Origin of the sequence: Streptomyces sp. NPDC014882 (assembly GCF_043081325.1) — a bacterium.
In the GTDB taxonomy this organism is placed as follows: Bacteria; Actinomycetota; Actinomycetes; order Streptomycetales; family Streptomycetaceae; genus Streptomyces.
This window is the reverse complement of record NZ_JBIBWL010000015.1, coordinates 114875-170166: the sequence shown is the minus strand read 5'-3', so window position 1 is coordinate 170166 and position 55292 is coordinate 114875. Positions and strand designations below refer to the sequence as shown.

Genomic DNA, 55292 nt, shown 5'->3' with positions numbered 1-55292 from the left:
CGGGTGAGAGGCACGTAAGAAGGGCGCCCGGTGAGCCGCCCGTCACGCCGTGGGGCCGTGACGGCTGGGAGACTGGGCGCGTGCCCCACAAGCTGCTGCTCGCCGAAGACGACCGCGCCATCCGTCACGCCCTGGAACGCGCGCTGACCCTGGAGGGCTACCGGGTCACCGCGGTCGCCGACGGCGTGGAGGCACTGGCGCACGCCCACAAGTCGCCGCCGGACGTCCTCGTCCTGGACGTGATGATGCCCGGCATCGACGGCCTCCAGGTCTGCCGGGTGCTGCGCGCCGAGGGCGACCGCACCCCGATCCTGATGCTGACGGCGCTCGTGGAGACCGCCGACCGGATCGCCGGCCTGGACGCGGGCGCCGACGACTACGTGGTCAAGCCCTTCGACGTCGAGGAGGTCTTCGCCCGGCTGCGCGCCCTGCTGCGCCGCACCGGTTCCGGCACGCCGGCCGACGTGCGCAAGGACGCCGGCGGAAGCGCGGACGCCGACGTGCGCAAGGACGCCGGCGGGGCGGACACCACCACCGGGGCGGACACCACCACCGCGGCGGGCACCCCCGCCGGTGCCCCGCGGGGCACCGCCCCGCAGGACGCGGCCCCGGAGCCGTCGGCCGCCGCGCGGTCCCTGGAGGCGGCCGGGCTGCGCATGGACCCGCAGGCGCGGCGGGCCTGGCGCGGGGAGCGCGAACTGGAGCTGACCCGCACCGAGTTCGAGCTGCTGGAACTGCTGGTGCGCAACGCCGGCATCGTCCTCGACCACTCCACGATCTACGACCGCATCTGGGGCTACGACTTCGGCCCCGGATCCAAGAACCTCGCCGTCTACGTCGGCTACCTCCGCCGCAAGCTCGACGGGCCCGGCGCCCCGCAGCTGATCCACACCGTGCGCGGTGTGGGCTACGTGCTGCGGGAAGACTGAGGCGCACCCCGTGTCCGGCCCGCTGCGTCGGTGGGTGTCCCGGCGGCGCCCGAAGGCCGGCTCGCTGCGCACCACCTTCGCCGTGTCCTTCGCGGCGGTGACGGCGGCCGTCACCGTGCTCGTCGGCGTCCTGTCGTACAACGCCGCCGCCCGCCTGGTGCGGGTGGACCAGGAGACCGTCTTCGACGAGGTCGTGCAGGACCTGCGCGACGAGGTGCGGAACCGGGCGATGGACCCCGCCGACTTCTCCTCCGCCGCGCCCGGCCACGACATCGTGCGCCCGGCCCGCACCGACGTGCAGGTGCTGGGGGCGGACGGGGCCGTCGTCGACCCCGGCAACCCGGGACTGCCCGTGGAGGACGCCGACCGGGAGACCGCCGCGGCGGCGGTCGCGGGCACGCTCGTCGAGCACCAGGACGTCGACGTGGGCAGCGACGTCTACCGGGTCGCCACCGTCGCGCTCGGCGGCGGCCGGGGCGCGGTGCAGATCGCGCAGGAGTTCAGCGACACCGAGGACCTGCTGCGGGCGCTCCAGCAGCGCACGCTGCTGCTGATGGCGGCGGTCGTGACGGCGGCCGGGCTGGCCGGCTGGTGGCTGGCCCGGCGCATCACCCACCGCCTGGTGATGCTGACGGCCGCCGCCGAGGACGTCGCGCGCACCCGCCGCCTCGGCGTCCAGGTGCCCGTCACCGGCCACGACGAGGTGGGGCGCCTCGGCCGTGCCTTCGACCGCATGCTGGGGCGCCTCGCCCAGTCCGAGGAGGACCAGCGGCGGCTGGTCCAGGACGCCGGGCACGAGCTGCGGACGCCGCTGACCTCGCTGCGGACCAACATCTCGCTGCTGCGCCGCATCGACGAACTGCCGCCCGCCACCCGGGACGAGCTCGTGGCCGACCTCGGCCAGGAGGCGCGCGAACTGACCGACCTGGTCAACGAGCTGGTGGACCTCGCCGCCGGGCAGTCGGACACCGAGCCGCCGCAGCGGCTCGACCTCGCCGACCTGGCCGAGGACGTGGCGGGGCTCGCGCGGCGCCGCACCGGGCGGCGGATCGTGGTCCGCGCCGCCGGCGACACCACCACCGACGGGCGGCCCGGCATGCTCCAGCGGGCGCTGTCCAACCTGGTGGAGAACGCCGCCAAGTTCGACCGCGAGGGCCGCGGGCCCATCGAGATCACCGTGACCGGCCCGGCCCGGCCCGGCACCGTCCGCGTCGAGGTCCTCGACCGCGGGCCCGGCATCACCGAGACCGACCTCACCCGCGTCTTCGACCGCTTCTACCGCGCCGCGGACGCCCGCTCCCTGCCGGGCTCGGGGCTCGGCCTCTCGATCGTCCGGGAGGTCGCGCTGGCGCACGGGGGAGCGGCGTTCGCCTTCCACCGGGCGGGCGGCGGCGCGGTGATCGGGTTCACGGTGGGCGGGGCGGCCCGGTGAGCGGGCGCCGGCGACGACGGGCGGGAAGTGACCGGTCGGCGCGGCGGGCCGGAGGCTCGCGCCGGGACCCGGTGCGCCCGTGGCCTCGGCGAGGTGCCGGCCGAGCGGGGCCGTGGCGGCCGACAGCAGGAGCAGGTCCGTGCCGTCGGCGGCGGCGGCTCGCGGGAGGGCGCCCCGCCCAGCGGCCGGAGCGGCCCCGGGCCGACGCGGCGCCGTGGCCACCGGCGTCTTGACGCCGACGGTGCGGTGCTCCGTTCGATGCCGGCGGTGTGGGGCTCCGTCGGCGCGGTGCCCTCGTCACGCGGTCGGCGTACGGCCTTGATCACTCCCGCCGACCGGCGGACCGTCTCCGGAAGGGCGTACCTCCTGAGTCCTGGCGCCGTCCGCCCCGCGGGCGACCCGGCCGGCCTGCGGGGTCACCCTTCACGCCTCGCGTCGATCTCGGCGATGAGGGCCTCGACGCGGGCCTTGATCTCGTCGCGGATGGGGCGGACGGCTTCGACGCCCTGCCCGGCCGGGTCGTCCAGCTTCCAGTCGAGGTAGCGCTTGCCGGGGAAGACCGGGCAGGCGTCGCCGCAGCCCATGGTGATGACGTGGTCGGACGCCTGGACGGCCTCGGTCGTGAGGACCTTGGGCTGCTGGTCGGCGATGTCGATGCCGGCCTCCCGCATCGCCTCGACCGCGGCCGGGTTGACCTGGTCCGCGGGCAGGGAGCCGGCGGAGCGGACCTCGATCCGGTCGCCCGCGAGGTGGGAGAGGAAGCCGGCGGCCATCTGCGAACGCCCGGCGTTGTGGATGCAGACGAACAGCACGGAGGCGAGCGGGCCGGAGGGCATCGGTTCTTCCTTCGTCAGTGGATCAGCCCAGGCTGGTATCAGCCAGGAATGATGTGAAAGTATCAGTCCATGCTGACGTCGGTCGACCCTGATCTGTTGCGGGTTCTCGCGGACCCGCTCCGCCTCCGGATCATCACCCTGCTCGCCAGGGAGACGCTCTGCACGACGCACCTGATCGAGGAGACGGGGGCCAAGCAGACCAACCTCTCCAACCATCTGAAGGTGCTGCGCGAGGCGGGGGTCGTGGAGACGGAGCCGTGCGGCCGGTTCACCTACTACCGGCTCAAGCCCGACGTCATCGCCTCGCTCGCCGGTCGGTTCGCCGACCTCGCGGAGACCGCGCGTGCCACCGCCGAGAACGACATGAAGCGGTCCTGCCCCTGATCACCCGCCTTGACGGCGACCTGCACCGAGGAGTTCCTGTTGACCGCCACCGAGGCCACCCGGCACGGCAGGACAGGGCGATCCCCCGTAGCCCCCGCCGCCGAGCCGCGGCCCGCTCCGGGCGCGACCCCGCCCCGGCGTCCTCCGCTGCTCGCCAAGGTTGCCGCCGAACTGATCGGCACGGCGGCGCTCGTCGCGATCGTGGTCGGCTCCGGCATCCAGGCCACGGAACTGACCAGGGACGTGGGGCTGCAGCTGCTCGCCAACTCCACGGCCACCGTCTTCGGGCTCGGCGTCCTGATCACCCTGTTCGGCCCGGTCTCCGGTGCGCACTTCAACCCGGCCGTCACCCTGGCCGAGTGGTGGACGGCGCGGCGCGGCGGCCCCGGCGTCACGTCGCGCGAGGCGGCGGCATACGTCCCCGCTCAGATCGCCGGGGCGATCACGGGCTCGGTCCTGGCCGACGCGATGTTCGGCGAACCGCTGGTGAAGTGGTCCACCCACGACCGGTCGGCCGGCCACCTGCTGCTGGGCGAGGTCGTCGCGACCGCCGGGCTGATCCTGCTGATCTTCGGCCTGGCCCGCACCGACCGCCTGCGCTTCGCCCCCGTGGCGGTGGCGTCGTACATCGGCGCCGCGTACTGGTTCACCTCGTCCACGTCCTTCGCGAACCCGGCGGTGACCATCGGCCGCGCCTTCACCGACACCTTCGCCGGCATCGCCCCCGCGTCGGTCGCGGGGTTCATCGCCATGCAGCTCGCCGGAGCCGTGGTCGGACTGGCGCTGGTGGCGCTCGTCTTCATGCCCGGCCGGGAAGCCGCCGAATGACGCGGACAGCTCCGGTCGTGGTGATCGGTGGTGGCCAGTCCGGGCTTGCCGCCGGCTACCACCTTCGCCGGCTGGGCGTCGACTTCGTCGTCCTCGACGCCCAGACCGCTCCGGGAGGTGCCTGGCAGCACGCCTGGGACTCCCTTCGCCTGTTCTCCCCGGCCGCGTACTCCTCTCTGCCCGGCCGTCTCATGCCGCCGCAGAACGGCGCGGCCCACCCCGACGCGCAGCACGTGGTGGAGTACCTCGCCGACTACGAGAAGCGGTACGGGTTGCCCGTCGAGCGGCCCGTACGCGTCCTCGGCATCCACCGGGACGGCCGGCTCCTGCGGGTGGAGACCGACTCCGGCACCTGGCAGGCGGCAGCGGTGATCAGTGCCGCCGGCACCTGGTGGCGCCCCTTCCTGCCCGCGGCCGCGGGCCGCGGAGACTTCGGCGGCCGTCAGCTGCACACCGTCGACTACCGGCGCCCCCAGGACTTCGCCGGCCGCCGCGTGATCGTGGTCGGCGGCGGCAATTCCGGCGCCCAGATCGCCGCCGACCTCGCCCACGACAGCGAGCTGACCTGGGTGACGCGGCGCCCACCCCGTTTCCTGCCCGACGACATCGACGGCCGGGCTCTGTTCGACGTGGCCACCGCCCGCCGCCGTGCCCTCGACGAGGGACGCACGGACACGGGCGGCGTCGCCTCGCTCGGGGACATCGTCGCCGTACCGCCCGTCCGGGAAGCCCGCGACCGGGGCCTGCTCAGGTCGACACCGATGTTCACGCGGCTCACCCCCACCGGGGCCGAATGGGCCGACGGTACGCGCGCCGAGGCGGACGCGGTCATCTGGTGCACCGGCTTCCGGCCGGCGCTGTCCCACCTGGCACCGCTGCGGCTGCGGGACCGCCACGGCCACATCGCCGTCGAGGGCACGCGTGCGGTGGGCGAGCCGCGCCTGCACCTGCTCGGTTACGGCGACTGGACCGGCCCGGCCTCGGCCACGCTGATCGGGGTCGGGCGGCCGGCTCGGGAAGCCGCTCGTGAAATCGCCGCCTCGCTCGGGTAGGCGCCACGTCGCCGAGGTGTCGTACGTCCTGCCGCGCCACGACGAGCCGCACCAGCAGGCGGGCCTGGCGGACCGGACGGCGACGCTCGGTGTGCTGCTCACTCCCCGTACTGACGGGACGCGTCCGCGGGACACCACCCTGCTGCGCACGCAGGGAGACAACCGGCTCACGCCGGAAGAGGCGAAGCGGTGCCCGGCGCTCTGGAACCCGCAGGGCGCCGAGGTCCCCGGCACGTGAGCGGACGGGTCAGTCGACGACCGGACTACGGCGCTCGACCAGGACGACGTCGCGCCAGCGGCCGTGGTGGCGCCCGATGCGCTCGCGGGTGCCGATGACGCGGAATCCGGCCCGTCGGTGCAGGGCGATGCTGGCGGTGTTCTCGGGGAAGATGCCGGACTGGACGGTCCAGATCCCGGCCGCTTCGGTGGAGCCGATCAGCGCCTTGAGCAAGGTGGAGGCCACCCCGCGACCGCGGGCGTCGGGACGCACGTACACGGAGTGCTCGACGACACCCGCATAGGCGCAGCGGTCGGAGACCTCGGTGGCGGCCACCCAGCCGAGCACGACCTCACGCTCGTCCAGGGCGACGAAGCGGTGCCCGGGCAGCTTCGCGGCGTCGAACGCCGGCCAGGTCGGGGCAGCCGTCTCGAAGGTGGCGTCGCCCTCGTCGATTCCGGCCTGGTAGATCGCCAGGACCTCTTCGGCGTGCACGGTGGCCATCGGCGCGACGGTCACGCCGGTCAGGCCGCTCACGGCGTACTCCCCGGCCGCGGTCGGGCCGCGGTCGGCGCGATGGTCAGCAGCCTGCCCATGGCGGCCAGTACGGATGGCTCGACCCGGTAGTACACCCAGGTGCCGCGCCGCTCGGAGGTCAGCAGGCCGGCCTCCTTGAGCTTCTTCAGGTGGTGGGAGACGGTCGGCTGGGAGACGCCGACGTCGGAGATGTCGCACACGCACGCCTCGCCGCCCTCGTGCGAGGCCACCGCGGAGAAGAGCCGCAGCCGCACCGGGTCGCCCAGCGCCTTGAACATCCGCGCGGCCGTCTCGGCCTCGTCCGCCGTGAAAGGGCGCTCGGTGAGCGGCGGGCAGCACGGCGCCACGGCGTCGGAGCCGGGCTCGACCAGCGGCAGCACCTTGGTGTTCGACATACATCTATGTTGACACATGTCGAACCAGGCGGGCGAGGGGTCCCGGTCGACGAGCGGAAGCGGCGGGGAACGCACACTTCGATAAATGTCTATGTTGACGCTTGTCGAATCAAGTGTCATGCTGGCCGCACAAGTCATCGACAAACGTCGAATCAAAGGGGAGACCGTGAACGCGCCCGCCACCGGCCAGTTGCCCGTCGTCGTCATCGGCGCAGGCCCCGTCGGCCTCGCCGCCGCCGCCCACCTCGTCGGGCGCGGACTCGAACCGCTGGTCCTCGAGGCGGGCCCCGCCGCGGGCACCGCCGTGCGCGACTGGGCGCACGTGCGGCTGTTCTCCCCGTGGGCCGAGGTCACCGACCCGGCCGCCGAGAAGCTTCTCGCCCCGACCGGCTGGGTCCGCCCCGACGACGGCACCTGCCCCACCGGCGGTGACTGGGCCGAGCAGTACCTGCAGCCGCTCGCCGATGTCCTCGGGGACAAGGTCCGCTACGGCGCCACCGTGACGGGCGTCGCCCGCGCCGGCCGGGACCGCGTGGTCGACGCCGACCGCGACGAGCAGCCCTTCACCGTGCACGTCGAGCAGGCCGACGGCCGTGAGGAGCGGATCGGCGCGCGAGCCGTCATCGACGCTTCCGGCACCTGGTCGCTCCCCGGTCCGATCGGCGCCGACGGCCTGCCCGCCCTCGGCGAGAAGGCGGCGGCCGACCGCATCTCCTACCGCGTCCCCGACCTGCGGGACCCGGCGGTCCGCGCCCGGTACGCGGGCAGGCGCACCGCCGTCATCGGATCCGGCGCCTCCGCCTTCACCGCGCTGGCCCACCTCGCCGACCTGGCCGAGCAGGAGCCCGGCACGCACGCGGCATGGGTCCTGCGGCGCGGCATCGGCGCGAACACCTTCGGCGGCGGCGAGGCCGATCAGCTCCCCGCCCGAGGCGCCCTGGGCCTGCGTGCCGAGGCGGCCGTCGAGGACGGCCGCGCGAGCGCGGTGACCGGCTTCCGTGCACAGGCTGTGGAACGGGACGGTGACCGGCTGGTCCTGGTCGCCGAGGACGGCCGCCGCCTCGACCCGGTCGACGAGGTCGTCGTGCTGACCGGCTTCCGCCCCGACCTGTCGTTCCTGTCCGAGGTCCGCCTCGGCCTCGACGAACGCCTCCAGGCCCCGGCCGCGCTGGCCCCGCTGATCGACCCGAACGTCCACTCCTGCGGCACCGTCCACCCGCACGGCGTCAACGAGCTCGCCCACCCCGAGCAGGACCTCCACCTGGTCGGCATGAAGTCTTACGGCCGCGCCCCCACGTTCCTCGCGCTGACCGGCTACGAGCAGGTCCGCTCCATCGCCGCCGCGCTCGCCGGCGACCGCGACGCCGCCGAGCGCGTCGAGCTGACCCTGCCGGAGACCGGCGTGTGCGGCGGCGCCGGCCTCTACGACGCCCCCGACACGGCCGCCCAGGGTGGCGAAGGCGGCGGCGGCTGCTGCGGCGCCCCGTCCACCCTCCAGATCGGCATCGTCACGCCGGCCGCCACCTCCGGCGGCTGCTGAACTCCTCACCCGTCCAAGGAGATACGCCATGTCCCGCGTACAGCTCGCCCTCCGCGTCCCCGACCTCGACGCCTCCGTCGCCTTCTACAGCAAGCTGTTCGGCACCGAACCCGCCAAACTCCGCGACGGCTACGCCAACTTCGCCATCACCGAGCCCCCGCTCAAGCTCGTCCTCATCGAAGGCACCGCGGAAGAGGCCACCCGGCTGGACCACCTCGGCGTCGAGGTCGGATCCACCGAGTCCGTCCACGCCGCGGCCACCCGCCTGAGCGAGGCCGGCCTGACCACCGCCGAGGAAGCGGACACCACCTGCTGCTACGCCCTCCAGGACAAGGTCTGGGTGCACGGCCCCGGCCAGGAGCCCTGGGAGGTGTACGTCGTCAAGGCCGACGCCGGCACTCTCACGAAGCAGCAGGGCAGCAGCTGCTGCACCGACCCGGGCGCCGCGGACACGAAGGAACCTGTCGCTGCGGGTGGCTGCTGCTGATCAGGCCCATGACCCACCTCCACCCCGGCGGGGCCGTGACCGGTACGGGGGGCCGGTCACGGCCGCGCGGCGCCCTGCCGGCCCTCTGCCTCACTCGCGTGCGCCGGCCGCCTGAAGGCCCCTCCTGGCACATGACGAGGGCGGGGTCCGAAAACCCCGCCCGCTATCCGAGAAACCCCGGCTCAGGGCCACACCAGGCAATAAGGCTGGTGCCCCGCCTCGTGCAGCCGGTGCGAGAAGTCCTGCCACTCGTGCAGCAGCTGGTACACGTTGAACGCGTCCCGCGGGCCGCCCCGGTCCGGGACCGTCGACCAGATGAAGGCGGCCGCGCCGACCGCTTCCTCGCCGATGTCGCGGAGGGGGTCGACGACCGTCATGGGGAGCTTGACGACGGCGTAGTCGGGGTGCAGGACCACGAGTTCCAGCGGGGGCACCTTGTGCAGGGGGACGCCCTCGATGCCGGTGAGGACCATCGCGGCCATCGTCTCCGGCTTGATCTTGGTGAACATCCCGTTCATGCCGAGTTCGTCGCCGCCGAGCTCCTCGGGGCGCATCGAGATCGGGACCCGGGCCGCGGTCGCGCCGTCCGGTGCGCCGAAGTACTTGTACGTCACCCCCACCCGACCACCCTTCCCGCTCCCCGCCCGGAGCGGGTCGACCGTACGGTCGAGCCGCTCGGACTCACCCGGTACCTCGGGCACACCCGGGACGCCCCGCGTCCGACGTGCCTCGTCGGCCTCCTCCGCGTCGCGTCGGTGCCTTCCCCGCCGGGCACGTCGAGGACCCCGGTCATCAGTCCCCTCGCCCAGTCCGCCACCGCGATGCATATCTCCACCCGACTGCTTTTCTGGGACGCGCAGGCCCCGCCGCGCAACCCGATCATCGTGTCAGTGACCTCCCCCACGGCCGCACGCCGAAACGTGCGGTGAAACACCTGTCCGCAGGATCTTCGCAGCCCCTCGACACGCCGTCGCTGTGAGCTACGTCTATCAGGCTCAGTCCGTTTCAGTTTCGCAGATGAAGAAGGTCGCGGAAGTGGCCTGTCCGGTCCGCGCGGGTACGGCACACGCCCCGCTGCCCTTCGGCGCCGCTGGCCTACCCTGAGGAGGTCACTGGCAACCGGAGTCCGAGAAGTCGGAGAAGTCGCAGGTCATGAGCGAACTGCCCTATTCATACGAAGCGCCTGCCTCACAGGCGCTGTTCGACCGTGCGGCCGTCGTCACGCCGGGCGGCGTGAACTCCCCGGTGCGCGCCTTCCGCGCCGTCGGCGGCACGCCCCGGTTCATGGTGTCCGGCACCGGCCCGTACCTCACGGACGCGGACGGCCGGGAGTACGTCGACCTCGTCTGCTCCTGGGGTCCCATGATCCTCGGGCACTCGCACCCCGAGGTGATCGCCGCCGTCCAGGAAGCCGTCGCGCGCGGCACGTCCTTCGGCACGCCCGGTGAGGGCGAGGTCACGCTGGCCGAGGAGATCGTCGCGCGGGTCGAGCCCGTCGAGCAGGTGCGGCTGGTCTCCAGCGGGACGGAGGCCACGATGTCGGCCATCCGGCTCGCCCGCGGCTTCACCCGGCGCTCCAAGGTGATCAAGTTCGCCGGCTGCTACCACGGTCACGTCGACTCGCTGCTCGCCGCCGCCGGTTCCGGCGTCGCCACCTTCGCCCTGCCGGACACGCCCGGTGTCACCGGCGCCCAGGCCGGCGACACCATCGTCCTGCCGTACAACGACCTGGAGGCCGTGCAGGAGGCCTTCCACCGGCACCCCGGCGAGATCGCCTGCGTCATCACCGAGGCCTCGCCGGGCAACATGGGCGTGGTCCCGCCGCTGCCCGGGTTCAACCAGGGCCTCAAGGACGCCTGCCAGAACAACGGCGCCCTCTACATCTCCGACGAGGTCATGACCGGGTTCCGGACCAGCCGGGCCGGATGGTTCGGGATCGACGGGGTCAGGCCCGACCTGATGACCTTCGGCAAGGTCATGGGCGGCGGCTTCCCGGCCGCGGCGTTCGGCGGCCGCGCCGACGTGATGGCGCACCTCGCGCCCGCCGGGCCCGTCTACCAGGCCGGCACCCTCTCCGGGAACCCGGTCGCCACCGCCGCCGGCATCGCCCAGCTCCGGCTCCTCGACGACGCCGCGTACGCGAGGCTCGACGCGGTGTCCGGGCAGATCCAGGCGCTGGTGTCGGAGGCCCTGTCCAAGGAGGGCGTCGCGCACACGCTGCAGAGCGCCTCCAACATGTTCTCCGTCTTCTTCACGGACCGGCCCGTCCGCGACTACGAGGACGCCAAGGCGCAGGAGTCGTTCCGCTTCACCGCCTTCTTCCACTCGCTGCTGGCGAACGGCGTCTACCTGCCGCCCTCGTCCTACGAGTCCTGGTTCGTGTCCACGGCCCACGACGAACGGGCCGTCCAGCGCATCGCCGACGCCCTCCCGGCGGCGGCCCGAGCGGCTGCGGAGGCCAGCGCGTGAGCACCGGCAACACCACCGGCACCGGTACCGGCAACCCCACCGGCAACGGCGAGGACCTGACCGTCGTCCACCTGATGCGGCACGGCGAGGTCGCCAACCCGGACGGCATCCTCTACGGCCGCCTCGCCGGCTACCACCTCTCCGACCTGGGCCGGCGGATGGCGGAACGGGTCGCCGAGCACCTCGCCCCCCGCGACGTGACGTACGTCTGCGCCTCCCCGCTGGAGCGGGCGCAGGAGACGGCCGGCCCGATCGCCAAGGCGCACGGGCTCGACCTCGCCACCGACGCCCGGCTCATCGAGGCCGACAACGTCTTCCAGGGCAAGACCTTCGGCGTCGGCGACGGGGCGCTGCGCCGGCCGGAGAACTGGAAGCACGTCTACAACCCGTTCAAGCCGTCCTGGGGCGAGCCGTACGTCGACCAGGTGGTGCGCATGATGGGCGCGCTGGACGCGGCGAAGGACAGGGCCCGCGGGCACGAGGCGGTGCTGGTCAGCCACCAGCTGCCGATCTGGATCGTGCGGTCCTACGTCGAGCGGCGGCGGCTGTGGCACGACCCGCGCAAGCGGCAGTGCACGCTCGCCTCGCTGACGTCGTTCACGTACCGGGGCGACACGATCGTGTCCGTCGGCTACTCCGAGCCCGCCCGCGACCTGGTGCCGCCCCACCTGCTGGCCGGCGCCAAGCCGGTCAAGGGGAAGGGCAAGGCCTTCGGGGCGTGAGCCGCTGCCCCCGATCACCGGTGTCCCCCGATCGCCGGTGATCCCCCGATCGCCGTCGGCCGTCCTCGATCGCCGTCGGCCGTCCTCGACCGTCGGCGGTCCTCGGCGGTCGCCGTCCGGTGATCATTCGAGCACTGTTACGGAATGCGCACACGTGAGCGGAACCTCCCCGTTCGACGTGTCCTCTGAGTGGGTGACCACCGGAGCACGCGACGAACGGGGACGCCATGCGCACTCTCACCCGCAGGGGAGCACTAGGACTGGGTGCGGGGGCCGCGGCCGCCGCCGGACTCGCGGGCTGCGGCCTCACGTCGTCGGACGACCCGGGCCCCGGCGACGGTTCCGGCGGGGCGGGCAAGGGGGGTACGGCCTCCCCGAAGCCCACGGCCACCGCCCGCCCGATCGGTGACGGCTCCACCTCCTTCACGGGCGAGCAGCCGCACCAGCCGGCCGCGCCCGAGCCGCTGGAGCCGGGCCAGGAACCGCCCCAGTTCGTCGTCTTCTCCTGGGACGGGGCGGGCGAGGTCGGCAACGGTCTCTTCCCGCGCTTCCTGGACCTGGCCAAGGAGCACGGCGCGGCCATGACCTTCTTCCTCTCCGGGCTCTACCTGCTGCCCGAGTCGAAGAAGCGGCTCTACGACCCGCCCAACAACCCCCGCGGCGCCTCCGACATCGGCTACCTCACCGACGACCACGTCAGGGCGACGCTGGTCAACGTGCGCCGCGCCTGGCTGGAGGGGCACGAGATCGGCACCCACTTCAACGGGCACTTCTGCGCCGGCTCCGGGTCGGTCGGCAACTGGAGCGGGCGCCAGTGGCGCGACGAGATCGACCAGGCCAAGTCGTTCGTGAAGCAGTGGCGCACCAACACCGGGTGGACCGACCTGCCCGCGCTCCCCTTCGACTACGACAAGGAACTCGTCGGCGGCCGCACGCCCTGCCTCCTCGGCCAGGACAACCTGCTGCCCACCGCCCGCTCCCTCGGCTGGCGCTACGACGCCTCCTCACCGGGCGGCCGCCAGGTCTGGCCCGACAAGAAGCAGGGCCTGTGGGACCTGCCGCTGCAGCAGATACCGTTCCCCGGACGCGGCTTCGAGGTCCTGTCGATGGACTACAACATGCTCGCCAACCAGTCGGTCAACTCCACCAAGGCGCCCAGCCACAACTACCCGGGCTGGCGGCGGCAGTCGGCCCAGGCGTACATCCAGGGATTCAAGCGGGCGTTCGAGACGAACCGCGCGCCCTTCTTCGTCGGCAACCACTTCGAGCAGTGGAACGGCGGCATCTACATGGACGCCGTCGAGGAGGCCTTCAAGCACATCGCGCGCGAGAAGGAGAAGGGCGCGGACGTGCGCCTGGTCTCCTTCCGGCAGTTCGTCGACTGGATCGACGTGCAGAAGCCGGAGGTGCTCGCCAGGCTGCGCACGCTGGACGTCGGACAGAAGCCGGCCGGCGGCTGGAAGGAGTTCCTCGCGGCCGCCCCGAGTGCCTCCGCCGGCACCCCGTCGGGCCCCGCGTCCGCTGCCTGAAATGCGGTTTTCCCCCCGCAAGGGGGGTGCGCAAGATCCCCGGAACGGGCATGCGAAACTTTTCACATGAGTGCCGCCAGCCGCACCCCCCTGTCTGTCGCCGTCGCAGCCGCCACGGCGCTGCTGTTGTCCGCGTGCACCTCCGGAGGCACCTCCGGAGGGGGCGGTGACACCAACTTCGTCATGGGCAAGAACGGCATCTCGACCGTCGAGAAGGGCGAGCGGACCGCCGCCCCCGACCTGTCGGGCAAGACCGTCGACGGCAAGCAGCTCGACGTCGCCTCCTACAAGGGCAGCGTCGTCGTCCTGAACGTGTGGGGATCCTGGTGCGCGCCCTGCCGCGCCGAGGCGCCGGGCTTCCAGAAGGTCTCCACCGACCTCAAGGCCCGGGGCGTGCGGTTCGTCGGCATCAACACCCGCGACACCAGCACCTCCAACGCCCTCGCCTTCGAGAAGGAGCAGGGCGTCACCTATCCCAGCCTGTACGACCCGACCGGCAAGCTGATGCTCCGCTTCGAGAAGGGCACGCTCAACCCGCAGGCGATCCCCTCCACGCTCGTCCTCGACCGGGACGGGAAGATCGCGGCCCGCTCGCTGGCCGCCCTCAGCGAGGAGAAGCTGCGCGCGATGATCGACCCGGTCCTCGCGGAGAAGTGACGTGAGCACCGTCACGATGCTCGCCGCGGACGGCTACAACGGCACCGTGCTCAACGGAGCCCTGCTGGTCGCCCTGCCCGTCGCGCTGCTCGGCGGACTCGTCTCCTTCTTCTCCCCGTGCGTCCTGCCGCTCGTCCCGGGCTACCTGTCCTACGTCACCGGCGTCGCCGGCACCGACCTGGCCGAGGCCCGGCGTGGCCGGATGGTCGCCGGCGCCTCCCTCTTCGTGGCCGGCTTCACGGCCGTGTTCGTCTCCAGCGGCGCCCTCTTCGGCTACTTCGGCGACACGCTCCAGGCCAACAAGGGCGTCCTGTCCAAGGTGCTGGGCGTGCTCATGATCCTCATGGGCGTCTTCTTCATGGGGCTGATGCCCTGGATGACCCAGCGGGAGTTCCGCTTCCACCGGCGTCCGGTGGCCGGACTCGTCGGCGCCCCGCTGCTCGGCGCGCTGTTCGGCATCGGCTGGACGCCGTGCATCGGCCCGACCCTGGCGTCCGTGCTGACGCTCTCCTCCCAGCAGGGCAGCGCGGGCCGCGGCGCCCTGCTCACCGTCGCCTACTGCCTCGGCCTCGGGATGCCCTTCGTGCTCGCCGCGGTCGCCTTCCGTAAGGCGCTCGGCGCCTTCGCCCGGGTCAAGCGGCACTATGTCTGGGTGATGCGGATCGGCGGCTCGATGATGATCGTGACCGGTCTGCTGCTGCTGACCGGCGCCTGGGACCACCTGGTGCAGGACCTCCAGTCCTGGTCCACCGGCTTCACTGTGGGGATCTGATCCATGAGCAAGACCACCGCCGGCGAACCCGTGGACGCCGCCGCACCGCAGGACCAGGACCTCGGCGCGGCCGGCTCCCGGCTGTCCACCGCGCCCACCGAGTCGCTCGGCGGCGTCCCGGCCATGGGCGTCATCGGCTGGGCCCGCTGGTTCTGGCGGCAGCTGACGTCGATGCGGGTCGCCCTGCTGCTGCTCCTGCTGCTGGCGCTCGGCGCGATCCCCGGCTCGCTGATCCCGCAGACCGGTACCGACGCCACGAAGGTCGCCGACTTCCGCCGGACGCACGAGACCCTCGCGCCGCTCTACGACAAGCTGGGCCTCTTCCACGTCTACGGCTCGGTGTGGTTCTCCGCCGTCTACATCCTGCTGTTCGTCTCCCTCATCGGCTGCATCGTGCCCCGCACCTGGCAGTTCGTGGGTCAGCTGCGCGGCCGCCCGCCGGGCGCGCCCAAGCGGCTGACCCGGCTGCCCGCGTACACGACGTGGCGCACGGAGGCCGAGCCGGAGCAGGTGCGGGAGGCCGCGCTCGCCCTGCTGAAGAAGCGCCGGTTCCGCGCGCACCTCGCCGGGGACGCGGTCGCGGCCGAGAAGGGCTACCTGCGCGAGGTCGGCAACCTCGCCTTCCACATCGCCCTCATCGTGATGCTGACCGCCTTCGCCTGGGGCCAGTTGTTCAAGATGGAGGGCAACAAACTGGTCCTGGAGGGCGACGGCTTCTCCAACACCCTCACCCAGTACGACGACTTCAAGTCCGGCACCCTCTTCGACGCCGACGACCTGGCGCCGTTCAGCTTCACCCTGAAGGACTTCACCGGCACCTACGAGGTCTCCGGGCCCAACAAGGGCACCCCGCGCACCTACCAGGCCGCCCTCACCTACAGCGAGGGCGCGTACGGCAAGGACAAGAAGACCACCGTCAAGGTCAACCACCCGCTGGAGATCGGCGGCTCGAAGGTCTACCTCACCGCCCACGGGTACGCCCCCGTCGTCACCGTCAGGGACGGCAGGGGAAAGGTGGTCTACCACGACGCCGTACCGCTGCTGCCGCTCGACTCCAACGTCACCTCCTCCGGCGTGGTCAAGGTCTACGACGGCTACCGCGACGCCAGGGGCGTCAAGGAACAGCTCGCCTTCCAGGCCTTCCTCCTGCCCAGCTACGCCGAGGGCAACGAGGTCTCCTCCGCCTTCCCGGCCCTGCTGAACCCCGTGCTGAACCTGATGCCGTACCACGGCGACCTCGGCGTCGACTCGGGCATCCCGCAGAGCGTCTACCAGCTCGACAAGCGGAACATGAAGCCGTTCAAGGACGTCAAGGACCTCCAGCTGCGGGACAACCTCAAGCCCGGCGAGACCATGACCCTGCCGAACGGCGCCGGCTCGATCACCTACGACGGCACCAAGGAGTGGGCGAACTTCCAGGTCACCCAGCAGCCCGGCAGCGGCTGGGCGCTGGCCGGCGCGGTCGCCGCGATCCTCGGCCTGGCCGGCTCCCTGTTCATCCAGCGCCGCCGGGTGTGGGTGCGGGCGGTGCGGGGCGCCGACGGCGTCACGGTCGTCGAGATGGCCGGCCTCGGCCGCAGCGAGTCCGCGAAGGTCCCCGAGGAACTGGGCGACCTCGCCGGGATCCTCTACGACAGCGCCCCCGGAGCGCCCGAGGACACCGGCACCCCCCGAACACCCGACACCCCCGATTCCCGAGCCGTACCTGCCGAAGGGTCTGAGAAGTGACTCTCGCCGCCGCACCCGACCTCGCCGGCGCGGTGAACCTCGCCGCCGCCACCAACGAGAACCTCGCGAACATCAGCAACACGCTGATCTACTCCGCGATGGCCGTCTACACCCTGGCCTTCTTCGCGTACATCGCCGAATGGACCTTCGGCGGCCGCAGCAAGGTCGGCCGCACCGCCGCCGCGCTCACCGACCGGGCCCCGGCCGGGGGGGCGGCCCCGGCCGTCACCGTCAGGAAGGCCGGCGGCACCGCCGTGCTGGAGCGGCCGAAGGTCGTGGTGCGGGCCGCGGCCGGCGCCCGCGAGGTGCCCGACGGGCCGGGCGCGCACGGCGGCGACGAACAGGGCGACCTCTACGGCCGGATCGCCGTCTCCCTCACCGCGCTCGCCTTCCTCATCGAGTTCGGCGGGGTGCTCGCCCGCGCGCTCTCGGTGCAGCGGGCGCCGTGGGGCAACATGTACGAGTTCAACATCACCTTCTCCACGGTGGCCGTCGGCGTGTACCTGGCGCTGCTGGCGCTGCGGAAGAACGTGCGCTGGCTCGGGCTGTTCCTGATCACCTCGGTCCTGCTCGACCTGGGCCTCGCGGTCACCGTCCTGTACACGGCGAGCGACCAGCTCGTCCCCGCCCTGCACTCGTACTGGCTGTACATCCACGTCTCCACCGCGATCTTCTGCGGCGCGGTGTTCTACGTCGGCGCGGTCTCCACGATCCTGTACCTCTTCAAGGACTCCTACGAGAACAAGCTGGCGGGCGGCGGCACGCCCGGCAGGCTCGCCAACTCGGTCCTCGACCGGCTGCCCGCCGCGGCGACCCTCGACAAGTTCGCCTACCGCGTCAACGCGGCCGTCTTCCCGCTGTGGACGTTCACGATCATCGCGGGCGCGATCTGGGCGGGCGACGCCTGGGGCCGCTACTGGGGCTGGGACCCCAAGGAGACCTGGTCCTTCATCACCTGGGTCGCCTACGCCGGCTACCTGCACGCCCGCGCCACCGCCGGCTGGAAGGGCCGCAAGGCCGCCTACCTCGCACTGGCCGCCTTCGGCTGCTGGCTGTTCAACTACTACGGCGTCAACATCTTCGTCTCCGGCAAGCACTCCTACGCCGACGTCGGCCTGGGCGTGCTGCGGTCGGCCGGGTTCTGAGCCCCCGCGCGGCCGGCGGAGCGGGCCGGCCGCGCGCCCAAGCCGTGCGGAAGCGGTTCCCGGGGGTCACCCTGGTGTCATGACCGGTTCCATCGACCAGGGCTTCAGCCAGACCCACGGGAACACGCACATCCTGCACTTCCTGGTGCGGCTCCCGCGGCCGGCGGAGGCGGTCTGGCCCGCCCTCGCCACCGCCGAGGGCCTCTCCGGCTGGTTCGGCGCCGTCGACGTCCTCGAACCCCGGCTGGGCGGCGTGATCGGCCTGCCCGGCCTGGGCGCCGGGCAGGTCACCGCCTGGGACGTGGAGCGGGTCGCCGAGTACACGGTGGAGAGCGGCGGCCGGATGCGTTTCCACCTGGAGCACGACGACGGCGGCGGCACCGCCCTGCGCTTCACCCACGAGTTCCAGGGCGAGGGCGAGACGGAGTCCCGCTGGCGCGCCCGCTTCGAACAACTGATCCAGCGGGTGGAGCGGGTGCCGTAGGGCCGGCCGGGCCACGGCGGGCCCGCCCTCACGCGCCGATGTCCTCGTTCCACAGGGCCGGGTTCGCGGCGACGAAGTCGCGCATCATGGTGACGCACCCGGGGTCGTCCAGGAGCACGATCTCCACGCCCTGCGCGGCGAGCCAGTCGTGGCCGCCGTGGAAGGTGACCGCCTCGCCGATCACGACCCGCGAGATGCCGAACTGGCGGACCAGCCCGGAGCAGTACCAGCACGGCGAGAGCGTGGTGACCATCGTCGTCCCGCGGTACGTCCGCTGCCGTCCCGCCGCGCGGAACGCCGCCGTCTCCGCGTGCGCCGAGGGGTCGCCGTCCTGCACGCGCCGGTTGTGGCCGCGGCCGAGCAGCGTCCCGTCGGGACCGTGGAGCGCGGCGCCGATCGGGATGCCGCCCTCGGCGAGCCCGGTCCGGGCCTCCTCGACGGCACCGGCGAGCCAGGCGCGGGCGGTCGCCTCGTCCAGGGGGGTCGACCTCGTCATGGAGCCTCCTTCCGCCCGCGGTGAGGTTCCCCGATCTGATCCAGGCTGAACCTAGGAGGCGGGGCCCCGGTCGTCGTCGGGCCTGCCCTTGTCGTCCTTGTCGGTGTCGTCGAGCGACTTCAGGAAGTCGGGGTTGTCGTCCGGGGCGATCCACCGCCGCTGCTGCGGGCGGCCGCCGCGGACGCCGGACCAGCCCTCGGCGGCGGGACTGCGCCGCTTGCCCGCGACGAGCCACGAGATCGAACCGACGAGCGGGAACAGCAGGACGAGGATCGCCCACAGCGGCTTGGGCATGTGGCGGATGTCGTCGTCCTTCGTGCTGATGCAGTCGATGAACGCGTAGACGCTCAGCGCCAGCGGCACCAGGAACATCAGTACCCGCAGCATGGGGTCTCTCCAGCGCAGAGGGCGGCGGGGCCACCAGGACGGGCCCCAGGTACGGGGCCAGGGTAGCCCCTCGGGGATACTTGACCGCATGGCTTACGACGATCTTCGTTCCCTGCTCAGGGCGCTGGAGCGCGAGGGCGACCTCAAGCGCATCAAGGCCGAGGTGGACCCGTACCTGGAGGTCGGGGAGATCGTCGACCGGGTCCAGAAGTCCGGCGGCCCTGCCCTCCTCTTCGAGAACGTGAAGGGCTCGGCGATGCCCCTCGCGATGAACGTGTTCGGCACCGACCGCCGCCTGCTGAAGGCCCTCGGGCTGACGTCGTACGCGGAGATCTCGGACCGGATCGGCGGGCTGCTCAAGCCCGAGCTGCCGCACGGCTTCGTCGGGATCCGCGAGGCGTTCGGCAAGCTCGGCGCGATGACGCACGTCCCGCCGAAGAAGGTGAAGGACGGCCCCGTGCAGGAGGTCGTCCTGCGCGGCGACGAGGTGGACCTGGAGCGGCTGCCGGCGCTGTTCACCTGGCCGCGGGACGGCGGCTCGTTCTTCAACCTGGGGCTGACCCACACCAAGGACCCGGAGACCGGGGTCCGCAACCTCGGGCTCTACCGCCTCCAGCGCCACGACCGGCACACCATCGGCATGCACTGGCAGATCCACAAGGACAGCCGCAACCACTACCAGGTCGCCGCGCGCCGGGGCGAGCGGCTGCCCGTCGCGATCGCCTTCGGCTGCCCGCCGGCCGTCACGTACGCCTCCACCGCGCCGCTGCCCGGCGACATCGACGAGTACTTCCTCGCCGGGTTCCTCCAGGGCAGGCGCATCGAGATGGTCGACTGCAAGACGGTCCCGCTCCAGGTCCCGGCGCAGGCGGAGGTCGTGCTGGAGGGCTGGCTGGAGCCGGGCGAGACGCTCCCGGAGGGCCCGTTCGGCGACCACACCGGCTTCTACACGCCGCAGGAGCCGTTCCCGGCGCTGACGATCGACTGCGTGACGATGCGCAGGAAACCGCTGCTCCAGTCGATCGTGGTGGGCCGCCCGCCGACCGAGGACGGCCCGCTGGGCCGCGCGACGGAGCGGTTCTTCCTCCCGCTCCTCAAGATCATCGTCCCGGACATCGTGGACTACCACCTGCCCGAGGCCGGCGGCTTCCACAACTGCGCGATCGTCTCGATCGACAAGAAGTACCCCAAGCACGCGCAGAAGGTCATGCACGCGGTCTGGGGTGCCCACATGATGTCCCTGACCAAGCTGATCGTGGTCGTCGACGCCGACTGCGACGTCCACGACCTGCACGAGGTCGCCTGGCGGGCGCTGGGCAACACGGACTACGCCCGCGACCTGTCCGTCGTCGAGGGCCCCGTCGACCACCTCGACCACGCCTCCTACCAGCAGTTCTGGGGCGGCAAGGCGGGCATCGACGCGACGCGCAAGTGGCCCGAGGAGGGCTACACCCGCGACGGCGGCTGGCCGGAGATGGTCCTGTCGGACCCGGAGACGTCCGAACGGGTCACGCGGCGCTGGAAGGAGTACGGACTGTGAGCTCGGCATCCGCCGCGATCCCGCGTCCGGGACGCACGAAGGCCTTCCTGCGCCTGGTGATGATCGAGCACTCGGTCTTCGCGCTGCCCTTCGCCTACATCGCCGCGCTGACCGCGATGTTCGAGCTGGACGGGAACATCCACTGGGGCCGGCTGCTGCTGGTCACGGTCTGCATGGTGGGCCTGCGCACCTTCGCCATGGCGGTCAACCGCATCATCGACCGCGAGATCGACGCGCGGAACCCGCGCACCGCCCAGCGGGAACTCGTCACCGGCGCGATGTCGGTGAAGCACGCCTGGACGGGCGCGCTGATCGCCCTGGTGGTCTTCCTGGGCTCGGCGGCCCTGCTGAACCCGCTCTGCCTGGCCCTGGCCCCGGTCGCCGTGATCCCGATGGTGGTCTACCCCTACGGGAAGCGCTTCACGGACTTCCCGCAGGCCATCCTCGGTCTCGCGCAGGCGATGGGTCCGATCGGCGGCTGGCTGGCCATCACGGGCGAGTGGTCCTGGGACGCGGTGATCCTGGGCCTGGCCGTCGGCGTCTGGATCGGCGGCTTCGACCTGATCTACGCCTGCCAGGACGTCGAGACCGACCGCGAGATCGGCGTCAGGTCGGTCCCGGCCCGCTTCGGCATCCCCGCCGCCATCCGGGGCGCCCGCGCCTGCCACGCCGTCACGACGGCCCTGTTCGTCTGGTACGCCCTCGCCACCGGCGCCGGCGCCTTCTTCTGGCTGGGCCTGCTGATCGTCGCCGGCGCGTTCGTCTACGAGCACACCCTCGTCCGCCCGCACGATCTGTCCCGTCTGAACAGGGCGTTCTTCTCCACGAACGGCTTCATCGGCATCAGCCTCTTCGTGTGCGCGCTGATCGACCTGCTGGTGCGCGGCCTCACGGTCTAGTCCGGACCGGACCAAGGGGCCGGTCCGGTCCGTACCACCGTCCCGTTCGCCGGTACGCTCAAGGTGTGAACGCAGGAGAAACGCAGCGCGTGCCTTGGATCGTGGGGGTGTCCGGGGCGTCCGGGACGCCGTATGCCGCCGCCGTGCTGCGCGCGCTGCTCGCCGGGGGCGAGAGCGTCGACCTGGTCGTCAGCCGGGCCTCGCGGCTCACGCTGCTCGACGAGACGGGGATCTCCTTCCGGGACGCGCACTGGCGGGACGACCTGCGGGAGTGGCTCGCGCGGGGCGCCGACGGCAAGCCGGACGCCTTCGACGTCGACGTCGACGGGGACGCCGTGCGGTACTGGGCCGCGGGCGACCTGGCGGCGGGGCCGTCGTCGGGGTCGTACCCGGCGAAGGGGATGCTGATCGTGCCCGCCTCGACGGCCTGTGTCGCGGGCGTCGCGCTGGGGCTGTCCAAGGACCTCCTCCAGCGGGTGGCGAGCGTGACGCTCAAGGAGCGCCGCACGCTCGTCGTCGCCGTCCGGGAGACCCCGCTGAACGGGCAGACGCTGCGGCACCTCGTCGCCCTGGACGACGCGGGCGCGAGCGTCGTGCCCGCCTCCCCGGCCTTCTACGCGGGCGCCACCCACATCCAGGACCTGGTCGACTTCGTCGCCGGCCGGGTCCTCGACGCGGCGGGCGCGGGGCACGGCCTCTACCGCCGGTGGCAGGGCGAACTCGGCGGCGCCCGCCCCGCCTGAGCCGCGCCGGAGAACAGCGCCACACGTACCACCACCTCCCACGACTCCTGTAACTCTTCAGACTTCTCAGACCTCTCAGATCTCTCAGACCTCTTCATCGGAAGGCTCGATCGCATGGACGCGGTGGACAGGCAGCTCATCCAGGCCCTGAGGGAGAACGGCCGGGCCTCGTACGCAGAGCTGGGGCGTCTCGTCGGCCTGTCGGGACCCAGCGTCACCGACCGCATCAACCGGCTGGAGGCGGCCGGCGTCATCACGGGCTACCGGGCCACGGTGAACGCCGCCTCGCTCGGCCTGGGCGTCACCGCCCTCATCGGCATCTCCCTCTCCGACGCCGCCGACCACGAGGACGTGGCCGCGCGGATGAAGGACCTCGGCGAGATCGAGGACTGCTGGTTCATCGCCGGCGACGACTCGTTCATGCTCAAGGTGCGGGCGAACGACGTCGACGGGCTGGAGCGGATCATCCGCCGGCTGTCGGGGACGAAGGGCGTCTCCCGGACCCGTACGACCATCGTGCTCTCCACCAAGTGGGAGAACCGGGTGGGAGAGCTTCCGGAAGAGGTCTGACGGCCGGGTCCGGCGGCCGGGTCCGGGGATCGGGTCCACGGGTCGGGTCCGGCGGCCCGGTCCGGCGGTGCCGGGGCGTACGGTTGACGCAGTCTGTCTCAGGGCGAACGGAAGAGGTAGGGGCATGGACGTCGGGCTCAAGCGCGAGCTGGAGCAGAAGGTCGGGGCCGGTGAGCGGCTGACCCGCGAGGACGGCATCGCGCTGTACGAGTCGGACGACCTGGCCTGGCTGGGCGGACTCGCGCACGAGGTGCGCACGCGCAAGAACGGCGACGTCGTCCACTTCAACGTCAACCGGCACCTCAACATGACGAACGTGTGCACGGCCTCCTGCGCGTACTGCTCCTTCCAGCGCAAGCCGGGGGAGAAGGACGCGTACACGATGCGCATCGAGGAGGCCGTCAGGCTCGCGAAGGCGATGGAGTCGGAGAACCTCACCGAGCTGCACATCGTCAACGGCCTGCACCCGAACCTGCCGTGGCGGTACTACCCGCGCTCCCTGCGCGAGCTGAAGGCCGCCCTGCCGGACGTGTCCCTGAAGGCCTTCACGGCCACGGAGATCCACCACTTCGAGACGATCAGCGGCCTGTCGGCGTCCGAGATCCTCGACGAACTCATCGACGCCGGCCTGGAGTCCCTCACCGGCGGCGGCGCGGAGATCTTCGACTGGGAGGTCCGTCAGCACATCGTGGACCACCGCACCCACTGGGAGGACTGGTCGCGGATCCACCGCCTGGCGCACGAGAAGGGTCTCAAGACCCCGAGCACCATGCTGTACGGCCACATCGAGGAGCCCCGCCACCGCGTGGACCACGTCCTGCGGCTGCGTGAACTCCAGGACGAGACCGGCGGCTTCCAGGTCTTCATCCCGCTCCGCTACCAGCACGACTTCGTGGACATGAAGGACGGCAAGATCCGCAACCGCCTCCAGGCCCGCACCCAGATGGCGACGGGCGCGGAGGCCCTCAAGACCTTCGCGGTCTCCCGCCTCCTCTTCGACAACGTCCCGCACGTCAAGGTCTTCTGGGTCATGCACGGCGTCCAGACCGCCCAACTGGCCCTCCAGCACGGCGCGGACGACATGGACGGCTCGGTCGTCGAGTACAAGATCACCCACGACGCCGACAACTACGGCACCCCCAGCAAGCTGACCCGCGAGGACCTCCTGGACCTCATCCGCGACGCGGGCTTCCGCCCGGTGGAGCGCAACACCCGCTACGAGATCATCCGCGAGTACGACGCCCCGGACCCCGCCCGCAGGGACTCCCCCCAGCCGATGCGGGTCTGAGGACCCGCGCCCGCCGGCGGACGGCCCCGTCGGGGGACGCGGGGTGCGGGACGCGGGGCGCCGGGCCGCGTCCCGGGGGCCGGGGGACCGCGCGGCCGGCTCCCGCCGGCCCGCACCCGCCGCTCCCTCCGGGGTAAGGATTAGCATCCTTCCGTGTCCCTTACCTTCACTCTCGACCCCGCCGTCACCCCCGACCTGCGCGACGGCCTCCTGGACCTCTGGACGGACGTCTCCAACGCGGGCGGGGCCGTGGGTTTCGTCCCGCCCGTGACCCGCGAACTCGTCCGCCCGGAGCTGGTCCGCCACCTCGTGCAGATGGCCGAGGGCCGCACCCGCCTCCTCGTCGGACGGGACGGGGCGGGCGACGTGGCGGCGACCGCGTTCCTCACCGCCAACACGCACCGCCTGATGACCCACTGGCTGTGGCTGTACACGGTGATGGTGCACCCCCGTCACCAGGGCAAGGGGTACGGCCGCGACCTGCTCGCCGCCGCCGCCGACGCGGCCCGCACCTTCGAGGGCGTGGACGCGATACGGCTCACCTGCCGGGGCGGCCTCGGCCTGGAACGCTTCTACGCGTCCTGCGGTTACAAGGAGGTCGGCCGCGTGCCGGGCGCGATCAGGGTGGCGCCGGGCGACGACCGGGACGACGTCACGATGCTGCTCCCGCTGGGCTGACCGCCCCGGGCCCGCCCCCGCTGCGGGGCCGGGAGCCGGGCGTGCTTCACTGGACGGTGCCGGATGGGACCTTCGGGACCTTTTCACCCCCCGGTGGGGGTCCAGAGACGGAAGAGTGGGTTGAGATGCTCCGCTACACGCTGATGCGCCTCGGTGTCTTCGTCGGCTGCTTCGCGGCCGTCTGGGGACTCGTCTACCTCGGCGTCTTCCCGCGTGGCCTGGGCGACTCCAACGGCATGTGGATCGTGCTGCTCGCGCTGGTGCTCTCCGCGCCGCTCAGCTTCGTCCTGCTGCGCAAGGAGCGCGACCGCGCCTCGGAGACGGTGGTGCGCCGCGTGGACCGGCTGAAGGCGGGCCTGGAGTCCAACCGCTCCCAGGAGGACGAGCCGGCCGACTCCTCCCGCGCCCAGGGCCAGCCCTCGTAGGCGGTCCGCCCCCCGGCGGCGGGACCGTACGGGCCGCGGTGAACGGCTGAGGCCGCGACCGCGGCCCGTTCGCATGTTCCCGTACGTCCCGCGTGCCCGGTGTTCCTGTGTGTTCCGTGGGCCTCGGTGGTCTCGTGCGTCCTGCGCGCCCCGGTGTTCCTGTGCGTCCCGTGTGCCCCGGTGCTCCCGTACGTCCCGGGCCTCGCGCGGTCCGGTGGTCCCGTGCGCCCTGCCGTCCCTGAGCGGCCCGGGCGTCCCGATGCCCCCGTGCGCCCAGGGGTTCCCGTACGCCTCGTGCGCCCCACTGTTCCCGCGCATCTCGTGTACCTCGCGGCCTCCGTGGGTCTCGCGCGCCCTGCCGCCCCCGTAGGCGTCACGCGTTCCGCTGCCCGCGCGTTCTTCCTCCCTCTGCGCCTCACGCACTCCCGCGGTCGGCCCCCTCCCCCCAGGGCGGCACCAGAGGGGCGGCCCGAGTGGCACCGCCATGGCGCCATGGCGGCCCTCGCCGCTCTTCCGGCGCGTTATGGCGGCACTCCGACGCGCCGATTTTCGAGAGAAGTGCCAGCTCAGGCCCGCTCGTGCCAAAGATGTGCCAATTCGACTCGCTCATGGCGTCATTCATGTGCCATGATGGCGTCATGGACCTCGCTCCCTACGTCGACCACCTCCGGCGCGAACTGGCCGTCGCCGCGGACGCCGGCGGCGACGACGCCCGCGCCCTGGCCGAGCGGCTCACCGCTCCCCTGGAGTCCGCCGCCCGCCTGATCCTGCTGAACGCGCTGTCCGCCGCCATGGGCGAGGTCACGCGGGAGCTGGCGCCGGGCTCGGTCGACGTGCGGCTGCGCGGATCCGACCCGGAGTTCGTGGTGACGGCACCGCCCGTCGCCGAACCGTTCCGGGAGGCGGGGGAGCCGCCCGCGGCTCCCGCCGCGCCGGCTTCCTCACCGCTGCCGGCGGACGCCGACGACGGCGCCATGGCGCGGATCAACTTCCGTCTCCCCGCCCACCTCAAGGTCCGCGCCGAGGACGCCGCGGCGGCGGAGGGCCTGTCGGTCAACGCCTGGCTGGGGCGGGCCGTGTCCACCGCGCTGGACGGCGGTGAACGCGCGGCCCCGCCCGGCCGCGGCAAGGACACGGGCGGCCGGGGCTTCACCGGCTGGGTCCGCTAGGGCGTGTTTCGAAAGTCCCGTCTGCCCGGCGACGCCTGGCACGCACGCTCGCCGCGTTGTCGGGATCACCCCGATACAACCAGTATCGGGGCGACCCTCCGCCTTGCGATCGCACGCACCAGACGCCGCCGGGCCTGCCCTTCGGGCAGACGACGCCACTTTCGAAACACGCCCTAGGACCCGCCCGGCCCGCGCCGACCTGCTCCACCCCTTCACCGGCGGACCGCCGACCAGCCGACCAGCCGGTCCGCCGACGTCACCCACCACCCATCACCCACCACCCGCCTCACCGGCGGGAACACCCAACCGAGCCAAGAGGACGGGACAGCCATGCCTGCTTTCGAGACCCCCGAACCGATCTCCGTCACCCTTGAGCTGGAGGCCGGCACCGCCCGCATCACCGCGGGCAAGCGCACCGACACGGTCGTGGAGGTGCTGCCGCGCGACGGCTCCGACGACAACGACGTCCGCGCCGTGCAGCAGACCCAGGTCACCTGCTCGGGCGGCCGCCTGACGGTCAGGACCCCCAGGAAGCGGTCGCCGTTCGGCAAGCCGGGCGCCGTCGAGGTGAGCATCGAACTGCCCGCCGGATCGGACGTCCGGGGCACCACGGCCATGGGCGGCCTCTTCTGCGAGGGCCGCCTCGGGGACGTCACGCTCAAGACCTCGCTCGGCGACCTCCAGGCCGACGACGTGGCCGGCGCCGACCTGAGGACCGACCTCGGCGACATCCGCCTGACCCGCGCGACCGGGGACGTCGAGGCCGTCGGCGCGGGCCGCATCGAGCTCGGCACGGTCGCCGGCGCGGTGACCGTCAAGAACGGCAACGGCGCCACCGGCATCGACGAGGTGACCGGTCCCCTGAAGGCCAACGCGGCCAACGGCGACATCGTCGTCGCCGTCGCGCACGGCGCCGTCACCGCCAAGTGCGCCAACGGCCGCATCCGTATCGGCGACGTGACCCGCGGCCGCGTCGACCTGCGCACCTCCGTCGGCGACGTCGAGGTCGGCATCCGCGAGGGCACCGCCGCCTGGCTCGACGTGACCAGCAAGTTCGGCACCGTGCGCAACGCGCTCGGCTCCTCCGACGGCCCCGCGGACTCCGACGAGACCGTCGAGGTGCACGCCCGCACCAGCGCCGGCGACATCCTGATCCGCCGCGCCTGACCCCCCACCCCCCACCCCGACCCACCGCCTCGAAAGGAAAGCGGCATGACCTCCCCCCAGACGTCCGCGCCGGCCGTCACGCACGGAACGGCGCCGGCGATCACCGCCACCGGACTGCGCAAGTCCTACGGCGAGAAACTCGTGCTCGACGGCATCGACCTGAGCATCGCCGAAGGCACCGTCTTCGCCCTGCTCGGGCCCAACGGCGCCGGCAAGACCACCACGGTGGAGATCCTCTCCACACTCGTCGAGGCCGACGCGGGCGAGGCCCGGGTCGCGGGCCGCCACCTGACCCGGGACGCCGACGCGGTGCGCACCGTGATCGGCGTCACCGGCCAGTTCTCGGCGGTCGACAACCTGCTGACCGCCGAGGAGAACCTGCTCCTCATGGCGGACCTGCACCACCTGGACCGCGGCGAGGGCAGGCGGCGGGCCGCGGACCTGCTGCGCCGCTTCGACCTGTCCGAGGCGGCGCACAGGACGGCCGTCACCTTCTCCGGCGGCATGCGGCGCAAACTGGACCTGGCGATGACCCTGGTCGGCACGCCGCGGATCATCTTCCTCGACGAGCCCACCACGGGACTCGACCCGCGCAGCCGGCGCACCATGTGGGAGATCATCCGCGGCCTCGTCGCCGACGACGGCGTGACCATCTTCCTGACCACCCAGTACCTGGAGGAGGCCGACCAGCTCGCCGACCGGATCGCCGTACTGGACCACGGCCGGCTGATCGCCGAGGGCACCCCCGACGAGCTGAAGCGGCGCATCCCCGGCGGGCACGTCCGGGTGCGCTTCGCCGACGCCCGGGGCCTGGACACCGCCGCGGCCGTCTTCGGCGTCGGCACCCGCGACGAGGACTCCCTCACCCTCCAGATCCCCAGCGACGGCTCCGTCGCCGACCTGCGGGCCGTCCTCGACACCCTGGAGTCCACCGCGGTCCGGGCCGAGTCGCTCACCGTGCACACCCCCGACCTCGACGACGTCTTCCTGACCCTCACCGGCCGGCCCCGCCCCGCCGACGGCGCCGCCCACTCCGCCCACACCGCCCGCCCCGCCGAAACCGTCGCGACACCGAGGGAGAACGTCTGATGGCCACCGTGTCCTACGCCGTCCGGGACTCCAGGACGATGCTGCGGCGCAACCTCAAGAAGGCGCTGCGCTACCCGTCCCTGACGCTCACCGTCGTCATCATGCCCCTGATGATGCTGCTGCTGTTCACCTACGTCTTCGGCAACGCCCTGGGCGCCGGCATCAGCGGCCTGCCCACCGGCGGCGGCGACTACATCGACTACGTCGCGCCCGGCATCATCCTGATGGCCGCCACCTCCGGCGCCCTGACCACGGCGATCAGCGTGTGCGTCGACAAGACCGAGGGCATCGTCAACCGCTTCCGCACGATGCCGGTCTCCCGGGCCGCGTTCCTGACCGGCCACGTCGTCGCGGGCGTGATCCAGACGATGACCAGCGTCGCGCTCGTCGTCGGGGCCGCCCTGCTGATGGGCTTCCGCCCCGACGCGACGCCCGTGGAGTGGGCCGCCGCGCTCGGCCTGCTCACCCTGCTCACGTTCGGGCTCACCTGGCTCTCCGCCGGCATCGGCCTGGTCGCCAAGAACCCGGAGACCGCCAGCAACATCCCGATGCCGCTGACCTTCCTGCCGTTCGTGGGCAGCGCCATCGTGCCGGCCGACTCCATGCCGGCGGGCCTGCGCTGGTTCGCCGAGTACCAGCCGTTCACGCCGGTCATCGAGACCCTGCGCGGCCTGTGGCTCGGCACCGGGATCGGCTCCCAGGCGGTCGTCGCGCTCGCCTGGTGCGCGGGGCTCGCCCTGGTCGGCTACGTGTGGGCGCGCCGTACCTTCCAGGCCGGCGCCAAGCGCTGACCGCCGCTCCGCGGCCCCACTACGCTTCCTCCCATGGGTGCCGTGAAGACCAAGCGGATGCCGCGTGCGGTCCGTGAGCAGCAGATGCTGGACGCCGCCGTGGAGACCTTCGGGCGACGCGGGTACATGGCCGCCTCGATGGACGAGATCGCCGAACTGGCGGGTGTGTCCAAGCCGTTGGTCTACCTGTACCTGAACTCCAAGGAAGACCTGTTCACCGCGTGCATCCGGCGCGAGGCCACGGCGCTCGTCGAGGCGGTGCGCGCGGGGGTGGACACGGAGCTGACGGCCGACCGCCAGCTCTGGGACGGCCTACTGGCGTTCTTCGCGCACACCGGCCGTCATCCGCACGCCTGGTCCGTCCTGCACATCCAGGCCCGCACCCACGGCGAGGCGTTCGCCGCCGAGGTCACGGCGATGCGCGCGGAGATCGTGGCGTTCGTGACCCGGCTGATCGCGGTCGCCGCCCGCGAGGCGCACCGCGACCCGGACCTCCCGGAGCGGGAGGTGGCGGGCCTGGCCGAGGCCCTGGTGGGCGCCGCCGAGTCCCTGGCCACCTGGGCCAACACCACCGAGTCGGTCACCCCCCGCCAAGCGGCGGCCACCTTGATGAACTTCGCCTGGGCGGGCCTGGGCAACCTGATGACCGGCCGGCCCTGGTCCCCGCCGGAGGCCTGAACAGGCGTCCCGGCCCGGGATCCTGAACCGGAGCCCCGGCCCGGACTCCCGCACCGGGTTTCCGGACCGGATCCCTGAACGGGGTTCCCGGACCGGCCCGTTCAGCCCGCCGGTGTCACCGGCTCCACCCGCCCCCGCACGTGCACGCGCCCCTCCCCGCCCGTCCCGCGCAGTTCGAACCGCCCTCCGCCCGCCGCGAAGGCCACCGTGCCCGGCAGCAGGACGGGGGCGCGGAAGTCGACGTGGACGCGTGCGGCGTCCGGGGCGCCGTGGGCGGCGAGGCAGCGGGCCGCGGTCCACATGCCGTGGGCGATGGCGCGGGGGAAGCCGAAGAGGCGGGCGGTGAGCGGGGAGAGGTGGATGGGGTTGCGGTCCCCGGAGACGCTTCCGTACCGCCGTCCGACGTCGGCGCCGAGCCGCCACTCGTCCACCACGGGCAGGGGACCCGCCGCGCTCGACGCGACCCGCCCGGCCTCCTGTCCGGCGTCCTGCCCGGTCTCCTGCCCGGTCTCCCGCCCGGTCTCCCGCCCGGTCTCCCGCCCGGTCTCCCGCCCGGTCTCCCGCCCGGCGTCCCGCCCCGGCGTCCGGTGCCGGGCGAGGTAGGTGCTCTCCGACTCCCACACCGTCTCCCCGTCCTGCCGCAGCCCGGTGACGACGACCGCCTCCGTGCCGCGCCGGTGCGGTGCCAACCGGTCGACGTGGACGAGGAGTTCGTACGTCCCCGTGACCGGGAGGGAACGGTGCCGGGTGAGGCTGATCGACGTGTGGACCAGGCCGAGCAGCGGGAGGGGGAAGGCGCGGCCGCTCATGATCCGCACGGCCAGGGGGAAGCCGAGGACGTGCGGGTAGGTGACCGGCAGGGCGTCGGCGCCGGTGGGGAAGCCGCACACCCGCTCGTAGGCGGCCGACCGGGCCGGGTCGACGCGCAGCCGGGGCAGGGTGAGCCGGCCGCCGGAGAAGACGGCACCGGGGCGGGGCCGCTTGAAGGGCGACAGCAGCGCGCCCCGTGCGAGGAGCGGGCCGAGGGCCGGGGGAGCGGAGGGCGCCGGGGCGGTCACGAGGCCCGCCTCCCGCCGGCGGGACGCGCGTTCCGGTCCGTCATGTCCATCTTTCCTGCCCCTCGACCACCCGTGTCCGTACGCTTACTCTGAAGTAATGTTACCGCCGGTAAAGGGAACGGCGGCCTCGCCCGCCCTCCCCCGGCCACACCCGTCATCACCGGACCCGACGGTCACTCACCCGCCCCTGGAGGTTGCACAGCCCCGGCCCACGAACACCCCCGAACCCGCACGATCCCCACACGTCAGCCTCGTACGATCCCTTCCCGACCCGCGAGCGCCCCCTTCCGCGGGTCCGCCCCGGTTGAACGCCTCGACGCACGAGGCACGTACCTCATGCAGTCGGCAGTTCGGTCGCTGCACGCCCAGGGAGCCGCCCGTGTCCACCCCGTACTCGTCCTCCACACCGGCCTTCGCCGGTTACGACGCTCCCCCCGCCCTCGTGGAACCCGAGACCCGCAGGCTGGACGGCGTCGTGCGGGAGGCGGCGATGCCGGTGTTCGCGCGCCCCATGACGCACGGCTCGCTCGCCGAGCTGCCGTTCGACAACGCGGGGGCGGCCCCCGACGCGGTGGTCCTCAGCCGCAAGGACGCCGAGGGCCGGTGGACGGACGTGACGGCACGGCAGTTCGCCGCCGAAGTCCTCGCCGTGGCGAAGGGGTTGATCGGGGAAGGGCTGGTGCCGGGCGACCGGATCGCCGTCATGGCCCGCACGAGGTACGAGTGGACGCTGCTCGACTTCGCCGCCTGGGCGGCCGGACTGGTCACCGTCCCCGTCTACCCGACCTCCTCCGTCTTCCAGACCCGGTGGATCCTCCAGGACTCCGGCGCGGTCGCCCTCGTCACCGAGACGGTCGGGCAGGCGGCGGCCATCGGCCCCGAACGCGACCGGCTGCCCGACCTGCACCACATCTGGATCATCGAGAAGGGCCACGTGGACCGCCTCGCCGAACTGGGCGAGCAGCACGTCCCGGAGGCCGAGGTCGACGTCCGCCGGGGCATGCTGGTCCCCGACACCCTCGCCACCCTCGTCTACACCTCGGGCACCACCGGCCGCCCCAAGGGCTGCGCGCTCACCCACGGGAACTTCTTCGCCGAGGTCGACAACGCGATCGAACTGCTCTACCCGGTCTTCAAGTCGACCACCGACGACCTGTCCGTCCTCCTCTTCCTCCCGATGTCCCACGTCTTCGGCCGGATGGTCGCCATCGCCTGCGTCCGCGCCCGCGTCCGCCTCGGCCACGCCCCGAGCCTCAAGGCCGACGAACTCCTCCCGGACCTGGCCGCGTTCAGGCCCACCTGCCTGCTCGCCATCCCGTACATGCTGGAGAAGATCTTCAACACGGCCCGCGCGAAGGCGGAGGCGGGCGGCCGGGTGTCCACCTTCGACCGCGCCGTGAACACGGCCGTCCGCCACGGCGAGGCCGTCGAGGCCCGCAACGCGGGCGGCAGCGGCCCCGGCGCGGCCCTGCGCGCGGCGCGCGCCCTCTACGACCCGCTGGTCTACCGCCGCATCCGCAACGCGATGGGCGGCCGGGTCCGGCACGCCATCTGCGGCGGCTCCCCGCTGGGCCGCCGCCTCGCCGCGTTCTACACCGGCGCGGGCATCGAGATCTACGAGGGCTACGGCCTCACCGAGACGACCGGCGCCTCCACGGTCACCCCGCCGCTCAAGCCCCGCCTCGGCACTGTCGGCTGGCCGCTGCCCGGCACGAGGATCCGGATAGCGGCCGACGGCGAGGTGCTCGTCGCCGGCGACCACGTCCTGCGCGGCTACTGGGACCCGGCGGCCGGCGGAGTCGTCCCCGCCGCCCCCGACGGCTGGCTGGCCACCGGCGACATCGGCGAACTCGACGACGAGGGCTACCTCACGATCACCGGCCGCAAGAAGGAGCTGATCATCACCTCCGGCGGCAAGAGCGTCGCCCCCGCCCCGCTGGAGAACTGGCTGCGCTCGCACCCCCTGATCTCCCAGGCCATGGTCCTCGGCGACGGCCGCCCCTACGTCTCCGCCCTGCTCACCCTCGACCCCGACGGCCTGACCCACTGGCGCCAGATGAACGGCAAGCACCCGGTGCCTGCCGAACTCCTCACCGATGACGAGGAGTTGCTCGGCATCCTCCAGCGCGCGGTCGACGAGGCCAACAAACTGGTCTCCCGCCCCGAGTCGATCCGCCGCTTCGCCGTCCTGCCCCGCGACCTCACCGAGGCGGAGGGCCACCTCACCCCCTCCATGAAACTGCGCCGCGGGGCGGTCCTGCGGGACTTCGCCGACGTGGTGGAGGGCCTGTACCCGCGGTAAAGGGTTCGCGGCGGGGCCTCACGGCCGGGGAGGATGCCGGGCGTGAACGCCATCCCTGATCCTGCGTGGGTATCCCCGGCTTCAGCCGGGGAGGGAAACGCATTCTTACCCTGGAGGCGCGAAGCGCCGGAGTTCTCTGCGCCTCCGGGGGTGACGGTCATACAGGCCGCTTCTGGTCCTCGATGTACTGACGGATCACAGTCGGCGGTGCTCCGCCGCAGGAGCCTGCGAAGTAGGAGCGGGACCAGAAAACCGGGCCCATGCCGGTGCGGTTGATCCGGTCGGTGTACTCGGCGCGCAGGTAGCGGGAACTGACGCCCTTGAGGCTGTTGATCAGCTTCGACAGGGCGACCTTCGGCGGATAGTGCACGAGAAGGTGCACGTGGTCCTGTTCGCCGTTGAACTCCCGCAGTTCCACATCGAAGCCGGCGCACACCTCACGCATGATCTCCTCGCACCGTTTGAGCATGGCGTCATCGAAGATGCCGCGCCGGTACTTCGTGACGAACACCAAATGAGCGTGAAGGTGATAGGAGACGTGGCGACCTTTGCGAATATCGGGGTCTGATGCCCAGCGCGGTGACATACACCAAGTGTAGTAGGATCAAGGGAACCGACGTGGAAGGGGGGTGGGTCGGATGATCCGTGCGTACAAGTTCCTCATGCGGCCCACCGTGGGCCAGGCGATCGCGCTCGGCGAGATGCTGCGCGATCACTGCTCCCTCTACAACGGGGCATTGCAGGAGCGCCGTGACGCCTACCGGCACGTGTCGAAGACGGGCATCAAGTACGGGCAGCAGTCGGCGCAGCTCAAGGAGATCCGCGCCTTCGACCCGGAGCGTCAGGGCCGGTGGTCTTTCTCCAGCCAGCAGGCCACCTTGCGCCGTCTCGACAAAGCGTTCGCCGCGTTCTTCCGCCGGGTCAGGTCCGGCGACACGCCGGGCTACCCGCGCTTTCGGGGCGTGAACTGGTTTGACACGGTGGATTTCCCCAAGGACGGCGACGGCTGCCGTTGGGACTCCACCCCGCACAACCCCGTGACCCGCGTACGGCTCCAGGGTGTCGGGCACGTCAAGGTCAACCAGCACCGGCCGGTGGTCGGCAGGGTCAAGACCGTGTCCGTCAAGCGCGAGGGCAAGCGCTGGTACGTGGTGCTCACTGCCGAGCAGGCACAGCCCGAGCCGCTGCCCAGGACGGGCAGTGTGGCCGGCATCGACATGGGCATAGCCAACTTTCTTGCCGATTCCCACGGCGAGTTCGTTCCCAACCCGCGTCACGGGCGCAAGGCCGCCGCGAAGTTGGAAGCCGCACAGCAGGCCCTCGCCAGGTTCCCGCGAGTCCGGCGCGACAAGCGGACCGCCAACCACCGCCGTGCCGTCCAGAAGGTTGCCGACCTGCACCGCAAGGTCCGCCGTCAGCGGCTCGACCACGCACACAAGACCGCCTTGGGCCTGGTCCGCGAACACGATGTCATCGCGTACGAAGACCTCAAGATCCGCACCATGGTCAAGGCCCCCGAGCCGAAGCCCGACCCCGAACAGCCGGGCGCGTTCCTGGCGAACGGGGCCGCCGCGAAAGCCGGACTCAACCACTCGATCTCGGATGCCGGATGGGGGGTGTTCCTGACGATCCTGCACGCCAAGGCTGAAAGCGCCGGACGAGAAGTGATCGCTGTGGACCCCCGCAACACCTCCCGGACCTGCCCCGAATGCGGGCACGTCTCAGCGGAGAACCGGCCCACCCAGGAGAAGTTCCACTGCGTCTCGTGCGGCCACTCGGCGCACGCGGACACGGTGGGCGCCCTGAACGTTCTACGGGCCGGGCTGGTCCGTCGCGACGCCAACCCGGCATAGCGAGAAGCCCCCGCGTTCACGCGGGGGAGGAGTCACCGAGTTCTTCCACCACCCGCTGGCCGAGAGCCCGGACCGCCCGGACGGCCTGGTGTGGGGCGTCCGGATCGACGGGACGGACCTGCGCACGCTCGTCGGGGAGGCGACGTACCCGCTGTGGCGGGCCGAGCTGGCGGGGGAGTTCGACGACGAGGCCGAGGACGAGAGGGAGACCGCGGAACAGGTCCGCGTTCAGCACGACGGCCTGGGCGTCGCCGAGTTCGAGGACCACTTCCGCAGCGCCGGGGACACCGTGCCGCTGCTCGGCTGCTCCTGCGGCATCTGGGGCTGCTGGCCCCTCATGGCGAAGGTCACCGTCAGTTCTACGACGGTGACCTGGTCGTCCTTCCGCCAGCCGTACCGGGAGCCGTGGGGGGAACTGGCGATGGGCCCGTACGAGTTCCCCCGCGACGCCTACGAGGCCGCGCTGGCCGCTCCGCCGGTGCTGGACGGGGACCCGCTGCTGCCGTAGGGGAGGAAGCGCGCCCAGGCGGCGGGGGAGAGGCTCAGGGCGGGACCGCCGGGGTCTTTGGAGTCACGGACATGGACGACGGCGGGGCAGACGGCGGCTTCGAGGCATTCGCCGCCTTCGCCGCCGCTGTAGGTCGACTTCCGCCAGGTGTAGGCGGCTTCGAGGCAGTCGCCGCCTTCGCCGTCGCTGTAGCTGGACTTGAACCAGGTGAGGTTCTTGCTGCTCATAGCTCCTCCAGCTTCTTCTCGATCAACGTGCGGGTTTCTCTGGGCGAGAGAGCCATTGCCCGCATGATTCCATAGCGTTCAGCGATCTTCCGGACCTCTTCCGGGTCCGTGATCAGCCGGGGATAACCCTGTGCCTCCGTATACGCCACCTGTGTGTGCTTCTTGGGGGTCAGAAGGTTGAACGCACTGCCCAGGTTGGGGTGTTCCTCCACTCTGGTCGGCATTACCTGGATCTCTACGCTTCGCATGACGCTTACTGTCAGCAGCCGTTGCAATTGCTCCCGATGGACCTCCCGTCCGCCGATGGGCCGGTCCAGCACCACCTCCTCGATCACATAGCTGATGACTGGTGCGGGCCAGCGCTCGAACAGCCTTTGCCGTGTTAGCCGGTCGGCAACCCGCTGCTCGATCGTCTCCTCGCTCAACAAAGGGCGACGCTTGGCGAACACGGCGTGCGCGTGCCCCGGCGTCTGGAGAAGCCCGTGCACGGCGTGATTGGCGTAGAAGTGCAGCTCCACCGCCTCCGCCTCCAGCGCCGCGTACCCCCGGTACCACTCCGGGTGCCGCGTCCGGACCCTGCTCATCGCCTCCCGCACCTCGGGGATCGCGTCGGCGAGCATCCCGCCGGCCTCCAGCAGGGCGTCCGCCTTCTCCAGCACCTCCGGCCGGATCAGCCGTACCCCCCGCTCCATCGACGAGATGGCGTCCGGGCCGTACCCGACCAGCACGCCGAAGTCCTTCTGCGTCAGCCCCTTCCGCTCGCGCAGCCGCTTCAGCATCTTGCCCAGCGCCGTGAACAGCCCCGTCGTCCCGTCGGACTCCGCCGGTGTCTCCGGCCTCCGCTCGCGGTCCTCCTGCATGCCACCCGCCCCTCTCGCACGTGCTTGTGGTCGCACCGACGCCCCGTACGCGCCTCTCTGCGCATGCGTACAGCTACGGAGAGTCGCGAATGCGCCCTTGGCCAGGGTAGGGACAACAGGTCAGGCTGAGTCGTGTGAATTCCGAAATCTCCACCCAGATCCCCACCCCCCTCGGCGAACTCACCCTCCGCCTCAGCTCCACACCGAGGGGCGCCCGGCTGGCCCGGCGGCTGACGGCGCAGCAGCTCGACGCGTGGGGGCACCCGCACGGCGGGGACGCCAACGACACCGCGCAGCACGTCGTCGCGGAGCTGGCGGCGAACGCCGTGACGCACGGCCGCGTGCCGGGGCGGGACTTCGAGCTGCGGCTGCTGCTCCTCCCCGGGGACACGCTCCGTGTCGAGGTGAGCGACGCGCGGGGCGACCGGCGGCTGCGGATCGTGACGGACCCGGAGGCGGAGGGCGGCCGGGGCCTGGTGCTGGTCGCCGTGCTCGCGAGCACGTGGGGCGTCGACGAGCGGGAGGTGGGCAAGACGGTGTGGGCGGAGCTCCCGCTCGCCGCGCGGAAGGGGCCCGTCGGCTAGGCCCGCCGGCTAGGCGCGGGCGATCAGGTAGGCCTGCGGCACCTTCTCGTCGAGTTCGGGCTCCGGGGCGCGGACCGTGCGGGACCGTACGGAGAAGCCCGCCGCGGTGAGCAGTGCGGCCATGGCCTCGGGCCGGCGGCGGTGGAAGTCCAGGGACACCGGGTGGCCCCAGGGCCGGTCGTGGTGCTGGGGCTCGTCGCCGACCTGGAAGGCGAGGAGGGCGTGGCCGCCGGGCCGCAGGACGCGCCGGAACCCGGCGAAGAGGCGCGGGAGTTCCTCCACGGGCGTGTGGATCGACGAGTACCAGGAGACGAGCCCGTCCAGCGAGCCGTCCGCGTGGGGCAGCTCCAGCATCGAGCCCCGCTCGAACCGGATCCCCGGATTCTCCCGCCGCGCGACCGCCAGCATCGCCTCCGACAGGTCCAGGCCGGACATGCGCAGCCCCAGCGAGGCGAGGTGCCCGGTCACCCGCCCCGGTCCGCAGCCGAGATCGGCCACCTCCGCGCCGGGGCCGACGAGTTCGGCGTACACCGCGAACACGGCCCGGTCCCAGGGGAGCTTCGCGTGCAGGTCACGGAAGCGGTCGGCGTAGTCCTCGGCGACGGCGTCGTAGAAGGTGCGGGTGGCGGTGAGGAAATCGGGGGCTCCGGTCATGCGCGGGACCGTAGCGGGTCCCTCCGACACCGGTCCCGGACGGCGGCCGACGCACGCGTACGGCCCCCGCCCCCACCCGTACGGAAACGGTCCGCCGGGTGCCGCGGCGGCCGGCGCGGACGCCGCCGCCGCGGAAAGGCAGGAGCCCCGTCGCCTTGCGGCGCGGGGCTCCTTGGGTACTGCTCTCAGAGACTTGCGTCAGGGTGTGGTGCGATCAGACGGGGGTGACGTTCTCCGCCTGCGGGCCCTTCGGGCCCTGGGTCACGTCGAAGGAGACCTGCTGGTTCTCCTCGAGCGAACGGAAACCCTGCGCGTTGATCGCGGAGTAGTGGACGAAGACGTCGGGGCCGCCGCCCTCCTGGGCGATGAAGCCAAAGCCCTTTTCGGCGTTGAACCACTTCACGGTTCCGGTAGCCATAAGCCCTCCTTGGGCCCAAAGGGTTGCCCTGCTCCAGAACCCTGCAAGCGTGAAAGCTAGTGCCGCACAACTGCATACGTCTGAAAACGACGAGAGCCCGCGGTTACATGCTCCGCAGGCTCTGTACTGCAAGGGAAACCAAACTGCAACTTGCGGGCGAGCCTAGCACGCGGGCAGCCGAAAGCAACAGAGGTCAAGATCACGCCACCCGGACGTCTGAAGGTCCGGGAAAGGGGTTGACGTCCGCCGTCGCAGGGGGTGGACTCCGCAGGCTACCGGACGGGGTCTATCGTCGCGATGTGGACAATTCTCGCACCCGGCCGCGCGTCGGCCACATCCAGTTCCTGAACTGCCTGCCCCTGTACTGGGGGCTCGCGAGAACCGGCACCCTCCTCGACTTCGAGCTGACCAAGGACACCCCGGAGAAGCTCAGCGAGCAGCTGGTGCGGGGGGACCTGGACATCGGGCCCGTCACCCTCGTCGAGTTCCTGAGGAACGCCGACGACCTGGTCGCCTTCCCCGACATCGCCGTCGGCTGCGACGGTCCCGTCATGTCCTGCGTGATCGTCTCGCAGGTGCCGCTGGAGGAGCTGGACGGCGCCCGCGTCGCCCTCGGCTCGACGTCCCGCACCTCCGTGCGCCTGGCCCAGCTCCTGCTCTCCGACCGCTACGGCGTCCGGCCCGACTACTACACCTGCCCGCCCGACCTCAGCCTGATGATGCAGGAGGCCGAGGCGGCCGTCCTCATCGGCGACGCGGCGCTGCGGGCGAACCTGCTGGACGGCCCGAAGTACGGCCTCCAGGTGCACGACCTCGGCGCGCTCTGGAAGGAGTGGACCGGCCTGCCGTTCGTCTTCGCGGTGTGGGCCGCCCGCCGGGACTACCTGGAGCGCGAACCGGTCCTCACCCGCAAGGTCCACCAGGCCTTCCTCGCCTCCCGCAACCTCTCCCTGGAGGAGGTCACCAAGGTCGCCGAGCAGGCGGCCCGCTGGGAGGCCTTCGACGAGGAGGTGCTGGAGCGGTACTTCACCACGCTGGACTTCCGCTTCGGCCCCGCGCAGCTCGCGGCCGTCACCGAGTTCGCCCGCCGCGTCGGCCCGACCACGGGTTTCCCGGCCGACGTGCACGTGGAGCTGCTCCAGCCGTAGGGGCGGCGGGCCCCGGGCGCCGGCCGGACCGGGCCGGTCGGGGACGCCGTCCGGCGCGGGGCGGGTCACGGGCGGTTCGAAGAGACAGGGGGGTGGGGTTCCTTGACCGTCGTACCGATCGAGCAGATCGACCCGGTCGACGTCCTGCTGGTCGTCCTCGCCGTGGTGTGGGGCGCGGCGGCCGGAGCGGTGCTGCCGCGGGCGGCGTACCGGTTCTCGGTGGAACCGCGGGAGCCGGAAGAACACGAGGAGGGGGAAGGGAAGGGGGAGGAAGGGGAGACGGTGGGTGCCGTCGACCCCGGCTGGCGCCGGACCTGCCCCGGCGGCCACCCCCTGCGCGGCTGGCTCGGGCCCGCCCGCTGCCCGCGCTGCCCCGGCACGGACCCGCCGTACGGCACCGGCGCCCTCCGCCTCCCCCTCGTCACCGCGCTGCTCTGCGCCGGCCTGGCGCTCGCCACCGGCATCCGGCCCGAGCTGGCCGTGTGGCTGGCGCTGACGCCCGCCGGGGTGCTGCTCGCGGCCGTCGACCTGCGGGTGCGGCGGCTGCCCGACCCCCTCACCCTGCCGCTCGCGGCCGCCGCCCTCGCGCTGCTCGGCGTGGCCGCGCAGCTGCCCGAACACGCCGGTGACTGGACGACGGCCCTGCTGGGCTCCCTCGCGCTCGGCGCCGGCTACCTCGCGCTGCACCTGCTCAACCCCGGCGGCATGGCGTTCGGCGACGTGAAACTCGCCCTCGGCGCGGGTGCCGCCCTCGGCTGGTACGGCTGGGCCACGGTCATGCTGGGCACCTTCGCCGGGTTCCTGTCCGGCGCGCTGTACGGCGGGGCGCTCCTGCTCGCGGGCCGGGCCGGGCGCCGTACGGCGATCCCGTTCGGGCCGTTCCTGCTCGCCGGCGCCTACGCCGGAGTGCTGGCGGGGGCGTACGCGGCCTGAGGCGAGCCGGCCGGAGGCGCTGGCGTAGGCTGGCCGGGTCCGTCCACAACCCTTGACGAAAGGGACGCTCCCGGTGACCGAGAAGGCCGACCTCACGTCTGTTGATGTCACAGTCGTCCTCGACCGTGCCGCCGAGGGCGGGCGGATCACCCCCGAGGAGGCGCTCGCCCTCTACCGCGACGCGCCCCTGCACGCGCTGGGCGCCGCCGCCGACGCCGTGCGCCGCCGTCAGTACGCCGGCATCGAGCACATCGCGACGTACATCATCGAGCGGAACATCAACTACACGAACGTGTGCGTCACGGCGTGCAAGTTCTGCGCCTTCTACGCGGCGCCCAAGGACACGGCCAAGGGCTGGACGCGCGACCTGGACGACATCCTGCGCCGGTGCGCGGAGACCGTCGAACTCGGCGGCACCCAGATCATGTTCCAGGGCGGGCACCACCCGGACTACGGCGTGGAGTACTACGAGGAGCACTTCTCCGCCATCAAGAAGGCCTTCCCGCAGCTCGTCATCCACAGCCTGGGGGCGAGCGAGGTCGAGCACATGGCGCGGATCTCGAAGGTGTCCGTCGAGGAGGCGATCCGGCGCATCCACGCCGCCGGGCTCGACTCCTTCGCCGGAGCCGGCGCCGAACTGCTCCCCGCCCGCCCGCGCAAGGCGATCGCCCCGCTGAAGGAGTCCGGCGAGCGCTGGCTGGAGATCATGGAGATCGCGCACGGCCTCGGCGTGGAGTCCACGTCGACCATGCTGATGGGCACCGGCGAGACCAACGCCGAGCGCATCGAGCACCTGCGGATGATCCGTGACGTCCAGGACCGGACGGGCGGCTTCCGGGCCTTCATCCCGTACACCTACCAGCCCGAGAACAACCACCTCAAGGGCCGCACCCAGGCGACCCTCTTCGAGTACCTGCGGATGATCGCGATCGCCCGCCTCTTCCTCGACAACGTCCGCCACATCCAGGGCTCCTGGCTGACCACGGGCAAGGAGGTCGGCCAGCTGTCGCTGCACTACGGCGCGGACGACCTCGGCTCCATCATGCTGGAGGAGAACGTCGTTTCCTCCGCCGGCGCCAGGCACCGCTCCAACCGCCTGGAGATCATCGACCTGATCCGCAAGGCGGGCCGCGTCCCGGCGCAGCGCGCGACGACGTACGAGCACCTCGTGGTGCACGAGGACCCGGCGGACGACCCCGTCGACGAGCGGGTCGTCTCCCACATCTCGTCCACCGCGATCGAGGGCGGCACCGCGCACCCCGAGCTGAAGCTGCTGGCCTCCAACTGACCGGCCCGTGCTGACGATCCACACCGCCGACCTGCTGGTGTCCGGCGCCCCCGGGCGGTCCTCCCTGCCCGGCGGCGCGGTCCTGGCCGACGGCCGGGAGGTCGCGGCCGTCGGCCCGTACGAGGAGCTGGCGGCCGCGTGGCCGACCGCGCGCGTACGGCGCTGGCCCGGGCTCCTGACCCCCGGACTGCTGAACCCGTACGGGCCCGAACTGCTGGAGCGGGCCTACCATCCGGATCCGCGGGAGGCCGGCGAACTCGGCACCGAACCGCTCACGGGCGCCGCCCTGGCGGCCCTGCCGATGACCGACGCCCGCTGGGGCGCGAGCGCGCGGCGGGGTGTGCGGCGGCTGCTGGCGCACGGGACCGTGGCGGTCGCCGGAGAGCTGCGGCGGCCCGCCGTGGTGGACGCCGTGCGCCGGGCGGGGCTGAGCGTCGAGGAGCGGTCCGAGGACCCCGCGGGCCCGCCGCGTCTCGACCCGCTGGCCGGGCGGAGCCTGGCGGAGGCCGTCCTGACGCCCCTGCTCCCGCGCGCCGGCCGGCCCGCCACCTTCACGGTCTTCGACGTCCCCGACGAGGCGGCCCTGAGGGCCGAGGGCGCCGCCCGCTGTGTGGCCACGGTGGTCGAGGGCAGGTTGCTGTACCGGTCCAGGTGAGCTTTTCCCCAGGGGCGCGGGGGACCGCGCGGCCGGCCGCGAAGCACCCGCGCCCGGCACCCGCAGGACACCCCGGCCCCTACCCCGAGAACGCCTCCGCGAAGGCACCCGGCTCCTGCTCCACCCCGCTGCAGTCGGTTAGCGCGTCGTCCGCGTCGGTGCCCTCCTCGCACCGCCGGTCCCGGAACGCCGACCACATCGACACCCAGGAGACGCCCTTCTCCTCGGCGAACGCCCGCACCCGCGCCGCGTCCGCGAGCGTGAACGTCTCGCCCGCGACGTCGTTGACGCCGATCATCGAGGTGAGCGCCATGCCCTTCCAGGCGGCGGCGTCCGTCGTGCCGAAGACCTCCTTGAGCTGGGCGTGCGCGGCGGTGGCCGCGGTGACGGCGTACCCGCCCATGTCCCCGGCGTACGACTCCCCGTAGTTCATCGTCATCAGGTTGACGGCCGACACCTGGACGTCGTACGTGTTCGCCGAGGTCAGCAGCGCGAGGCCGTCGGAGTCCAGGCCCGACGGCATCACCGGGAGGGTGAACGAGACCTCCAGGTCCGGGCGTTCCTCCTGGAGCGCGGCTATCGCCCGGGAGCGCAGGGCGACCGAGCCGGCGTCGGCCAGCTCCTCGCCCTCGATGTCGAAGTCGGCCCGGGTGGAACCGGCCGCGTCGAGCGCCGCGCCGTAGGCCTCGGCCAGCTCCGCCACGCTGCCGCAGACGGCCGCCAGTTCCCTGCCGGACGCGCCGCCGAAGGAGACCCGCACCGGGGCGCCCGTCGCGGTGAGCGCGGAGACGCGCGCGGCCACGGTCGCGTCGTCGACCGCGCGGGTGCCGTTCCACTCCGGGGTGCAGCCGCTGCCGTCGGAGATGACGAAGGCCAGGTTGTACGCCGAGGGGGAGCCCGCGGTGTCGTCGGCGGAGGCCTCCGCGGCGTTGACGTAGGGGGCGTACGACGTGCCGGACGTGGTGCCGGAACCGGTACCGGTGCTGGGACCGGTACCGGTGCCGGTGCTCTGCCGTGGTGTCGCGGGTGCCGCGTCCGACGTGCCGCCGGACCCCGCGGAGCATCCCGCCGCGGCCACGGCGAACAGGCAGGTGAGCCCGGCCGCCGGCCTCAGGAAACTCCTCATTGCGCATGCACCCGCTCTCGTGATTTCCGTCTCGGGACGGAGGCGAAGACCGTTCCCGAACTCGAAATGTCTCACATGCGGGCCGCCCGCGCCGAAGCGGCGAACGCGCGGCAATTTCATGGACAAACGTGGTCGAAAGGGGGAAGTTTTACGACCAAAAGGGGCGATCTGTCCGGTCCTTCCGCGGGTCGGCCGCGCGGACGTTCGCCCCTTCTCTCAGGCAAAGGACAGGTTCGGCCGTTCCTCACGGCCCCTTCACAAGAAGACCGGAGTTCAGGGCACATAAAGCCTCCCTAACATCCGGGGAATGCATTCCGAGCCTGCCGTCGAAAGCCGTGCCGCCGCTCGCGGTCGCCGTCGCGAACGCGACGACGACTCCGCCGCCGAGGGCCCCGTGTTCGTTGACCACTCCGGACGCCGGTCCAGACTGCTGCGCCGGATCGGCCTCCTCATGGGCGCCGGCTGCCTCGTCTACGCGGCCGTCCTCGGCGCCGCCTTCATGGGCTGGGGCACCTCGCTCGCCCCGTCCTCGCTGCTGCCGTTCGGCGGCACCGCCCAGGAGGGCCGGGGTCCCGGCGGGATGCGCCCGGACGGCGGCCTCGGCGACCGGATCGGCCTGCCGGGCGGCACCCCGCCCACCGGCGCCGCCTCCCCGTCCGTCCCCGCCTCTCCGTCCCCCTCCCTGTCCGCCTCCCCGTCCGTCCCCGCCTCCGCGGCCGCCAACTGACCGGAACACAGCCACCCCCATGACGACGACTCCCTCCCGCGGCCGGCGCCGCGCCCCCTCCCGCATCGAACGGGCGGCCGGCAAGGCCGCGGCCCTCCAGAAACCCCGCGTCATCCTGGCGGGGCTGCTGCTGCTCGCCCTCACCAGCGTGCTGCTGCTCGACGGCTACCTGCGTGCCGAGGTCGGCGGCGACCAGCGGGTCCGCACCGGGGCCGGCGCGAGCAAGGTGCCCGACGACATCCTCGGGGGCGGCCCGATCCTCACCTTCCGCGGCGGGCGGGCCACCACCGTCTCGGTCCCGGACAAGACGATCGTGCTCACCTTCGACGACGGCCCCGACCCCACCTGGACCCCCCAGGTCCTGGAGATCCTGGAGAAGTACGACGTGCCCGGGACCTTCTTCCTGGTCGGGTCGATGGTCGCGCGCCACCCGGGCATCGTGAAGGACATGGTCGAGCAGGGCGACGAGGTGGGCATCCACACCTTCACCCACGTCGACCTCTCCTACCAGAGCGACGCCCGCGTCGACCGCGAGATGGAGCAGACCCAGCTCGCGCTCGCGGGCGCGGCGGGCATCACCACCACGCTGTTCCGCGCGCCGTACTCGTCCAGGACGGACGCCGTCGACGACTACAGCTGGCCGGTCTACCAGCGGCTCGGCGAGGACGGCTACACCAGCGTCTTCGTCGACACCGACAGCGACGACTGGAAGAGGCCGGGCGTCTCCAAGATCATCGAGTGGGCCACGCCCGAGGACGGCGAGGGGGCGTCGGTCCTCTTCCACGACGCGGGCGGCGAGCGCTCCCAGACGATCGCCGCGCTGCCGGCGTACATCAAGAAGATGAAGGCGGCCGGCTACACCTTCACCACCATCAGCGGCGCGATGCGGGAGGAGAGCGCGGCGGCCCGTGAGGCTTCCGGACAGCAGCAGGCGGGTGCGGGCACGGGTGCCGGTACCGGGGACGAGGCTGCGGCCGGTGCGGCCGGGGGCGGGCTTCAGGCCGCCCACCGCGAGGCCACCGGTATGTCCCTGTACGAGGGCAAGGCGCTCGTCGCGGCGGTCGCCGTCGCCGAGTGGACGGTGCCGGTGCTCTCCGTCGGGCTGGCCGTCGTGGGCGTGGCCGTCATGGGCCGCTTCGGGATGATGCTGGTCCTCGCCCGCCGCCACCACCGCAAGCGCAACAGGCGCCGCTTCAGCTGGGGGCCGGCCGTCACCCGGCCGGTCAGCGTGATCGTCCCGGCGTACAACGAGAAGGAGTGCATCGCCAACACCCTGGAGTCGCTGGCGCGCAGCACCCACCCGATCGAGATCGTCGTGGTGGACGACGGGTCGACGGACGGCACGTCCGAGATCTCCCGCGAGGCGGCGAAGGCCCTGGGCATGACCAACGTCCGCGTCATCCGCCAGGAGAACGCGGGCAAGCCGGCCGCCCTCAACAACGGCGTCCGCAACGCCGGTTGCGACGTCGTCGTGATGATGGACGGCGACACCGTCTTCGAGCCCGACACCGTGCGCCACCTGGTCCAGCCGTTCGCCGACCCGAAGGTCGGCGCGGTCGCCGGCAACGCCAAGGTCGGCAACCGCGACACGGTCATCGGCGCCTGGCAGCACATCGAGTACGTCATGGGCTTCAACCTCGACCGCCGCATGTACGACCTGCTGCGCTGCATGCCGACCATCCCCGGCGCGATCGGCGCCTTCCGCCGGGACGCCGTCCTGGAGGTCGGCGGCATGAGCGAGGACACCCTCGCCGAGGACACCGACATCACCATCGCCCTGCACCGCGCCGGCTGGGACGTCGTCTACCAGGAGCACGCCCGTGCCTGGACCGAGGCCCCCGGCTCCCTCAAACAGCTGTGGTCCCAGCGCTACCGCTGGTCCTACGGCACCATGCAGGCCCTGTGGAAGCACCGCGGGTCCCTCACGGACAAGGGGCCCTCGGGGCGCTTCGGGCGCGTCGGCATGCCGCTGGTCGTCCTCTTCCAGATCGTCACGCCGGTCTTCGCACCGCTGATCGACGTGTTCACCGCCTACTCGATGATCTTCATCGACTTCCGGGCGGCCCTGCTGGCCTGGCTCGCGGTCCTGGGCGTGCAGCTCGTCTGCGCCGCGTACGCCTTCCGCCTCGACCGCGAGAAGTACCGCTACCTGCTGATGATGCCGCTCCAGCAGCTCGCCTACCGCCAGATGATGTACCTCGTCCTCATCCACTCCTGCGTCACCGCCCTCACCGGCGGCCGCCTGCGCTGGCAGAAGCTCAAGAGGACCGGCGAGGTCGGGACCCCGGCCGGGGTGAGCTGAGTGGGCGCGCACAGCAGGGGCCCGGCCCGCGGCCCGGCCCGGCGGACCGCCGTCACGGACACCCCGTCCGGGCCCGCTCCCGGTCCGGGCTCCGGCCTCGATTCCGGCTCCGGCCTCGATTCCGGTCCCGGCTTCGGCCCCGCCCTCGGCCCCCGCCCCGGCTCTGCCCCCGGTCCCGGTCCCGGTTCCGGTTCCGTCAGGGACACGGCTCCCCTGCCAGCGGTGGGGGAGCGCCCGGCGGGCCCGCCGGACGCGGGACCGCCGGACGCGCCGCCGGTGGCGGGGCCGCGGGCGCCCGGCCGTGACCGCTACTTCGACAGCCTCCGGGCCCTCGCCCTCGTCCGGGTCGTGGCCTACCACACCTTCGGCTGGGCCTGGGCGGGGCTGGTCTTCCCCTCCATGGGCGTCATGTTCGGCCTGGCCGGCACCCTGATGGCGAAGTCCCTGGAACGCCCGGCGCTCACCGTGGTGCGCGGCCGCCTCCGCAGACTCCTGCCGCCCTTCTGGTTCTGGGGCGCCTTCGTGGTCGCGGCGATGCTCGTCCACGGCTGGATACCGGACGGACAGATCGTCCACTGGATCGTGCCGCTGGGCGATCCGCCGGGCGACGCCTGGGGCGAGCAGGCCTGGGAGATCGTCTGGTATCTGCGCACCTACCTGTGGTTCGTCCTGCTCTCCCCGCTCCTGCTCCGGCTGTTCCGCCTCGCCCCGGTACCCGTCCTGGCCGCGTCCCTCACCCCGGTCCTGGTGCTGACCTTCGCCTGGGCCGGCCCGGACGGCCGCGTCGGCACCGCCCTGTGGGACCTGTCGACGTACCTCTCCTGCTGGCTGCTCGGCTTCGCCCACCGCGACGGCGTGCTCCGGCGCGCGAAGCCGGCCCCGGTGGTCGCCCTCTCCCTGGCGGCCATGGCGTACGGCGGCTGGTGCGCCTTCTCGCGGCAGGACGGGTACGGCACCTACGACCTGGACGAGAACCCCCTCGCGCAGGCCTTCTGGTCGGCCGGCTTCGTGCTGCTGCTGATGTGGGCGAAGGCGTACTTCCGGATCGACTTCGCCGGGCTGGCCCGGATGAGGCGCCTGAACCGGCTGGTCTCCGTCTTCAACGCGCGCGCGGTGACGATCTACCTCTGGCACGAGATCGCCCTGGTGCTGGCGGTCCCGCTGATCGACCGGTTCTGGGACGTGCCCGCCTTCGAGGCGTACCTGCCGCTGGAGAGCCAGTGGTTCCTGTTCGCCGTCGGCTGGCTGCTGATCGTGGTGTTCGTGCTGCTGTGCGGCTGGGTCGAGGACCTGGCCGCCCGGAAGAAGCCGAGGCTGCTGCCGTGAGGGCCGGACCCCTGCTGCCACAATGGGCGGGTGACCCGTGCTTCCCTGAACAAGCAGCCCCACGAAGTCGCCTCGATGTTCGACCGCGTGGCGGAACGGTACGACCTCACCAACGACGTCCTCTCGCTCGGCCAGGACCGCAGATGGCGCAAGGAGGTCGCGCGCGCCGTCGACGCCCGCCCCGCGCAGAAGGTCCTCGACCTGGCGGCGGGCACGGCCACCTCCTCGCTGCCCTTCGCCAGGACCGGCGCCTACGTCGTCCCCTGCGACTTCTCCCTCGGCATGCTCCAGGTGGGCAAGCAGAAGCACCCCTGGCTGCCGCTCACCGCGGGCGACGCGACGAGGCTGCCGTTCAAGGACGGCACCTTCGACGCCGTCACCATCTCCTTCGGGCTGCGCAACGTGCAGGACTTCGACGCGGCCCTGCGGGAGATGCACCGGGTGACGCGGCCCGGCGGACGGGTCGTGATCTGCGAGTTCTCGCACCCGACCTGGGCGCCCTTCCGCCAGGTCTACACCGAGTACCTGATGCGCGCCCTGCCCCCGGTCGCCCGCGCGGTGTCCTCGAACCCCGACGCGTACGTCTACCTCGCCGAGTCCATCCGCGCCTGGCCCGACCAGCCCGCCCTCGCCGAGCACCTGCGCAAGGCCGGCTGGTCGAAGGTCGCCTGGCGCAACCTCACCGGCGGGGTGGTCACCCTGCACCGGGGCTTCAAGGAGGACTGACCGGCGGACCGGCCGGGGGACCCGTCGGCGGACCGGCCGGGGGACCCGTCGGCGGACCGGCCGGGGGACCTGCCGGCCGGCGGCCGCCGGACCGGCCCTCAGCCCGTGATCGTCGCGAAGGGATCTTCCGCCGGGGCCAGTTCGCGCCGCATCCCGCCGCCGCCCGGCGCCGGCAGCCGTGGTTCGCGGACGCCCGCGCCGCCACCGCCCTCTCCCTCCGCGAAGTCGAACCACACGGTGACGACCGCCCCGCGCGGCACCTCCGTACCGGGAGGCGGGTACTGCCGTACGACGTGGTCGACGACGGTCCGCTGGAAATCGGGCCGGTCGGGCGCGGTCAGCAGCACGCCGTGCGCGGTGGCCGCCTCGCGCGCGTCCACGGCCATCAGCCCGACGAGCCGCGGCACGCGCACTTCGGTTGTCTTGGGATGTACGAGCACGGATGTCACCCCCTGCGGTACGGAAAGGGTAACCACGTGGAGGGGCCTTCCGGAAGCTTCCGATGCCTTACCGTGACGATTGGCTACTCATGGTCACTGAAAGGGAGTTGGATCCTCCGCTACAGGTCCAGCCGGTAGCAGTGCGCCTCCCGCTCCGTCCCGGGGACGGTGAACACGTCGGCGAGCCGCATGCCGAGCCGCCGGATCACGGCGACGGACCGGGCGTTGTCGGCGAGGACCATGGCGACCACCTCCGGCACCCCCGCGTCCCGCACCCGTTCCAGCGTCATCCGCGCCGCCGCCGTGGCGTACCCCCGGCCCCAGTGCTCGCGGCCGAGCCGCCAGCCGATCTCGATCTCCCCCGTCGGGCCCCACTCCCGGTCCCAGGGCTGGGCGCCGGTGAAGCCGACGACCCGCCCCGAGCCGTCGAGCGCCGTCCACAGGCAGAACCCGCGCTCGGCGTCGTGCCGGCGCTGGCGGGCGGTGAGTTCCTCGTAGACCGAGAGCCCCGCGGAACGGCCGCCGTGGAACTCCATGACCTCCGGGTGGTCGAAGACCCGGTGCCACGCCACCGCGTCCTCGTCCGTGGGGACGCGCAGCCGTACTACGGGCGGAACTCGGTTCACGGGGCAGCCCTTCAGCAGGTTGATCGATTCTCCTGAATAGACTGCCCGTGTCCAGTGCCGGTCGGCACGCGATTCCGAACCTTGGGGAGAACCCGCCGTGACCGAGCCCCTCTCCGAAAACACCGCCGATGTGATCGTGGTCGGCGCGGGGCCGGCCGGCTCCACGACCGCGTACCACCTCGCCAAGGCCGGCCTCGACGTACTCCTGCTGGAGAAGACCGAGTTCCCGCGCGAGAAGGTCTGCGGCGACGGCCTCACCCCGCGCGCCGTCAAGCAGCTCGTCGCCATGGGGATCGACGTCTCCGAGGAGGCCGGCTGGCTGCGCAACAAGGGTCTGCGCATCATCGGCGGCGGCGTCCGCCTCCAGCTGGACTGGCCGGATCTCGCCTCCTTCCCGGACTACGGCCTCGTCCGCAAGCGCGACGACTTCGACGAGCAGCTCGCCCGCCAGGCCCAGAAGGCGGGCGCCCGCCTCCACGAGCGCTGCAACGTCGGCGCCCCCGTCGTCGACGACCGCACCGGCCGGATCACCGGCGTGCACGCCAAGCTCGGCGAGGAGAAGCGCGAGGTCACCTTCCGGGCCCCGCTCGTCGTCGCCGCCGACGGCAACTCCACCCGCCTCTCCCTGGCGATGGGTCTGCACCGCCGCGAGGACCGCCCCATGGGCGTCGCGGTGCGCACCTACTTCACCAGCCCCCGCCACGAGGACGACTACCTCGAGTCCTGGCTCGAACTCTGGGACCGGCGCGGACCGGGCGAGGACCGCCTGCTGCCGGGCTACGGCTGGATCTTCGGCATGGGCGACGGCACCTCCAACGTGGGCCTGGGCGTCCTCAACACCTCCGACTCCTTCAAGGAGCTGGACTGGCGCGAGGTCCTCAAGGCCTGGTGCGCCTCCATGCCCGAGGACTGGGGCTACACGCCGGACAACATGACCGGCCCCATCCGCGGGGCCGCGCTGCCGATGGCCTTCAACCGCCAGCCGCACTACACGCGGGGACTGCTGCTCGTCGGCGACGCCGGCGGCCTGGTGAACCCCTTCAACGGCGAGGGCATCGCCTACGCCATGGAGTCCGGCCAGATCGCGGCCGACGTCATCGTCCAGGCCCACGCCCGCTCCACCCCCGCGGGCCGCGAACTCGCCCTCCAGCGCTACCCCCGCGTCCTCAAGGACACCTACGGCGGCTACTACACGCTGGGCCGCGCCTTCGTGAAGCTCATCGGCAACCCCAAGGTCATGAAGATCGCGACCCAGCGCGGCCTGACCCACCCGCTGCTGATGAAGTTCACCCTCAAGATGCTCGCCAACCTCACCGACCCCACCGGCGGCGACGCGATGGACCGCATCATCAACGGTCTGAGCAAGGTGGCGCCCAAGGCCTGACCGGACGCGCGGGGCGTGCGGTCGCCCGGCCGCACGCCCCGCGGCCGCGGCCGGGCCTTCCCGCGCCGCCTCCCGGAAAGCCCGAAGGGCCGCAGCCCCCGAGCGGCTGCGGCCCTTGCGGTGGATCCGTGCGTTGCGGACCCGTGCGTCTCAGAGCACCCGCACCGCGCCCGACGCCGGGTAGCCGGAGAGGTCCTGGATCACCACGCCCTTGGAGGGGTTGGCCGCGTCGAGGTACTGGCCGCCCCCGATGTAGACGCCCACGTGGTACGCGGAGCCCTTCCCGCCCCAGTACAGGATGTCGCCCACCTGGAGATCGGACAGCGACACGTCCGTGCCGGCCATCGACTGGTCCTGCGAGACCCGCGGGAGGTCCACGCCGACCTGACGGAACGCGGCCTGCACCAGGCTCGAACAGTCCCAGGCGTTGGGGCCGGTGGCGCCCATGACGTACGCGTCGCCCACCTGGGCTCTGAGGAAGGAGACGACCGTCGCGACGCTGCCGCTGGCCGGAGCGGAGGCGGTCGTCGAGGTGGTCGTCGCGGTGGCGAGGGCGGTCCGCTCCGAGGAACGGGACGCGGCGGCCTCGGCGGCCGCCTTGCGGGCCTCCTCGGCCTTCTTCTTCGCCTCGGCCTTCTTGGCGGCGGCGAGGTCCTTCGCGGCCTCCTTCGCGGCCGCCGCGGCTGCCGCGTCGCGCTCCGCCTCGAGCTGGTAGTTCGCGGCGGCCTGCTGCGTGGCGTTCGCGGACTGCGCGATCTGTGCGGCCACGTCGCCCGTCAGCACGGGCAGTTCGAGCGTCTGTGTCACCGGCTCGGCGGCGTTGGCCGATCCGGCCGCGGTGGCCACGGCCAGCGAGCCGAGTACACCACTGGCGACTCCGGCCCGCATCGCGATCGTCGACGCGCTGCGGCGGGGCTTCCGGTGGCTGCGTATGTGAGCGGTGTGGGACATGGGTACAAGCGGTATCAGGGGCTCCTCCATACCTTCAAGAAACGTGTGCTGCGCCACAATTGTTCAACGGGGGCCCCGAACACCTGCCGCAGCACTCTTTATTGACGCCGTAACGGACATTGCGGACGCAGGTGATCAAGCCTGTGATCATGGATTTTCGTCGTAACGTCCGGATTGCGCCGCACCTACCACTGGTGGGGATCATTGGCCAAGCCCGGTTCCTGGCGGCCTCCCGCGAGTGTGGCGGAGGTCACGGAACGATTAACGGAGGGCCCGCGTCCGACGCGAGCGGTGCGACCGGTTCCGCTCGTGAACGCGCGCACACGTCCACATCGGCCCCCGCGACTCCCCCCGACGTGTGAACGGCTCCTCTATCAAGGCGCCCCGCCCCGCGCCAATTTGCATGCACGGGAACCCTCTTGATATAGGCGCGACCTTCGTGACCTGCGACGACGAGCGTAAATGTCACTTCTTGTGATCACTCTGACGCTTCGCGTATGAAGATCACCGCTGATATGACTTCATGATCCTTCGTCAGGTGGTGGAGATCACAAAGCTTGTGCAATACCCCGTGTCGCAGATCACAGAGCCGCAGGCATAAGATGCGTGGCAGTTGGGCTTGTGACCTGCTTCACATGTTCGCGATCTTCGTCGGTGACGGTGGGGTTCGTGGGGCCGGTGAGGCGGATGCGAGCCCCGACATCGCCAGCAGTCAGTGCCGACTGAGAGGAGCGAGGAGCGGTGAACGCGTATGCGCCCATCCTCGTACTGGGAGCCCTCGGGGCAGGCTTTGCGATCTTCTCCGTGGTCATGGCCACGCTGATCGGGCCGAAGCGGTACAACCGCGCCAAGCTCGAGGCCTACGAGTGCGGTATCGAGCCGACCCCCACGCCGGCCGGCGGCGGGCGCTTCCCCATCAAGTACTACCTGACGGCGATGCTCTTCATCGTCTTCGACATCGAGATCGTCTTCCTCTACCCCTGGGCCGTCACCTTCGACGCCCTGGGGGTCTTCGGGCTCGTGGAGATGCTGCTCTTCGTGCTCACCGTCTTCGTCGCCTACGCCTACGTGTGGCGGCGCGGCGGCCTGGAATGGGACTGAGGGGCCTTTAAGCCATGGGACTCGAAGAAAAGCTGCCGAGCGGTTTCCTGCTGACCACCGTCGAACAGGCCGCGGGCTGGGTGCGCAAGTCGTCCGTCTTCCCCGCCACGTTCGGCCTCGCCTGCTGCGCCATCGAGATGATGACCACCGGCGCGGGCCGCTACGACCTGGCGCGCTTCGGCATGGAGGTCTTCCGCGGTTCGCCCCGTCAGGCGGACCTGATGATCGTGGCCGGCCGGGTCAGCCAGAAGATGGCGCCGGTGCTGCGGCAGGTCTACGACCAGATGCCGAACCCGAAGTGGGTGATCTCCATGGGGGTGTGCGCGTCCTCGGGCGGCATGTTCAACAACTACGCCATCGTCCAGGGCGTCGACCACGTCGTCCCCGTCGACATCTACCTCCCCGGCTGCCCGCCGCGCCCCGAGATGCTGATGGACGCGATCCTCAAGCTCCACCACAAGATCCAGAACTCCAAGCTGGGCGTGAACGCCGAGGAAGCGGCCCGCGAGGCGGAGGAAGCGGCGCTCAAGGCCCTGCCCATGATCGAGATGAAGGGGCTGCTGCGGTGAGCGACGCCAACGGCACCGGCGCGGGGGCCGCGGAACCCAACCCCGAGAAGGACCTCTCCGCCTCCAACCTCCCCGGACAGCGCGGCCAGGGCGGCGAGGAGATCCGCGTCCAGCGCGGCATGTTCGGCGCCCGCAACGGCGGTGACACCTCCGGTTACGGCGGCCTGGTCCGCTCGGTGCGCCTGCCTGGTGCGACCGCCCGCCCCTACGGCGGCTGGTTCGACGAGGTCGCCGACGAACTCGAGGGCGCGCTGGAGGAGCAGGGGCTCCTGCCCGAGAACGCGATCGAGAGGACGGTCGTCGACCGCGGCGAACTCACCTTCCACATCGAGCGCGAGCACCTCGTCCGCGTCGCCCGCACCCTGCGGGACGACCCGGCCCTGCGCTTCGAACTCTGCACGGGGGTGAGCGGCGTCCACTACCCGAACGACAAGGGGCGCGAGCTGCACGCCGTCTACCACCTGCGCTCGATCACCCACAACCGGCTGATCCGGCTCGAGGTGAGCACCCCGGACTCCGACCGGCACGTCCCGTCCCTGGTCTCCGTCTACCCGACCAACGACTGGCACGAGCGCGAGACCTACGACTTCTTCGGGATCGTCTTCGACGGTCACCCGGCCCTGACGCGGATCATGATGCCGGACGACTGGCAGGGCCACCCCCAGCGCAAGGACTACCCCCTCGGCGGCATCCCCGTCGAGTACAAGGGCGCCCAGATCCCGGCTCCGGACCAGCGGAGGTCCTACTCGTGAGCACTCAGTCAGCATCCGCCGCGTCGGCACGCGAGACCACCGAGGGCACCGTCTACACGGTCACCGGTGGCGACTGGGACGAGGTCGTCCGGTCCGCGGCCCGCGCCGACGACGAACGCATCGTCGTCAACATGGGTCCCCAGCACCCCTCCACCCACGGCGTGCTCCGCCTGATCCTGGAGATCGACGGTGAGACGGTCACCGAGGCCCGCTGCGGCATCGGCTACCTGCACACCGGCATCGAGAAGAACCTCGAGTTCCGCACGTGGACGCAGGGCACCACCTTCGTGACGCGCATGGACTACCTGACGTCCTTCTTCAACGAGACCGCCTACTGCCTCGCCGTCGAGAAGCTCCTCGGCGTCGAGGACCAGATCACCGACCGGGCCAAGATCATCCGAGTGCTCCTGATGGAGCTGAACCGGATGTCCTCCCACCTGGTGTGCATCGCCACCGGCGGCATGGAGCTCGGCGCCACCACGATCATGATCTACGGGTTCCGCGACCGTGAACTCATCCTCGACATCTACGAGCTCATCACCGGCCTGCGGATGAACCACGCGTACATCCGCCCCGGCGGACTCGCCCAGGACCTGCCGCCCGGCGCGGTGGACCAGATCCGCGAGTTCGTGAAGAAGATGAAGAAGAACCTCCCGGAGTACGACAAGCTCGCCACCGGGAACCCCATCTTCAAGGCCCGCATGCAGGACA

General features: G+C 72.0%; 61 protein-coding genes (1 of these 61 cut by a window edge). 45 read left to right on the top strand and 16 right to left on the bottom strand.

The features are described from left to right. Window positions 1-80 precede the first annotated feature (80 nt). Both ACF09K_RS28705 and ACF09K_RS28700 read left to right on the top strand, forming a co-directional pair. Window positions 81-929, top strand: coding sequence for a response regulator transcription factor (locus tag ACF09K_RS28705; RefSeq protein ID WP_392248079.1), 849 nt, complete (start codon window positions 81-83; stop codon window positions 927-929). A 10-nt stretch (window positions 930-939) separates the two neighbouring features. After that, a complete protein-coding gene (locus tag ACF09K_RS28700; RefSeq protein WP_392248077.1) occupies window positions 940-2361 on the top strand; it encodes an ATP-binding protein in 1422 nt (473 codons plus the stop codon). A gap of 416 nt (window positions 2362-2777) precedes the next feature. Here ACF09K_RS28700 and ACF09K_RS28695 read toward each other — a convergent pair whose 3' ends face one another. Then, entirely contained in the window at window positions 2778-3197 is a 420-nt protein-coding gene (locus ACF09K_RS28695) for an arsenate reductase ArsC (protein WP_392248075.1), read from the bottom strand. A 69-nt stretch (window positions 3198-3266) separates the two neighbouring features. Here ACF09K_RS28695 and ACF09K_RS28690 point away from each other — a divergent pair, with 69 nt between their 5' ends. Genes ACF09K_RS28690 through ACF09K_RS28675 form a run of 4 tightly spaced genes read left to right on the top strand, consistent with a single transcriptional unit; the run spans window position 3267 to window position 5699 of the window. After that, window positions 3267-3581, top strand: a complete 315-nt coding sequence (locus ACF09K_RS28690; protein ID WP_392248074.1) for an ArsR/SmtB family transcription factor — start codon at window positions 3267-3269, stop codon at window positions 3579-3581. Window positions 3582-3620: 39 nt separating this feature from the next. Beyond that, window positions 3621-4409, top strand: coding sequence for an aquaporin (locus tag ACF09K_RS28685; protein ID WP_392248073.1), 789 nt, complete (start codon window positions 3621-3623; stop codon window positions 4407-4409). Continuing rightward, on the top strand, window positions 4406-5461 hold the full coding sequence (locus ACF09K_RS28680) for an ArsO family NAD(P)H-dependent flavin-containing monooxygenase (RefSeq protein WP_392248071.1): 1056 nt from the start codon (window positions 4406-4408) through the stop codon (window positions 5459-5461). The genes ACF09K_RS28685 and ACF09K_RS28680 overlap by 4 nt, the downstream gene beginning before the upstream one ends. 16 nt (window positions 5462-5477) lie before the next feature. Then, window positions 5478-5699, top strand: coding sequence for a hypothetical protein (locus ACF09K_RS28675; protein WP_392248069.1), 222 nt, complete (start codon window positions 5478-5480; stop codon window positions 5697-5699). A gap of 9 nt (window positions 5700-5708) precedes the next feature. On the opposite strand, the gene ACF09K_RS28670 is transcribed toward ACF09K_RS28675, so the two are convergent. Both ACF09K_RS28670 and ACF09K_RS28665 read right to left on the bottom strand, forming a co-directional pair. Beyond that, a complete protein-coding gene (locus ACF09K_RS28670) occupies window positions 5709-6182 on the bottom strand; it encodes a GNAT family N-acetyltransferase (protein ID WP_392248180.1) in 474 nt (157 codons plus the stop codon). A 29-nt stretch (window positions 6183-6211) separates the two neighbouring features. Further along, a complete protein-coding gene (locus ACF09K_RS28665) occupies window positions 6212-6610 on the bottom strand; it encodes an ArsR/SmtB family transcription factor (protein WP_392248066.1) in 399 nt (132 codons plus the stop codon). Between the two features lie 166 nt (window positions 6611-6776). Here ACF09K_RS28665 and ACF09K_RS28660 point away from each other — a divergent pair, with 166 nt between their 5' ends. Both ACF09K_RS28660 and ACF09K_RS28655 read left to right on the top strand, forming a co-directional pair. Then, complete coding sequence (locus tag ACF09K_RS28660; protein WP_392248064.1) at window positions 6777-8150, top strand: FAD-dependent oxidoreductase; 1374 nt, start codon at window positions 6777-6779, stop codon at window positions 8148-8150. 28 nt (window positions 8151-8178) lie between these two features. Beyond that, on the top strand, window positions 8179-8637 hold the full coding sequence (locus ACF09K_RS28655; protein WP_392248062.1) for an ArsI/CadI family heavy metal resistance metalloenzyme: 459 nt from the start codon (window positions 8179-8181) through the stop codon (window positions 8635-8637). Window positions 8638-8819: 182 nt separating this feature from the next. On the opposite strand, the gene ACF09K_RS28650 is transcribed toward ACF09K_RS28655, so the two are convergent. After that, the gene (locus ACF09K_RS28650) at window positions 8820-9257 is read right to left on the bottom strand and encodes a hypothetical protein (protein ID WP_010353923.1); all 438 of its coding nucleotides are present in this window, start codon (window positions 9255-9257) and stop codon (window positions 8820-8822) included. Window positions 9258-9789: 532 nt separating this feature from the next. Here ACF09K_RS28650 and hemL point away from each other — a divergent pair. The 8 genes from hemL (at window position 9790) to ACF09K_RS28610 (ending at window position 18143) form a co-directional block, all read left to right on the top strand. After that, on the top strand, window positions 9790-11106 hold the full coding sequence (gene hemL, locus ACF09K_RS28645) for a glutamate-1-semialdehyde 2,1-aminomutase (RefSeq protein WP_392248060.1): 1317 nt from the start codon (window positions 9790-9792) through the stop codon (window positions 11104-11106). A 74-nt stretch (window positions 11107-11180) separates the two neighbouring features. Continuing rightward, window positions 11181-11828 carry a histidine phosphatase family protein gene (locus tag ACF09K_RS28640; protein WP_392248178.1) on the top strand — a complete coding sequence of 216 codons (648 nt, stop codon included), beginning with the start codon at window positions 11181-11183 and terminating at the stop codon, window positions 11826-11828. Between the two features lie 227 nt (window positions 11829-12055). After that, window positions 12056-13357, top strand: coding sequence for a hypothetical protein (locus ACF09K_RS28635; protein WP_392248058.1), 1302 nt, complete (start codon window positions 12056-12058; stop codon window positions 13355-13357). 66 nt (window positions 13358-13423) lie between these two features. Then, the gene (locus ACF09K_RS28630; RefSeq protein WP_392248056.1) at window positions 13424-14014 is read left to right on the top strand and encodes a TlpA family protein disulfide reductase; all 591 of its coding nucleotides are present in this window, start codon (window positions 13424-13426) and stop codon (window positions 14012-14014) included. A 1-nt stretch (window position 14015) separates the two neighbouring features. Next, window positions 14016-14786 carry a cytochrome c biogenesis CcdA family protein gene (locus tag ACF09K_RS28625; RefSeq protein ID WP_392248054.1) on the top strand — a complete coding sequence of 257 codons (771 nt, stop codon included), beginning with the start codon at window positions 14016-14018 and terminating at the stop codon, window positions 14784-14786. Window positions 14787-14789: 3 nt separating this feature from the next. Next, entirely contained in the window at window positions 14790-16514 is a 1725-nt protein-coding gene (locus ACF09K_RS28620; RefSeq protein WP_392248052.1) for a cytochrome c biogenesis protein ResB, read from the top strand. 32 nt (window positions 16515-16546) lie between these two features. Next, window positions 16547-17659, top strand: coding sequence for a c-type cytochrome biogenesis protein CcsB (gene ccsB / locus ACF09K_RS28615; RefSeq protein ID WP_392248176.1), 1113 nt, complete (start codon window positions 16547-16549; stop codon window positions 17657-17659). A gap of 79 nt (window positions 17660-17738) precedes the next feature. Beyond that, window positions 17739-18143: an SRPBCC domain-containing protein gene (locus ACF09K_RS28610; RefSeq protein ID WP_392248050.1), complete on the top strand. Its 405-nt coding sequence runs from the start codon at window positions 17739-17741 to the stop codon at window positions 18141-18143. Window positions 18144-18171: 28 nt separating this feature from the next. Here ACF09K_RS28610 and ACF09K_RS28605 read toward each other — a convergent pair whose 3' ends face one another. Beyond that, on the bottom strand, window positions 18172-18639 hold the full coding sequence (locus tag ACF09K_RS28605; protein WP_392248048.1) for a nucleoside deaminase: 468 nt from the start codon (window positions 18637-18639) through the stop codon (window positions 18172-18174). A 51-nt stretch (window positions 18640-18690) separates the two neighbouring features. Continuing rightward, window positions 18691-19026, bottom strand: coding sequence for a PLD nuclease N-terminal domain-containing protein (locus tag ACF09K_RS28600; protein ID WP_392248046.1), 336 nt, complete (start codon window positions 19024-19026; stop codon window positions 18691-18693). An 88-nt stretch (window positions 19027-19114) separates the two neighbouring features. On the opposite strand from ACF09K_RS28600, the gene ACF09K_RS28595 reads away from it, so the two are divergent. The 12 genes from ACF09K_RS28595 to ACF09K_RS28540 all read left to right on the top strand — a co-directional run bounded on the left by ACF09K_RS28595 (window position 19115) and on the right by ACF09K_RS28540 (window position 30063). Further along, window positions 19115-20566, top strand: coding sequence for a menaquinone biosynthesis decarboxylase (locus tag ACF09K_RS28595; RefSeq protein ID WP_392248044.1), 1452 nt, complete (start codon window positions 19115-19117; stop codon window positions 20564-20566). Further along, window positions 20563-21465 (top strand): menaquinone biosynthesis prenyltransferase MqnP, encoded by a 903-nt coding sequence (gene mqnP, locus ACF09K_RS28590; protein WP_392248042.1) that lies wholly within the window; start codon window positions 20563-20565, stop codon window positions 21463-21465. Before ACF09K_RS28595 ends, mqnP begins: the two co-directional genes overlap by 4 nt. A gap of 89 nt (window positions 21466-21554) precedes the next feature. Next, window positions 21555-22208: a UbiX family flavin prenyltransferase gene (locus ACF09K_RS28585; protein WP_392248174.1), complete on the top strand. Its 654-nt coding sequence runs from the start codon at window positions 21555-21557 to the stop codon at window positions 22206-22208. A 114-nt stretch (window positions 22209-22322) separates the two neighbouring features. Further along, the gene (locus ACF09K_RS28580) at window positions 22323-22778 is read left to right on the top strand and encodes an Lrp/AsnC family transcriptional regulator (RefSeq protein ID WP_363088921.1); all 456 of its coding nucleotides are present in this window, start codon (window positions 22323-22325) and stop codon (window positions 22776-22778) included. Window positions 22779-22902: 124 nt separating this feature from the next. Beyond that, a complete protein-coding gene (gene mqnE, locus ACF09K_RS28575) occupies window positions 22903-24066 on the top strand; it encodes an aminofutalosine synthase MqnE (RefSeq protein WP_392248039.1) in 1164 nt (387 codons plus the stop codon). A 153-nt stretch (window positions 24067-24219) separates the two neighbouring features. Then, window positions 24220-24744, top strand: coding sequence for a GNAT family N-acetyltransferase (locus tag ACF09K_RS28570; protein ID WP_392248037.1), 525 nt, complete (start codon window positions 24220-24222; stop codon window positions 24742-24744). Window positions 24745-24869: 125 nt separating this feature from the next. Continuing rightward, window positions 24870-25169: a DUF4229 domain-containing protein gene (locus tag ACF09K_RS28565; RefSeq protein WP_392248035.1), complete on the top strand. Its 300-nt coding sequence runs from the start codon at window positions 24870-24872 to the stop codon at window positions 25167-25169. 638 nt (window positions 25170-25807) lie between these two features. After that, a complete protein-coding gene (locus ACF09K_RS28560; RefSeq protein ID WP_392248033.1) occupies window positions 25808-26338 on the top strand; it encodes a hypothetical protein in 531 nt (176 codons plus the stop codon). Window positions 26339-26668: 330 nt separating this feature from the next. Continuing rightward, window positions 26669-27505 (top strand): DUF4097 domain-containing protein, encoded by an 837-nt coding sequence (locus ACF09K_RS28555; protein WP_392248031.1) that lies wholly within the window; start codon window positions 26669-26671, stop codon window positions 27503-27505. Window positions 27506-27550: 45 nt separating this feature from the next. Then, complete coding sequence (locus ACF09K_RS28550) at window positions 27551-28594, top strand: ATP-binding cassette domain-containing protein (protein ID WP_392248029.1); 1044 nt, start codon at window positions 27551-27553, stop codon at window positions 28592-28594. Further along, complete coding sequence (locus tag ACF09K_RS28545) at window positions 28594-29385, top strand: ABC transporter permease (RefSeq protein ID WP_392248027.1); 792 nt, start codon at window positions 28594-28596, stop codon at window positions 29383-29385. Before ACF09K_RS28550 ends, ACF09K_RS28545 begins: the two co-directional genes overlap by 1 nt. A 33-nt stretch (window positions 29386-29418) precedes the next feature. After that, complete coding sequence (locus ACF09K_RS28540) at window positions 29419-30063, top strand: TetR/AcrR family transcriptional regulator (RefSeq protein WP_392248025.1); 645 nt, start codon at window positions 29419-29421, stop codon at window positions 30061-30063. A gap of 101 nt (window positions 30064-30164) precedes the next feature. Here ACF09K_RS28540 and ACF09K_RS28535 read toward each other — a convergent pair whose 3' ends face one another. Next, entirely contained in the window at window positions 30165-31121 is a 957-nt protein-coding gene (locus ACF09K_RS28535) for a MaoC/PaaZ C-terminal domain-containing protein (protein ID WP_392248023.1), read from the bottom strand. A 379-nt stretch (window positions 31122-31500) separates the two neighbouring features. On the opposite strand from ACF09K_RS28535, the gene ACF09K_RS28530 reads away from it, so the two are divergent. Then, window positions 31501-33423 carry an AMP-dependent synthetase/ligase gene (locus ACF09K_RS28530; protein WP_392248021.1) on the top strand — a complete coding sequence of 641 codons (1923 nt, stop codon included), beginning with the start codon at window positions 31501-31503 and terminating at the stop codon, window positions 33421-33423. A gap of 157 nt (window positions 33424-33580) precedes the next feature. Here ACF09K_RS28530 and tnpA read toward each other — a convergent pair whose 3' ends face one another. Then, the gene (gene tnpA / locus ACF09K_RS28525) at window positions 33581-34009 is read right to left on the bottom strand and encodes an IS200/IS605 family transposase (RefSeq protein ID WP_392248019.1); all 429 of its coding nucleotides are present in this window, start codon (window positions 34007-34009) and stop codon (window positions 33581-33583) included. A gap of 52 nt (window positions 34010-34061) precedes the next feature. On the opposite strand from tnpA, the gene ACF09K_RS28520 reads away from it, so the two are divergent. Both ACF09K_RS28520 and ACF09K_RS28515 read left to right on the top strand, forming a co-directional pair. Continuing rightward, window positions 34062-35276 (top strand): RNA-guided endonuclease InsQ/TnpB family protein, encoded by a 1215-nt coding sequence (locus tag ACF09K_RS28520; protein ID WP_392248017.1) that lies wholly within the window; start codon window positions 34062-34064, stop codon window positions 35274-35276. A gap of 88 nt (window positions 35277-35364) precedes the next feature. Continuing rightward, window positions 35365-35784 (top strand): hypothetical protein, encoded by a 420-nt coding sequence (locus ACF09K_RS28515; RefSeq protein ID WP_392248015.1) that lies wholly within the window; start codon window positions 35365-35367, stop codon window positions 35782-35784. On the opposite strand, the gene ACF09K_RS28510 is transcribed toward ACF09K_RS28515, so the two are convergent. Together ACF09K_RS28510 and ACF09K_RS28505 are read right to left on the bottom strand one after the other, a co-directional pair. Continuing rightward, a complete protein-coding gene (locus ACF09K_RS28510; RefSeq protein WP_392248014.1) occupies window positions 35727-36011 on the bottom strand; it encodes a DUF397 domain-containing protein in 285 nt (94 codons plus the stop codon). The genes ACF09K_RS28515 and ACF09K_RS28510 overlap by 58 nt on opposite strands. After that, on the bottom strand, window positions 36008-36871 hold the full coding sequence (locus tag ACF09K_RS28505) for a helix-turn-helix domain-containing protein (protein WP_392248012.1): 864 nt from the start codon (window positions 36869-36871) through the stop codon (window positions 36008-36010). Before ACF09K_RS28505 ends, ACF09K_RS28510 begins: the two co-directional genes overlap by 4 nt. Before the next feature lie 134 nt (window positions 36872-37005). Here ACF09K_RS28505 and ACF09K_RS28500 point away from each other — a divergent pair, with 134 nt between their 5' ends. Then, window positions 37006-37455, top strand: coding sequence for an ATP-binding protein (locus ACF09K_RS28500; RefSeq protein WP_392248010.1), 450 nt, complete (start codon window positions 37006-37008; stop codon window positions 37453-37455). Between the two features lie 9 nt (window positions 37456-37464). On the opposite strand, the gene ACF09K_RS28495 is transcribed toward ACF09K_RS28500, so the two are convergent. Together ACF09K_RS28495 and ACF09K_RS28490 are read right to left on the bottom strand one after the other, a co-directional pair. Next, window positions 37465-38109: a class I SAM-dependent DNA methyltransferase gene (locus tag ACF09K_RS28495; protein WP_392248008.1), complete on the bottom strand. Its 645-nt coding sequence runs from the start codon at window positions 38107-38109 to the stop codon at window positions 37465-37467. A 214-nt stretch (window positions 38110-38323) separates the two neighbouring features. Next, complete coding sequence (locus tag ACF09K_RS28490; protein WP_003974443.1) at window positions 38324-38527, bottom strand: cold-shock protein; 204 nt, start codon at window positions 38525-38527, stop codon at window positions 38324-38326. 299 nt (window positions 38528-38826) lie between these two features. Here ACF09K_RS28490 and ACF09K_RS28485 point away from each other — a divergent pair, with 299 nt between their 5' ends. The 4 genes from ACF09K_RS28485 to ACF09K_RS28470 all read left to right on the top strand — a co-directional run bounded on the left by ACF09K_RS28485 (window position 38827) and on the right by ACF09K_RS28470 (window position 42551). Continuing rightward, entirely contained in the window at window positions 38827-39675 is an 849-nt protein-coding gene (locus tag ACF09K_RS28485; RefSeq protein ID WP_392248007.1) for a menaquinone biosynthetic enzyme MqnA/MqnD family protein, read from the top strand. Window positions 39676-39777: 102 nt separating this feature from the next. Next, complete coding sequence (locus ACF09K_RS28480; protein WP_392248006.1) at window positions 39778-40608, top strand: prepilin peptidase; 831 nt, start codon at window positions 39778-39780, stop codon at window positions 40606-40608. 73 nt (window positions 40609-40681) lie between these two features. Beyond that, window positions 40682-41896, top strand: a complete 1215-nt coding sequence (mqnC, locus tag ACF09K_RS28475; RefSeq protein ID WP_392248004.1) for a cyclic dehypoxanthinyl futalosine synthase — start codon at window positions 40682-40684, stop codon at window positions 41894-41896. A gap of 7 nt (window positions 41897-41903) precedes the next feature. Continuing rightward, window positions 41904-42551, top strand: a complete 648-nt coding sequence (locus tag ACF09K_RS28470; protein ID WP_392248002.1) for a hypothetical protein — start codon at window positions 41904-41906, stop codon at window positions 42549-42551. A gap of 79 nt (window positions 42552-42630) precedes the next feature. On the opposite strand, the gene ACF09K_RS28465 is transcribed toward ACF09K_RS28470, so the two are convergent. Continuing rightward, window positions 42631-43677 carry a chitinase gene (locus ACF09K_RS28465; protein ID WP_392248000.1) on the bottom strand — a complete coding sequence of 349 codons (1047 nt, stop codon included), beginning with the start codon at window positions 43675-43677 and terminating at the stop codon, window positions 42631-42633. Between the two features lie 307 nt (window positions 43678-43984). Between ACF09K_RS28465 and ACF09K_RS28460 the strand changes: the two genes are divergently transcribed. From ACF09K_RS28460 to ACF09K_RS28445, 4 genes are all read left to right on the top strand, one after another. Then, complete coding sequence (locus ACF09K_RS28460; RefSeq protein WP_392247998.1) at window positions 43985-44404, top strand: hypothetical protein; 420 nt, start codon at window positions 43985-43987, stop codon at window positions 44402-44404. 19 nt (window positions 44405-44423) lie between these two features. After that, on the top strand, window positions 44424-46706 hold the full coding sequence (locus tag ACF09K_RS28455) for a bifunctional polysaccharide deacetylase/glycosyltransferase family 2 protein (RefSeq protein ID WP_392247996.1): 2283 nt from the start codon (window positions 44424-44426) through the stop codon (window positions 46704-46706). 222 nt (window positions 46707-46928) lie between these two features. Further along, a complete protein-coding gene (locus tag ACF09K_RS28450; protein WP_392247995.1) occupies window positions 46929-48032 on the top strand; it encodes an acyltransferase in 1104 nt (367 codons plus the stop codon). Between the two features lie 30 nt (window positions 48033-48062). Then, window positions 48063-48758: a demethylmenaquinone methyltransferase gene (locus ACF09K_RS28445; RefSeq protein ID WP_392247993.1), complete on the top strand. Its 696-nt coding sequence runs from the start codon at window positions 48063-48065 to the stop codon at window positions 48756-48758. A 98-nt stretch (window positions 48759-48856) separates the two neighbouring features. Here the strand turns inward: ACF09K_RS28445 and ACF09K_RS28440 are convergent, their stop codons facing one another. Then, window positions 48857-49207: a PASTA domain-containing protein gene (locus tag ACF09K_RS28440; protein WP_392247991.1), complete on the bottom strand. Its 351-nt coding sequence runs from the start codon at window positions 49205-49207 to the stop codon at window positions 48857-48859. Window positions 49208-49317: 110 nt separating this feature from the next. Beyond that, entirely contained in the window at window positions 49318-49824 is a 507-nt protein-coding gene (locus ACF09K_RS28435; protein ID WP_392247989.1) for a GNAT family N-acetyltransferase, read from the bottom strand. A 97-nt stretch (window positions 49825-49921) separates the two neighbouring features. Between ACF09K_RS28435 and ACF09K_RS28430 the strand changes: the two genes are divergently transcribed. After that, a complete protein-coding gene (locus tag ACF09K_RS28430) occupies window positions 49922-51208 on the top strand; it encodes a geranylgeranyl reductase family protein (protein WP_392247987.1) in 1287 nt (428 codons plus the stop codon). Window positions 51209-51358: 150 nt separating this feature from the next. Here ACF09K_RS28430 and ACF09K_RS28425 read toward each other — a convergent pair whose 3' ends face one another. Beyond that, window positions 51359-52189, bottom strand: a complete 831-nt coding sequence (locus ACF09K_RS28425; RefSeq protein WP_392247985.1) for a C40 family peptidase — start codon at window positions 52187-52189, stop codon at window positions 51359-51361. A gap of 711 nt (window positions 52190-52900) precedes the next feature. Between ACF09K_RS28425 and ACF09K_RS28420 the strand changes: the two genes are divergently transcribed. The 4 genes in view from ACF09K_RS28420 to ACF09K_RS28405 are tightly spaced (at most 14 nt apart) and all read left to right on the top strand, a layout consistent with a single transcriptional unit that may run on beyond the window. Beyond that, the gene (locus ACF09K_RS28420; RefSeq protein WP_007383963.1) at window positions 52901-53260 is read left to right on the top strand and encodes an NADH-quinone oxidoreductase subunit A; all 360 of its coding nucleotides are present in this window, start codon (window positions 52901-52903) and stop codon (window positions 53258-53260) included. Window positions 53261-53274: 14 nt separating this feature from the next. Continuing rightward, window positions 53275-53829, top strand: a complete 555-nt coding sequence (locus ACF09K_RS28415; protein ID WP_392247984.1) for a NuoB/complex I 20 kDa subunit family protein — start codon at window positions 53275-53277, stop codon at window positions 53827-53829. Beyond that, the gene (locus tag ACF09K_RS28410; RefSeq protein WP_392247982.1) at window positions 53826-54581 is read left to right on the top strand and encodes an NADH-quinone oxidoreductase subunit C; all 756 of its coding nucleotides are present in this window, start codon (window positions 53826-53828) and stop codon (window positions 54579-54581) included. Before ACF09K_RS28415 ends, ACF09K_RS28410 begins: the two co-directional genes overlap by 4 nt. Continuing rightward, a protein-coding gene (locus tag ACF09K_RS28405; RefSeq protein ID WP_392247981.1) for an NADH-quinone oxidoreductase subunit D crosses the window boundary here: on the top strand, window positions 54578-55292 show its 5' portion. The gene runs 617 nt beyond the window's last position; the window shows 715 of its 1332 coding nt (coding positions 1-715); its start codon is at window positions 54578-54580; the stop codon falls past the right edge of the window. The genes ACF09K_RS28410 and ACF09K_RS28405 overlap by 4 nt, the downstream gene beginning before the upstream one ends.

What these genes read in the sequence shown, in the direction of transcription:
- ACF09K_RS28580 (WP_363088921.1), top strand. Translation starts at nt 22,323, where the DNA reads ATGGACGCGGTGGACAGGCAGCTCATCCAGGCCCTGAGGGAGAACGGC.
- ACF09K_RS28560 (WP_392248033.1), top strand. Translation starts at nt 25,808, where the DNA reads ATGGACCTCGCTCCCTACGTCGACCACCTCCGGCGCGAACTGGCCGTC.
- ACF09K_RS28635 (WP_392248058.1), top strand. Translation starts at nt 12,056, where the DNA reads ATGCGCACTCTCACCCGCAGGGGAGCACTAGGACTGGGTGCGGGGGCC.
- hemL (WP_392248060.1), top strand. Translation starts at nt 9,790, where the DNA reads ATGAGCGAACTGCCCTATTCATACGAAGCGCCTGCCTCACAGGCGCTG.
- ACF09K_RS28545 (WP_392248027.1), top strand. Translation starts at nt 28,594, where the DNA reads ATGGCCACCGTGTCCTACGCCGTCCGGGACTCCAGGACGATGCTGCGG.
- ACF09K_RS28665 (WP_392248066.1), bottom strand. Translation starts at nt 6,610, where the DNA reads ATGTCGAACACCAAGGTGCTGCCGCTGGTCGAGCCCGGCTCCGACGCC.
- ACF09K_RS28565 (WP_392248035.1), top strand. Translation starts at nt 24,870, where the DNA reads ATGCTCCGCTACACGCTGATGCGCCTCGGTGTCTTCGTCGGCTGCTTC.
- ACF09K_RS28520 (WP_392248017.1), top strand. Translation starts at nt 34,062, where the DNA reads ATGATCCGTGCGTACAAGTTCCTCATGCGGCCCACCGTGGGCCAGGCG.
- ACF09K_RS28455 (WP_392247996.1), top strand. Translation starts at nt 44,424, where the DNA reads ATGACGACGACTCCCTCCCGCGGCCGGCGCCGCGCCCCCTCCCGCATC.
- ACF09K_RS28655 (WP_392248062.1), top strand. Translation starts at nt 8,179, where the DNA reads ATGTCCCGCGTACAGCTCGCCCTCCGCGTCCCCGACCTCGACGCCTCC.
- ACF09K_RS28610 (WP_392248050.1), top strand. Translation starts at nt 17,739, where the DNA reads ATGACCGGTTCCATCGACCAGGGCTTCAGCCAGACCCACGGGAACACG.
- ACF09K_RS28510 (WP_392248014.1), bottom strand. Translation starts at nt 36,011, where the DNA reads ATGAGCAGCAAGAACCTCACCTGGTTCAAGTCCAGCTACAGCGACGGC.
- ACF09K_RS28605 (WP_392248048.1), bottom strand. Translation starts at nt 18,639, where the DNA reads ATGACGAGGTCGACCCCCCTGGACGAGGCGACCGCCCGCGCCTGGCTC.
- ACF09K_RS28490 (WP_003974443.1), bottom strand. Translation starts at nt 38,527, where the DNA reads ATGGCTACCGGAACCGTGAAGTGGTTCAACGCCGAAAAGGGCTTTGGC.
- mqnE (WP_392248039.1), top strand. Translation starts at nt 22,903, where the DNA reads ATGGACGTCGGGCTCAAGCGCGAGCTGGAGCAGAAGGTCGGGGCCGGT.
- tnpA (WP_392248019.1), bottom strand. Translation starts at nt 34,009, where the DNA reads ATGTCACCGCGCTGGGCATCAGACCCCGATATTCGCAAAGGTCGCCAC.
- ACF09K_RS28505 (WP_392248012.1), bottom strand. Translation starts at nt 36,871, where the DNA reads ATGCAGGAGGACCGCGAGCGGAGGCCGGAGACACCGGCGGAGTCCGAC.
- ACF09K_RS28465 (WP_392248000.1), bottom strand. Translation starts at nt 43,677, where the DNA reads ATGAGGAGTTTCCTGAGGCCGGCGGCCGGGCTCACCTGCCTGTTCGCC.
- ACF09K_RS28495 (WP_392248008.1), bottom strand. Translation starts at nt 38,109, where the DNA reads ATGACCGGAGCCCCCGATTTCCTCACCGCCACCCGCACCTTCTACGAC.
- ACF09K_RS28670 (WP_392248180.1), bottom strand. Translation starts at nt 6,182, where the DNA reads ATGGCCACCGTGCACGCCGAAGAGGTCCTGGCGATCTACCAGGCCGGA.
- ACF09K_RS28690 (WP_392248074.1), top strand. Translation starts at nt 3,267, where the DNA reads ATGCTGACGTCGGTCGACCCTGATCTGTTGCGGGTTCTCGCGGACCCG.
- ACF09K_RS28640 (WP_392248178.1), top strand. Translation starts at nt 11,181, where the DNA reads ATGCGGCACGGCGAGGTCGCCAACCCGGACGGCATCCTCTACGGCCGC.
- ACF09K_RS28550 (WP_392248029.1), top strand. Translation starts at nt 27,551, where the DNA reads ATGACCTCCCCCCAGACGTCCGCGCCGGCCGTCACGCACGGAACGGCG.
- ACF09K_RS28630 (WP_392248056.1), top strand. Translation starts at nt 13,424, where the DNA reads ATGAGTGCCGCCAGCCGCACCCCCCTGTCTGTCGCCGTCGCAGCCGCC.
- ACF09K_RS28425 (WP_392247985.1), bottom strand. Translation starts at nt 52,189, where the DNA reads ATGGAGGAGCCCCTGATACCGCTTGTACCCATGTCCCACACCGCTCAC.
- ACF09K_RS28680 (WP_392248071.1), top strand. Translation starts at nt 4,406, where the DNA reads ATGACGCGGACAGCTCCGGTCGTGGTGATCGGTGGTGGCCAGTCCGGG.
- ACF09K_RS28600 (WP_392248046.1), bottom strand. Translation starts at nt 19,026, where the DNA reads ATGCTGCGGGTACTGATGTTCCTGGTGCCGCTGGCGCTGAGCGTCTAC.
- ACF09K_RS28460 (WP_392247998.1), top strand. Translation starts at nt 43,985, where the DNA reads ATGCATTCCGAGCCTGCCGTCGAAAGCCGTGCCGCCGCTCGCGGTCGC.
- ACF09K_RS28540 (WP_392248025.1), top strand. Translation starts at nt 29,419, where the DNA reads ATGGGTGCCGTGAAGACCAAGCGGATGCCGCGTGCGGTCCGTGAGCAG.
- ACF09K_RS28415 (WP_392247984.1), top strand. Translation starts at nt 53,275, where the DNA reads ATGGGACTCGAAGAAAAGCTGCCGAGCGGTTTCCTGCTGACCACCGTC.
- ACF09K_RS28595 (WP_392248044.1), top strand. Translation starts at nt 19,115, where the DNA reads ATGGCTTACGACGATCTTCGTTCCCTGCTCAGGGCGCTGGAGCGCGAG.
- ACF09K_RS28555 (WP_392248031.1), top strand. Translation starts at nt 26,669, where the DNA reads ATGCCTGCTTTCGAGACCCCCGAACCGATCTCCGTCACCCTTGAGCTG.
- ACF09K_RS28620 (WP_392248052.1), top strand. Translation starts at nt 14,790, where the DNA reads ATGAGCAAGACCACCGCCGGCGAACCCGTGGACGCCGCCGCACCGCAG.
- ACF09K_RS28695 (WP_392248075.1), bottom strand. Translation starts at nt 3,197, where the DNA reads ATGCCCTCCGGCCCGCTCGCCTCCGTGCTGTTCGTCTGCATCCACAAC.